Below are 57,671 nucleotides of genomic sequence, written 5' to 3'. Positions count from 1 at the left end.
ATTTTCCGGTGGTGATGGGCTCTATATTGTTTATCGCGTTTATATTTGTGGTGATCAGTATCCTAGTGGATGTTATCTATGTTTGGATTGACCCTCGGGTAAAATTAAGCTGAAGAAATTTTTATGAAATATTTTATTGTGGGCTTTATGGGGTGTGGCAAAACAACCTGGAGCCGCAAACTTGCCGCCAAATGGGGCTACGAATTTATTGATCTTGATCATGTGCTCGAAGCCAAAGCAGGCATGAGCATAGCCGAATATTTTTCCTCATTTGGCGAGGATGCATTCCGTAAACTGGAATCGCAGGTATTGAAAGAAACTGAATATGCCGAAAATACCGTGGTATCAACCGGCGGAGGATTGCCTTGTTTTTTTGATAACATGGATTGGATGAATGCCAACGGTAAAACCCTCTACATAAAACTATCTCCCAAAACCCTGGCCGACAGGTTGGAGAACAGCAAAACCATTCGTCCGGTATTGCAAGGGAAAAAAGGCGATGAACTGGTAGAATTTATCACCGGCAAACTGGCCGAGCGTGAAGGTTTCTACCTGCAGGCAACAAATATTGTTGAAGGGATTGATATGTCGGTTGAGAAGCTCGAAGAGGCGTTGGGGGCGAGTATTTAAAGAGCCTTCTTTTTGCGTTAGGGATTGAAACGGGTACCGGCCAAGTGGCTAATGCCTGTGCAGTATAAGTGCAAAGCCCGGCCGAAGGAACGCCCAAAATTAAGAATATAAATCTTCATTTTGTCCTTTTAATTTATCCCAGAACTCTTCTGCAGAAACAGTTCTGCCATTTTCGGCATCGGCTATACCTGCATCAATATGCCGTTTTTCAGCTTCAGATAAATTTTCCCACCAGTCTCTTGTATAATTAATCTTTTCTGCCATTTTTTAATTATAAAAACCAAGAAGAGGAAAGTGTCATAACCTTTGTGTTGCTGCTCTGCTTATGCCGGATTGCTTCGTACTTCTTACAGTAATGACGATCTCTATAAAATGATTTATTGAATAAAAACCAGTTGAATAAGACAGAATTCATCCTACCTTAAATAAACCGCATCCTCTTCACCGTCTTCTTCGTCAAGCACTACATCAACATGCTCTTTGATAACGGTTGAAAGGGCTACACCGGCAAAATCCGTAGTGATAGGGAAACTTTTATGATTGCGGTCAACCAATACCGCGGTACGGAGCTTTTTCAGCGGAACATCCAAAAATACACCAAAGCCGTAAGCAAGGGTTTTACCGCTGTTCAGCACATCATCAACCAGTATCACCACTTTATTACTGCATTCTTCTACCTCAAAATCAATATTGGCGCTTAAGCTGCTGCTTTGTTTTTCAAGTTCGATAGTAAGCAGGCGGCTTTTGAAAGGCGCAATGCCATCGAGGATGGTTTTCAGGCGCTCGGCAATGTGGTTGCCACGCGGCAGGATACCGGCTATCAATATTTCATCCTCGTCAAAGTTGTCCTCCAGTATCTGGTAGGCCATCCTGTCGAGCTTTTGCTGGATCTGTTGCTTATTTAATATGAGAAGCTTTTTTTCAGGCATTTTTATCAGCATTATTTGTTGCTCTTTTTAAAAGAGCTTTTATGCGGAATGGTGATAAAACTACATTAGGTTTATTTCCCGCACGTCTCAAATTTATATAAATAAAACTTACTTAGCGTAAGGGAAAAACACAAAGTTTGCGCCTTCGGGAACCACTACAAATACGCACATAAATTGGTACGGATCTTTGTAGCTGTTAACAAAGCGTTCTTTCAGTACAGGCTTTATAACGTCTCGTTCTACAAATTCTTCCAATGTAGAAGCATGAATACTCCATTCCGAGTTTAAATCATGACGATCAAGGATTAATTCGCCTAAACTAAGTTCGTGCTGATGAGCTATGAAAATAGGGTAGGAAGAGAGTCCTTCGTTAATGATCTCTTCGGCTATTTCTTTAATTGAGTCGTTAAAATATTTCAGGTCACGCTCCAAACTTATCAGCGGACTATCAGCCGCCGGTTTGTTGCGTTCATTTCCTTCGTTAAGCAGTTCTTCAGGGTTCATGACCGTTGATTTTTTTGATTACGCTGATTTCGTTGATTTTTTTGGGATTACACCGATTTGTTTTTGTGATCGTACCGATTCTTAAACATCATAGCTATGAACTATCAACAATGAACCATACGCTAAGAAAAACTAATCTCTAACCTCTAACCTCTAATCTCTCAAAACAAGCAACACCACATTCTCCACGTGCTGGGTATGCGGAAACATATCTACCGGCTGAATTTTAACCGTATCATATTTTTCTTTTAGCACCAGCAGGTCACGGGCCTGGGTGGCGGCATTGCAGCTTACATAAACAATTTTAGGAGCTTCAATTTCCATTAAGCGGGCTACTACATCAGGGTGCATGCCTGCACGTGGTGGGTCGGTAATGATCACATCCGGCTTGCCATGCTCAGCTACGAAATCGGCCACCAATACATCTTTCATATCACCCGCATAAAACTTGGTGTTGGTGATATTGTTAATGGCCGAATTTACCTTAGCATCTTCAATAGCAGTTGGTACATACTCAACACCAACAACTTCACGCACGTGACCGGCAACAAAGTTGGCAATGGTGCCGGCGCCGGTGTAAAGGTCATAAACCAATTCATCGCCTTTAAAGCCCGCAAAATCGCGGGTTATTTCATACAGACGAAGTGCCTGTACAGAGTTGGTCTGGTAAAATGACTTAGGCCCTATACGGAACTTGATGCCGTTCATTTCTTCGTGGATGTATTCGGGCCCTTTAAAGGCGATCACATCCTGGTCGAATATGGTATCATTTTTTTTCTGGTTTACGATGTAGAGTAAGGAAGTGATCTCCGGGAAACGGGCGTCAATGTGGCTCATCAGGTTATCAATCTCGCTTTGTTCTGCGTAAGCGAAAACTACAATCACCATGATCTCGCCGGTTGATGAGGTACGTACAACCAAATTGCGGAGCATACCGCTGTGATTACGCAGATCGTAATACGTATAACCCTGTTGAATGGTAAAATCACGGATCTCATTGCGTAAGCCGTTGGATGGTTCGGCCTGCAGATAGCAATGGTTTACGTCCAGGATCTTATCAAACCTGCCCGGAATATGAAAACCCAGAGCATTCATGTTCAGTGTACCATCTTCTTTGTTTTCACCATCGTAAAGCCAGCGTTTGTTGGAGAAGGTAAATTCAAGCTTGTTGCGGTAATATCTATCGGCCGGCGAAGGCACGATAGGCATGATACCTTCAACGTTGATCTTGGCCAAACGGCTTAAAGCATCGACAACCGATTTTTGTTTGAATTTAAGCTGGGCCTCGTAGGTCATGTGCTGCCATTTGCAGCCACCACAGGTGCCGAAATGCTCGCAAAAAGCTTGCGTTCGGTATTCAGAAGCTTGTTTTAATTCGGTGATCTTGCCTTCGCCGAAGTTTTTCTTACTACGGTATACCTGTACATCTGCCACATCGCCGGGTACGGCCTTATCTACAAAAAGCACAAAGTCATCGGCTTTGCCTACGCCTTTGCCTTCTTCGGCAATGTCAATGATCTGTACGTTCTCAAAAAACTTTGGTTTGTTAGCTTTACTCATCAGGCTGCAAAGTTAACCCTATTTATTTAATCCTGAAAATGGGAGAGGAGGGACAAAAGAAAGCCGGTCGCCTTTAAAAGACGTTACGATCTTAAGCAGGATCTCTAAGCAAATAAACTTAGCAGATAGTTAACCATATTATCGTCAACGGTAATATCTTCTATCTCAAATTGCTCATCAATCAGGTCGGAAAGTTCTGTTAGTTCGCGGCTCATAAAACAAAAAATTACTATGCTAACATAGTAATTTTTAAACTAAAAACCAAATCGGTATAAGGTTTAATTACCAATCAGTAAAGATTTATGAAAACTTTGCTGATTGGTATATGCAATGCTTAATTTTTATCCCAATTTATCTTGCGCGAAAAGTACATCAACACGGCTATAATGATAAACAGCGCGATACTGCCAACCATTAAGGCAAGATCTTCCAGTTGAATGATGACAAAAATAAAGGCATAAAACACCGCTAAAATAAAAGCGAACAGTAACGCCGCCTTCCCGTTTTTTAGCAGGGATGATATAAATACGGATATAAGTGCTATGGTTGACATAGAGGCAATAAGATAAGCTATGTTGTAGCCAACCTGCTCAGAAAACGACAACAGCAGCGTATAGTAAATAACCATAGCCGCGCCAATCAATATGTAGTTGAACATATGTATCGGTTGTTTGCGGATAACCTCAGTTAAAAAGAGAGATATAAAGGTAAGGAGGATAATGAATATAGCATACTTACTGGTACGCATGGTTTTCTGGTACTGATCAACCGGGAGGCGAAGTTTTACACCAAAAGTGGCCTCTTCCAGTTTTTTGTCGTTATCCAACGTTTTTTGCTGACCGGTCCACTGTTGCGGGAATGGCCGGTTGTAATACATCATCCGCCAGCTGGCGCTAAAGCCGCTGGTATCAACTTTAGAATCATCGGGGAGGAAATTGCCATCAAAGCTCGGGCTGCTCCAGTTGCCATTTACCCGCACATCGGTAGTTTTACCCATTTGTAAAAAGCTTAATCCTTCACTGCCTTTCAGATCAAGCGTGTAATCAAATGGAATTTCGTTATTGTTTATTGCTGAAAGGTCAACACCGGCTTGCAAACCATTGCCAAATACGGATTCAAATGAAGGCTCGGCGCCAAGTATGGGTTGAGTGGTTTTTATAACCGGGTTGCTTTTCAAACCTTTCAGGTCGCTCACACTAAATTCAAACCTGGCTTTATTTAAAAGGAGCTGGTTTATATTTATACCGAGTGAGGAGAGATCAAGTTTGGCAAAATTGCCGCTTATTTTTACCTGCGTATTATATACAGCTACATCAAAAATGCCCCGGTGCCTAAGCTGTGTTGTAAGGCCTGCCTTAATGTGAAGGTTGTCGGGGAGTATATACAGGTTTTCTATAAGCGCCTGCTTAGTGGTGTCGGTCATATTTATTCCTTTTTTATAAGGGATAACCAATATCGGGCCTTTGATAATCTGGCTGGCCGACCAGCTTTCTGATACCTCTTTGGCCGTTTCACCCTGTCTGACTGCACGTTCGGTCACCAGGTTTTGGACGAAGGCTGATGGAATTAAGAGTAAAAGCGCCAATAGCCCGATAAAGATCAATTTAAATGTTGCCGACTCCCTGAGCCAGCCCAATGTTGTTTGTTTTGGTGATTGTTCCTCTATCATGATTGCTTGGATATAAAGTACTTTGTATTTCAAAGTTTATAATTAAAAAGAAAGGCTTTGCTTAAGCCTGTGACAAATATAATGTAAAGTACTTTGCATTTCAAAGTAATAATTGAAATTTTTCTTCAATTTGAAATCTGACTTTTCTACATCATAATTCAGGCCATTATTTTTGATAGTTTTATCTCTTATGAAAAAGACCGATGAATATATATTGGGTAGAATAAAATGGAGGTTCGATAAATATGAAGTTTCGAACGACTACACATTTTTTTTCGATGAGCTTTCTGAATCAATAAAAGCGTACTTGAAATCTAATTTAAAAGAAGATTTAAGCGGAATTCCGGTGCTTTTCTTTACGAAACCTTCAAAACAATGGACATTACTTTGTACCAGACAGGTGGTAGGTTATAGTGGGGAAAAGATCTTCAGGATCGATTTTAAGGATATTAAAAAAATAGAAGCTTTTCAAACCAATAGAAACAAGATCAAAACAGAATGGGATAAGTTATCCATTTTTGATAAAGAGGGTAACTGCCATATTTTACATACCGGTAACGGATATGCTCATACTGCCTTGCATAATATTCTGTTAATGGTTGAGCCTTGGGCTGATTAAACCGAAACCGCAGCCTTAACTAAATAAGGCAAAATCTCTTTCTGAAAAGAAACAAAATTCTTGCGCACGTCCGAATCACTTACCGAAGTAAATGCAAAGCTAAACACGATGCTTTTACTGCACTTGATCAGGAAGCGTAAGCGCTGTTGGTAAGTTTCGTGCTTGCGGATGCCGGGCAATTGGATAAACGATGCCATGAGCAGTTCTTCCAGTTCGTTAGATAGGTTCTTTAAAAAATCCTGTGAGTTAGTTGACTCGCGGATGAAATCCCAGCCGATAAATTCATTACAAACGGTGTAGGAGAGGCGGCAGGTTTTCATAATGAGGTTATTGAGATAAACCTCTTCATCAATATCATTCCAATTGCTTTGTACCAGGTCGTCAACACTGGCTTTGATGTAGTCCATCAGCAGTACGTGTAATACGGCCTCCTTGCTATCGAAGTATTTATAGATGGTTGCCTTGGCAATTTTTGCCTTTTTGGCAATCTCGTTAACACTGGTTTTATGGTACCCGAATTTGCGGAAAAGTTCCTGTGCTGCCCGCTTAATGCTGTCTTTTATTTTATCGGCTTCCATTAATTAGTTACTTGAATTTCAAACTGGGTAACAGCTACCCTATAGGTTCTTAATGCCTTTGTGGCCGGGGCTTTTACCGGTGTGCCATCTTCAAGGCTAAACTTTGAACCGCTGCAGGGATCGGTTACCGTAAAGCCTGTATTGTCAATTGTTACGGCGCATTTTTTTTCGGGCTGATAGCTGCTACACCGGTCGTAGGCCGCATAAGTGCCGTTCACTTTACGGTAAATGATCAATCCGGACACACCATAACCATTAACGGCCACCGCGCCGCCCGCAACGTTAAGGGGGCTCAATGCCGGTGTGCCCAATGCGGCCTGGAAATTAACAGGTACACTCGGTACATTATCGGTTGCTTTTCCGCACGAAAAGCAACCGATAACTACCAATAATATTATAGTGAGTTTCCTCATAACATTTCAGTTTGGAACTGTTTAAGGAAACGTACATCGTTTTCTGAAAACAGGCGCAGGTCGCGGATTACATATTTTAAGTTGGCGATACGCTCCATACCCATACCAAAGGCAAAGCCTGTATATTTTTTACTGTCGATACCGCAGTTTTCCAAAACGTTAGGATCAACCATACCGCAGCCTAAAATTTCCACCCAGCCACTGTGTTTACACATGTTACAACCGGCACCGCCGCAAATGGTACACGAAATATCCATCTCGGCTGATGGCTCGGTGAACGGGAAGTATGACGGACGGAAACGTACCCTTGTACCTTCGCCATAAAGCTCCTGCACAAAGTGGTAAAGGGTTTGTTTCAGATCAGAGAAAGATACATTCTCATCAACATACAAACCTTCAACCTGGTGGAAAAAGCAATGCGCGCGGGCCGAAATAGCCTCGTTACGATAAACCCTGCCCGGCATAATTGCACGGAACGGTGGTTTGCCGGCTTCCATCATCCGTACCTGTACCGATGAGGTGTGGGTACGCAGCGCAATATCATCTTTACCATTATTCTTTTTAATAAAGAAGGTATCCTGCATGTCACGTGCCGGGTGCTCTTCGGGGAAGTTCAGGGCCGAGAAATTATGCCAGTCATCTTCAATTTCCGGACCTTCGGCAACAACGAAGCCTAAGCGCTTAAAGATATCGATGATCTCGTTACGCACCAATGACAACGGATGGCGTGAGCCAACAGTAAAGCCATCGCCGGGTAAAGTAAGGTCAAGATCATTGCCTATGCTTTGCGTGCCTGTGCCAATGTTTTCCTTCAGCTCGTTATACTTAGCCTCGGCCAGTTGTTTAAACTCGTTAAGTACCTTTCCGAAAGTGCGTTTCTCTTCCGGACTAACGCTTTTAAACTGCTCAAAAAGGTCTTTAATAATACCCTTGGTGCCTAAAAATTTAATACGGAACGCCTCCAGTTCATCAGCATTAGCTGGCGAAAAAGCATTGATCTCGGCGGTATATTGGTCTATCTGAGCTTGCATTATAATGTATTGTTTGTAATTCTTTTTGTTGTTATCTCTGCTCCCTGATTATTGGTGGCTAAGGAGATAGCTGTTATAGATTGATATTTGTGCGCAGGGCAGCAAATATACGACTATTTAAGCACTCCCAGTTCCTTACCCACCTTAGTAAACGCTGCAATAGCTTTATCCAAATGGTGCATATCATGCGCTGCCGAGATCTGTACCCTGATCCTTGCTTTACCTTGCGGTACTACCGGATAGTAAAAGCCTATTACATAAATACCTTCGTCAAGCATTTTTGCAGCAAACTCCTGGGCCAGCTTGGCATCATATAACATAACCGGGACTATAGGATGCACGCCGGGTTTAATGTCAAAACCAGCTTCGGTCATTTTTTGACGGAAGTATTGCGTATTGCTTTCCAGTTTGTCGCGAAGCTCTGTGGTTTCGTTTAACATATCCAGTACCGCAATTGAAGCACCGGTAATTGCTGGTGCCAAAGTATTTGAGAACAAATACGGGCGTGAGCGCTGGCGTAGCATATCAATAATTTCTTTACGACCAGATGTAAAACCACCCGATGCGCCACCCAAAGCTTTACCTAATGTACCGGTGATGATATCAATCCTTCCCATCACATTATGATGTTCATGCGTACCGCGGCCATTTTTGCCCATAAAGCCCGAACAATGGCTCTCATCGATCATGATCAGCGCGTTGTATTTATCGGCCAGGTCGCAGATCTTATCTAACTGGGCAATGGTGCCGTCCATGCTGAAAGCGCCATCGGTAACGATGATTCGATGACGCAGTTCCTGCGTAGCTTTTAATTTTTCTTCCAGGTCGGCCATATCATCGTGCCTGTAACGGTAGCGCTGGGCCTTGCAAAGGCGCACACCGTCAATGATCGAAGCATGGTTCAGTTCGTCAGATATAATAGCGTCCTGATCGTTAAATAAAGGTTCAAACACGCCGCCGTTGGCATCAAAAGCCGCAGCGTAAAGTATGGTATCTTCAGTGCCCAAAAATTCAGCTATCTTTTTTTCAAGCTCTTTGTGTATGTCCTGTGTACCACATATAAACCGTACAGACGATAAACCGTAACCATGCGTATCCATGGCATCTTTGGCGGCCTGTACCACTTTGGCATTACCCGATAGGCCGAGGTAGTTATTGGCGCAAAAGTTAATTACTTCGGCACCGCCCTGAACAGTAATATCTGCGCCCTGGGGCGAAGTGATGATCCGTTCCTTTTTGTATAACCCGGCATTTTCAATTTCGGTTAACTCCTGTTGCAAAACCGGCTTTAGTGTGTTGTACATAGCATGCGTGTTTTAAAGAGGGCAAAATTAAGCATTCGCGGGCATTTGATAAGGTTTATTAAACCTTAAATAATTATTAAGTAGATAATAAAACATTTTTAAGCTCTAAAGTATTACGCATAAGTAACATATGAGAAAATATATACTACTATTGGCCATTGCTTTAAGCGTAATAACGGCCTCCGCGCAGCAATCGCTTTTGACAGGAAAAATAACCGATAAGGATGGACAGGCCATTCCTTTTGTTTCTATTTATATCCGTAATTCCACCTATGGTACTACCGCCAACGAAAACGGAATTTACCAGTTTAAACTTGCTCCCGGTACCTATAATGTCATATATCGCTATGTTGGATATACTGAAAAGATAGAGCAGGTCACCATAACAGATCAGGATCAGGAACATAATGTACAAATGGCCGATGAAGTATTTGCCACCAACAGGGTAGCCGAAACCTATCGTAAAAACCGGGATGCTGCCGATACCATCATGAAGCAAGTGCTGAAAAAGCGCAAATACTATATTGAGGAGGCCACTTCATACTCCTGTGCTGTTTATATCAAAGGTGTACAAAAATTACTGAGCGTACCTAAATCATTGTTGGGCCAGGAGGTAAGGAAAACGCTCGATTTGGATACAAACGGTAGGGGGATACTCTACCAGTCCGAATCAATATCTGAATACAATTTTCAAAAACCAAACAAGGTACGGGAGATTACTATCGCCAACCGGATGGCTGGCCAGAATACAGCATTTGGCTACAAAAAGGCATCTGATCTACAGGCTAATTTTTACCAGAATGTATTTACTATAAACGGGTTAGCTACCCGTGGCTTTGTTTCTCCGGTTGCTTCATATGGTCCCAGGTTTTATAATTACAAATTGCTTGGAACCTCAGTTGAAAATGGCCATACCATCCACAAAATCCAGGTGATTCCGAAACGCGGGCATGGTCAGTATTTTCAGGGCGATATTTATATTGTTGACGGCGACTGGCGCATTTACAGCGTTGACCTGTTTGTTGAAAATAAAACGAGCAACCTCAATCTGGTTGATACATTAAAGATCAGGCAGCAATACGTAGCCATAACCGATAGCGTATGGATGCCTGCATCAACCCAATACAGTTTTAAAGGGGCCGTCTTCGGATTTAAATTTGGCGGATATTATGCGGCTGTTTATAATAACTATAAAATCAACCCGACATTTCCTGATAACTTTTTTACCGGTGAGATCCTGAAAATTGATACGGTAGCTAATAGTAAAAAGCCGGGCTACTGGGCCGATGCGAGGCCCATACCCTTAACTGCTTTTGAGGATCGTGATTACAAAAAAAAGGATGCCTTTGAAGAATATAAAAAGACGGATACTTATCTGGATTCGCTTCAGCATCATAAAAATCATATCAACTATCCTGGCTACCTGATTTTTGGTTATGCTGCCAGCAATAAAAGCAACAGGGATTCATTGTATATTTTTCCGTTTATACAAACCTTTTATTACAACACGGTTGAGGGCTTTGGCATTAATGCAAAGGTAAGCTATATCCGTACCATTGATGATTTTCATTCATTGACAATTACACCCGCCTTGCGTTATGGTTTCTCTAACAAAATCTTCAGCGCCAACATAGGTTTTGAGTATAAGAACGATCCTTTCCATAACGCTAAGTTTTATGCTGATTTTGGCAGCGATGTGCTTGATCTTAACAATGTAGGCACGCGTTCGTTATATTTCAACACGCTGAGTACGCTTCTGAGCGAAAATAACTATGTTAAATATTACCGAAGCCATTATGGCGATTTCGGCTATCAGCGCGAAGTGTTAAACGGCGTGTTTTTAAAAGGAGGTTTGTCGTATTCAAGTCGTTCGCAGCTTTACAATACGTCTTTTAGCAAGATAAAGGATATTAAAGATCGCCAGTTTACATCAAATAATCCATTAGCTCCGCCGGGTACTCCGGCTGATGACCATTCCTTTTTGTTTCCTGACAATCAGGCGCTTGTATTTAACGCGTCGGCTACTTTTACTTTTGATCAGCGGTACGAAACCCGGCCCACCGGCAAGTTTAACCTGCCGTCAAAATATCCAACCTTAACGGTAAACTACCGTAAAGGGTTTAAAAATATCATCGGCTCGGATGTAGATTACGATTTTGCCTCTGTCGATCTTTCGCAGGACCATATCCGTGTCGGTCTTTCGGGCTATTCATCATTTAAAGTATCGGGCGGAGGCTTTTTCAATAACAACAACCTGTACTACATGGATTATAACCACTTTTTAGGTAATCAGGGTACCACTTTTGATCCTACCTATGTAGGTAGTTTCCACTTCCTGCCTTTTTATACCTATAGTACCAACGGTGCGTTTTTAGAGGCGCATTACCAACATAACTTTGCAGGTTCACTATTTAATCATATCCCGCTGTTAAGAAAGTGGAAGCTTGAAGAAATTATCGGTGCCAACTACCTCACCACGAAAAATAACCGCAATTACCGCGAGTTTTACGTAGGCGTACAGCGCCTAATTTTCCGTGTTGACTATGGTATCTCCTACGCCGGCGATAAAAAATACATCCAGGGCTTCAGGATCTTTTACGGGATAAGGTAGGGGAGTCCGGAAGTCGGAAAGTCCGCTTAAGTCCGAAAGTTTTTGCTCTTGATTTAATGGTTGACTTCTTACTTACGGACTTTCTGACTTCAGACTTTCGGACTACGAACAAAGTTCGTATCTTTGCGCCGCTCATTTAACACTGTTTGCAGCAGTATCAATGATTTTATGAAAATGTATAATACCCTACTATACTATTGTTATTCGACAATAGCTAATGCGGAGCAATTTGCTGCCGATCATTTAAAATTTTGCAAAAGCTTAGGTTTAACCGGGCGCATTATTGTGGCCGATGAAGGGCTTAACGGTACTGTTTCGGGTACTGTTGAGGCATGTAAAACTTATATGGATACTGTACACGCCGACGAGCGTTTTGCCGGTATCGACTTTAAAATTGATGAAGTAGATACGCCTTCCTTTGTAAAAATGCATGTGCGTTATAAGTCAGAAATTGTACACTCAGGTCTCCGTGACCCTAATGTCATCGACCCTAAACAAAAAACCGGCAAACACCTGGAGCCAAAAGAGTTTTTGGCTATGAAAGACAGGGACGATGTTGTTGTTTTGGATGTGCGCTCAAACTATGAACACTCGTTAGGCAAGTTCAAAAATGCGGTAACCCTTGATATTGAAAACTTCCGTGATTTTCCGGCAATGATCAATGAGCTGGCGCAATATAAGGATAAAAAGATCCTGACTTATTGCACCGGCGGCATCAAATGCGAAAAAGCATCGGCCTTATTGTTGCACGAAGGTTTCCCCGAAGTGTACCAGTTGCATGGCGGCATCATTAAATATGGTAAAGAAGCCGGCGGCGAGGATTTTGAGGGCAAATGCTATGTATTTGATAACCGCCTTTCGGTTGATGTAAACACCGTGAACCCGGTTGTTATTTCAACCTGTTTAAATTGCGGCAAAACCACACCAAAAATGATCAATTGCGCCAATCCCGAGTGCAACGAGCATTTTACCCAGTGCGATGAATGCGGAACCGCTATGGACGGCTGCTGCAGCGATGCTTGTAAAGAGCATCCGCGTAAACGGGTTTATGATGGTACCGGGTATTATGTAAAAGTACCTCAACCGGTAAATGTGAGTAAAAACAAACTGCAGCCAATAGCATAACAGCTGTGGCACAATTAATTATATAAGGCTTATCCTCAAGGGTAGGCTTTTTTATTTTGTCGGGTACAAACACTACTTTAGCAAATTGAGCCGCTACATCCTATGCGTAAAACCTTGTGTATTATTATCGTTCTTGCTTTTATATCGGTTTGGCCGGCCTGGTCGGTAGATATTAAGAGCGTAGGTGTTCCGTATGTGCAAAATTATACCAAGGCGCTTTACCAGTTTGGTAACCAAAACTGGTCGGTAACGCGCGATGAGCACGATATCATGTACTTTGGTAATGCCGAAGGCCTGCTCACCTTTGATGGTAAATACTGGCAGCAGTACCACATGCCTAATGGTTTAATTGTACGCTCAGTTAGTGCTGATGGCAAGGGCAGGGTGTATGCCGGCGGATACGGTGAGTTTGGCTACTGGCATAACGATGGTAAGGGCATTTTAAAATACACCTCACTCGTTAACCTGGTACCGAAAAACTTTTTACCGGTAACCGAAGAGATCTGGAAAATATATTGCGATAACAACAGGGTGCTTTTCCAATCATTCGGGGCTATCTATATTTATTCGGCTGGTAAAATTGAAGTGGTAAAAACACATGAGCCGTATTTGTTCCTTTTTAAATGTGGTAGCCGCTTTTTTGTAGAGCAATTAACAAAAGGGCTTTTTGAGCTTAAAGGTTTAAAGCTTGAATATATTGAAGGCAGCAGTATTTTAGGCGCAAGTGGTGTGTTATCTATTTTGCCATTTCAACAGGGTAAATATCTCATTGGTACGGCAAAAAATGGTTTATTTATCTACGATGGTAAAACAGTTAAGCCATGGGTGAGCCAGGCAAATGATTTTTTAAAAACCTACCAGCTGAATAACGGCGCGGCCATCGCCGATAAGTATTTCGCCTATGGTACCATTCTTAATGGTATTGTGATAGTTGATACTGCCGGTCGTGTAGTGCAGCATATCAATAAAGCCAGCGGTATGCAAAACAATACCGTATTAAGCCTTTATACCGATGCCAGCCAAAACCTTTGGGCAGGACTTGATAATGGTATCGATAGAATTGAGGTTAACTCGCCTTTGTATTTTTATTTCGACAAAACGGGCAAATTCGGTACGGTCTATTCCAGCATCATTTTTGATAAAAAGATCTATCTCGGCACTAACCAGGGCTTGTTTTACAGCGATTGGCTGCCTGATAGCCATAACAGCCCATTTCAAACCTTTGATTTTAAGCTGATCCCCGGCTCGCAGGGGCAGGTGTGGGATTTGTCCTTACAGGATAACAGGTTGCTTTGCGGCCATAACGACGGAACTTACCAGGTAAACGGAGCTTCCATAAAAAAGATCTCGGATGTGACGGGCGGATGGACTATTAAGAAAATGGCCCCCGATATGCTCATGCAGGGCACTTATACCGGCTTGGTGATCTACCGGAAAGATGCCGCGGGCAATTGGCAATTCAGCTATAAATTAGCCGGTTTCAGTGAACCTTCACGCTATGTTGAACGTGATGCCAAAGGTCAAATTTGGGTAAGCCACGCTTATAAGGGTATTTATAAACTCACTTTAAGCGCCGATCAGCGCACTGTGGTATCGCACGTTTATTACGACCAAAAACATGGTTTGCCGGGTAGTTACAACATTAATGTATTTGATCTCGATAGCCGCACGGTTTTCTCGTCAGATTTGGGTTTTTATATGTATGACGATATTACCGACAGGTTTTATAAATATCAGCAGCTTAACAGCAAACTGGGCACATTTGCCACCTCAAGTAAGATCATTAAGGCTATAGGTAAAAAATACTGGTTCATTAACCAGGGCAGGGTTGGTTTGGCCGATATGTCTGTTACCGGGAAGCTAACCATCGATACCAACAGGTTTTCTATCCTGAACGGACAGATGGTACAGCATTATGAAACCATTAACCGTATCAACAACTCAACCTATTTGATAAGTGTTGATGACGGGTTTGTGATATTAAACGATGCAGATGCCCAACTGCCCAATAGGATCAAAATACCTGATGTTTTGATCAGGAGGATAGAGAATGTTACCGATAAGGTATCGTTGATAACTGAAGCAGCAGAACAGAGTAACAATATTGAGGTTCCTTACGCCGAAAACAACATCCGCATAAGCTATTCTTTGCCTTACTATACGCAAGCCAAAATAAGGTTTCAGTATTATCTGGAAGGTTATTCGCATCAATGGAGCGAATGGACGCCGCAAAGCCAAAAAGAGTTTACCAACCTTAACCAGGGTACCTATAGTTTTAAGGTGAGGGCTAAGGTGAATGATCAGTACCAATCTGCTGTTTCAACAATAACTTTTACGGTATTGCCGCCATGGTATGCCGGAAAAATAGCGCTGGTGTTTTATGTGTTGCTGGCTGTATTGCTATTTTATGTGATCAGGTATTACTACGGGCTTAAATTGAAAAAACATCAGCAGCAGATTCAACAAAAGCTGCAGAAAGAGAAGGAAGAATTTTTGAAGCAGGAAGCTATAGCCAATGAGCAGCACATCATCAATATAAAGAACGAGCAGCTGCAAGCCGACCTGGCCAGTAAAAGCCGTGAACTCGCAAATTCGGCCATGAACATAGTTTACAAAAACGAGCTGCTGCAAAAGATAAGCGACGAGCTAACTCACCTCAAAGGAGAAGATGGTAAAAAGCTGGCCGACGAACAATTGCGCCGCATCCAGAAAGTGATTGATGAAGGTATGAGCGATGAGCGTGACTGGAACATATTTGAAACCAGTTTTAATGAAGCGCACGAAAATTTCTTTAAAAAATTAAAAGCCGGTCATCCGGACCTTGTACCCAATGACCTTAAATTATGCGCTTACCTGCGCATGAATATGAGCAGTAAGGAGATGGCATCGCTGCTCAATATTTCATTGCGGGGTGTCGAAATTCGTCGTTACCGGCTGCGTAAAAAGCTAAATCTGGAGCATGACAAGAATCTCACCGAGTTTCTCATCGAGCTTTAACACTACATCATTACCTCTCATTGTGTCAATTTGAGGTATTAACTGCTTTGCACATTGTGTAGTAGTATTGATGCTCTTAACTCGTTGTTAAATAGTTTGTTACGCTTGGTAAAAACATTTCTTGAGAAAGTATTCTTATACAGATGTATTAATGTTGAGTTACAATATTTGTTAAAGGCTGATTATCTGTACAGCTTTGCAAATCAATAAACCAATTATTTTTTCAATCCGTATTATTTATTAACCACTATGAAAAGAATATTTACTATTTCAGGGTTGATGTTGTTACTGTTGTTTTGCTATGACGCGGCGTTTGCACAAAACGTTACATTAAAAGGTAAAATAACTGACGGAAAAACAGGCGAAGCTTTAATAGGTGTGTCTGTTTCAGTTAAAGGAACAACTATAGGTACCCAAACAGATGTAAGCGGAGCTTTTACGCTCAAGGTCCCTGGCAATGCAACTTTATCAATTGCTTATATAGGTTATGCCACCCAAGAGGTTGCTGTTAACGGGCAAACAACCATAAACGTAGCCTTGCAGCCGCAAACCAACGAATTGCAACAGGTAGTTGTTATCGGTTATGGTACGCAGCGAAAGCTTGACGTAACCGGTTCGATAGCTACTGTTAAAGGCGCCGATGTTGCCAAACAAGCTTCACCTAACGCATTGAGCGGTTTACAGGGGAAAGTATCAGGTGTACAAATTACCAATAATGGTACGCCGGGTAAATCGCCGGATATTACTATTCGTGGTTTAGGTACTATTTATGGTAATACCAAACCGCTGTTTGTTGTTGACGGCGTTTGGTATGATGATATCAGCTTCCTTAACCCGCAGGATATCGAGAGCTTCAGCATTTTGAAAGACGCGTCAAGTACAGCTATCTACGGTATCCGTGCAGCTAACGGTGTAGTTTTGATAGGTACTAAACGTGGTACAAAAGGTAAACCGGTTATTAATTATAATGGCTATGTAGGTTTGCAGGCTGTTACCAACCAGGTAAAAATGGCAAATGCCAATGAATATGCCACTGCGGTAAATGAGCTTTCGGCATTAAATGGTGGCGATCCGATATTCAGCAATCCTTCATCATACGGTAAAGGAACTGACTGGTATAAACAAATATTGCGCAAGGCATTTACTACAAACCATGAGGCTTCAATAAGCGGTGGTACCGATAAGTATACTTACAACTATTCGTTTGGTTACCTTAACCAGGATGGATTAGCCAAAACCAACAATTATCAGCGTTACACCGTTCACTTGTCAAATGATTTTAAGCCAACTAAAAACTTAAAATTCGGTTACACTGCAAGTGGCCTGTCTGATGTATCGCGCGATGTGAATGGCGATATCTTTCACCAGTTATTTGGCGCGGCCCCTACACTACCCGTACGCAAAGCCGATGGCAGTTATGGCGATCCTAACGACTATGGAACCGGCGATGGTAATAACTATAACCCGCAGGCTACTATTGATTTCTTTAATCAGCGCACAAAAAACAAGCGTTTTACTTATAACGCTTATGGCGAAGTTACCTTCCTTAAAAACTTCAAATTTAAGTCGAGCTTTGGCGGCGATATCAGCCAGAATGAAGTACGGGGATATTCTCCTCAATACTTTGCTACCTTAAAACAACAAAGTAATAAAACCAATCTGGACATCAACCATACTGATGTACGTAACTGGATCTGGGAAAATACATTAACCTATGATGTTAAAATAAAGGATCATAAAATTACAGCCCTGGTGGGTTACAGTGCTCAAAATTACCGAACTAAACAAATAGATGGTAAGGCCGATAATGTTCCGTATGTAAAAAACGGCAGTATCAGGAGTTCATTTCCGGATACCGCCAATATAAATTTCTTTCCAACTCCCGGCAGTCAGGCTCACAACCGCGCATTATCACAATTTGCACGTGTCAATTACTCGTTTAAAGACAGATATTTGTTGAACGCCTCCATTCGTCATGATGGTGCCTCGCAGTTTTATGGCCAGCATACTTATGGTAATTTCCCGTCAATTGGTGCCGGTTGGGTAATTACCAACGAGGATTTTATGAAAAATCAGAAGGTATTCAGTTCATTAAAGGTTCGTGGAAGCTGGGGAAAGATAGGCAACTCTGGTGTGCCTATTAACCCGACAGTACAAGTTATTGCCACCGACCCTTACCTTACTGGCTTATTTGGTAACCCGCTTAAAACTTATCCGGGTGCAAGTATTAACTCCATAGTACCTCCATCTATCGTTTGGGAAAACACTGCGTCGTCAGATTTTGGTATCGAGGGCGGCTTGTTTGATGGCAAACTTACTTTCGAAGGTGATTATTACGATCGTAAAACTGAACATGCTATTTTCGCAATTCCAGTGGCTGGTTCATTAGGTACAAGTAACAGTTCATTGATAGGTAACCAGGCAACTATCCAGAATAAAGGTTGGGAGTTTTCATTAGGATGGAGAGATAATCCGTCAAAGGATTTCACTTATAGTATCAGCGGTAACCTCGGTATTAATACTAATAAGGTCCTTAATGTAATAACCGGCCAAAACCCGATTTATGATGGTGGCGAAGGTATTGCCAACGGCGCATTGGCTACCCGCACCGTGGTTGGCCAGCCGATAGGCCAGTTTTATGGCTACAAAGTAACAGGCATTTTCCAAACAGCACAGCAGGTTGCCGCCTCAAAACAACCAGGTGCTGCCCCTGGCGATTTCATTTACCAGGATACCAATAACGATGGCATATTGGATAGCCGCGATCGCGTTGCACTGGGTAGCCCGCTGCCAAAATACAACTATGGTATAAACACCTCTTTCACCTATAAAAACTTCGACCTTGCATTAGATTTTCAGGGCGTTGCCGGTGTAAGTGTTTATAATGCCAATATCGCTTACCGTTTCGGTAATGAAAACTTCACGCAAGACTTTTACGAACACCGCTGGCATGGAGCAGGTACTTCAAATACCTACCCTTCAGTAAACGTCGGTAAAAACAGCAATGCCGCCCCTAACTCTTTCTATGTTGAAAGCGGTGCATACTTCAGGATGAGAAATGCACAGCTGGGCTATACCATCCCTGGGAACTTCCTGAAGAAACTGAATATTTCAAAAGTCAGGATCTATGCAAACGCACAGAACGCCATCAACCTGTTTGGTTACAAAGGCTTCTCGCCGGAGATTGGTGGTGATGTAGGCAGCCGTGGTATTGATGCAAGTGTGTATCCGTTGTTTGCTACCTATAATTTTGGTGTTAACGTTACTTTTTAATCAATATAAAGATGAAAAATAGTACAAAATATTCGCGTAAGGTCGTTGCTTTAGGTCTTATCGCTTCAATTATATCGTTTCAAAGCTGTAAAAAAAGCTTCTTAAATGTCGATCCGGCTCAAAATACTGCGGCCACCCAGTTTTTCAAAACCCAGGATGATGCCACAAAAGCGGTTAGCGCCATGTATGCTAACCTGCGCGAGTGGAACAACATCGCCTTTGCACCTATTGCTGTAGAGAGCATGGGTTCTGACGATGTAGAAAAAGGCAGTACCGCCAGTGATGCCACTTTCTTTAATGACTATCACAAATTTACCATTACTGCGGGGGATGCCCAACTGGGTGGTTTCTGGAAAGGTCAGTACCAGAACATCAACTTTGCTAACCAGATCTTGACCAACGTGCCTGGTATCACCATGGATGAAACTTTAAAGGCAAGGTATCTGGCCGAAGCTAAGTTTATCAGGGCATATTCATATTTTAGGTTGGTTAGGGCTTTTGGTGATGTGCCATTGCGCTTAACCTTACCTAAAGATGCATCTGAATATAATTTGCCGCGTACAGCAAAAGCACAGGTTTGGGCTGCTATTGAAACAGATTTAACCGATGCCGCTAATGTATTGCCGCAAACTTACAGCTCTGCCGATATCGGTCACGCTACAAAAGGTGCCGCTATTGCGTTGCATGCAAAAGTTGCTATGTACCTGAAAAAGTGGAGCGATGTATTGAATTACACCAACCAGGTAATGGGCATGGGCTATTCGTTGTTTCCAAATTACGAACAAATGTTCCGCACCAATCATAAAAACAATCAGGAATCGATATTTGAAATCCAGTGCGCATTGATCCCTAATAATCCGGATGCGTCAAACTCACAATATTCGCAGGTACAGGGTGTACGTGGCGTTACCGGTGGTGGCTGGGGCTTTAATGTGCCAAGTCCGGAGCTGGCGGCAGCTTATGAAACCGGCGATCCGCGACGTGACGCTACCATCATTTTCAGGGGCGAAACGACGCCTGAAGGTGATAAGATCCCGGCAACAGGCGATAACCCGATGTATAATCAGAAATCGTATGTGCCTTTCAGCCTGTATGTATCAGGCTTTAATGAAGGTTGTCAGCAAAATAAAATTGTTTTACGCTATGCGGATGTATTGCTGATGAACGCCGAAGCTAATAACGAGCTTGGAAATTCTGCTGCTGCGTTAATTCCGTTGGAGCAGGTTCGCGCCCGTGCCCGTGCAGGAAACAATGCTATTTTGCCAAAAGTAATTACAACCGATCAGGCAACCCTTCGTAAAGCTATATACCAGGAAAGAAGGGTTGAACTGGCTATGGAATTTGAACGTTATTTCGACGTGATCCGTCAGGGTAGGGGTACCGAAGTTTTTGGCTCACGCGGTTGGAAAGCCGGCAAAAACGAAGTTTGGCCGGTGCCACAAAATGAAATTGACCTGAGCGGTGGCGCATTAACACAAAACCCTGGTTATTAATTAGCCAATAAAATACACACAGTTGATTGATGATGAGGTTGCCTTGTTGGGTTTAACGGGCAACCTCTCTTTTTTTAATGAAAACCCTGTTTTTCATATCCAAATGCAAATAGCTTTATGAAAAAACTATTTATTACTCCGGTATTTATATTGGCTGCCATTTGCGCCTTTGCCCAAAAGCAAACAAAAAAATCAGAAGACGGCATTAAGCCCGTTGGTATTATAAAAAACCTTACCGATAGCGCTTTGCTGGATGTGGTGCAGCGCCAAACGTTTCGTTATTTCTGGGACTTTGGTCACCCGGTGAGCGGTCTGGCCCGTGAGCGCAGCAACACTTCTTTTGATTACGGTAACGAGGTGGTGACTACCGGCGGTTCGGGATTTGGCATCATGTCGCTCATTGTGGCCGATAGCCGCAAATGGATCACCCATGAGCAGGCGGTTGACCGTATGGTTAAGATCGTTAACTTTTTATACAAGGCCGATGCTTTTCACGGCGCTTTCCCGCACTGGTTAAACGGCGAAACCGGTAAAGTGATCCGTTTTGGCCGTAAGGATGATGGTGGTGATATTGTTGAATCAGCTTATCTTTTCCAGGGTTTATTGTGTGCGAGGCAATATTTCAACGGCGATGCGCCCAAAGAACGTCGCATCCGTGATGTGATTAGCTGGATGTGGGGTGAAATGGAATGGAACTGGTACACCCGCGATGGCCGCGACTACCTTTATTGGCACTGGAGCCCCAACAATGGCTGGGCCATGAATTTCCCGATCCACGGTTTTAACGAATGTTTGATCACTTACGTGCTTGCCGCATCTGCCGAACGTTACCCCGTTAGTGCCAATGTTTACCATAATGGTTGGGCGCAAAGCGATTTCTTTAAAAACGGAAAAACTTTTTACGGTTTTAAATTGCCGCTTGGTTTTGATTACGGCGGTCCGCTATTCTTCTCGCAATATTCTTTCCTCGGCCTTAATCCTAAGGGATTAAAGGACGAGTATGCCGACTACTGGGAACAAAATAAAAATCATACTTTGATCAATCATGCTTACTGCGTTGATAATCCTAAAAAATTTAAAGGCTATGGTGAAAATTGCTGGGGCTTAACTGCCAGTGATAACTTTGAGGGGTACAATGCACATTCGCCAACTAACGACCTCGGCGTAATTACGCCTACGGCCGCGTTATCCGCATTCCCATATACCCCGGAATATTCGATGAAAGCCTTGCGTCATTTTTATTATGACCTAGGCGATAAGATCTGGGGCGAGTATGGCTTTACCGATGCCTTCAGCGAGTCGCATAACTGGTACGCCAACTCCTATTTAGCCATCGATCAGGGCCCGATCATTGTGATGATTGAAAACTACCGGACCGGTTTGCTCTGGAAACTTTTCATGAGCTGCCCCGAGGTTCAGGGTGGTTTGAAAAAACTGGGTTTTGAAAGCCCTGCTATCGTGAAAAATTAATTCGGCATAAAAAATAAACAAAAGGCCGTTAAAGAGGTTAAATTTGTTTTAAAGCAACGGCGGTAATTACGTCGGTTGCAAAACAAAGAAGCATTTTAACCCATGATCAAAACAATACGAATTACAGGAATGCTAAGCTTACTCTTAGCATTCTCTTTTTTAGCCAAGTCCCAAAATTTGACCTCGTTTGACAGGGGCAGCTTTATTTTTAAAGTAGACACACTACCATACCGAATTTTATTTCCAAAGCATTTTAATCCGGGTCAAAAGTACCCTTTATTGTTTGTATTACACGGTTCGGGCGAACGGGGAAACAATAATGAGTCGCAACTGGCTTATGGGGCACAACGGTTCTTACAGGACAGCTGCAGGGAGTTATACGAGTCTATCGTTGTTTTTCCGCAATGCCCGGCAAAAAGTTACTGGAGCAATGTAAAGCAGGTTACGGATTCGGCAACCAATAAGCGCAAATTTATTTTCCAGGAAAATGCGCCGCCAACAATGGCGATGATCATGTTGATGGGACTGGTTGACCAGTTTTTAGATAAGCCATTTGTTGATAAGCACAAAGTTTATGTGGGAGGCCTTAGCATGGGTGGTATGGGGACATTTGAAATCATTGGCCGCGAACCTAATGTATTTGCAGCAGCCTTTGCCATTTGCGGCGGCGATAATACGCTGAACGCAAAGAAATACGCTAAAAAAGTTCCGCTCTGGATCTTTCACGGTAATAATGACCCGGTAGTACCTGCCGATCACTCGCAGGTAATGGTTGATGCTATTAAAGAGGCGGGAGGCAAGCCGCGGTTTACGCTATATCCAGGTGTAGGACACAACAGCTGGGATAATGCGTTCAACGAGCCTGATCTGTTGCATTGGTTGTTTTCGCATAGTAAGTAGAGGCGGATAACATAAAAATCATATCATTGAGAAGGGAAGACGAAGCAATCGCATATTATACAGGGCGGTCACGCTAAACAAAATGAAAATTGCTTTAAATAAAAAATGTCCTTTCGATTGAGCAGAGGTGGGCAATAGCGTTGGGGCGAAAGAGCTTATACACCACGCAAGTCCGATAAGCATGTCGGCTATGCAAGGTGTATAATTTCTCACTCGTTCCTCTATCGAAATGACAATAAATTTGTTGAAAGTTATTAACCTATTCTTCTCCCTCTGATTTTTTAGGAAGATTTTTGGCGTTAAAACGTGGCTTGAATCCCAATTTAGGTGCGGGAGTTTCTTTAGCCGGCGACTGAGGTTCTTTAGTTGGAGTATCCTCTTTTTTATCTTCTGCGGATGCTTCGGCTTCAGGAACTGTCGGCTTCATTGCAGCTGCATTAAAGCGTGGTTTAAAGCCAAGCTTTGGTGCGGGAGGTTCAGAACCCGGTTTTACTTCTTCAATCGTTGGTTGCGGAATCTCGGCTGATGGTTTTGCCTCTTCAACTGGTTGTTCCGATTCAGCCTGTTTAGGTTTCATCAGGGCCGCGTTAAAACGAGGTTTGAACCCCATTTTAGGAGCAGGTGCTTCGGTTACCGGCGTTTGAGGCTCTTCAGGCGGAGCATCCTCTTTTGTCTCTTCAGCAGGCGCTTCATTTTCTACCGGTTTGGGTTTTACCATACCGGCATTAAAGCGTGGTTTAAATCCCATTTTAGCTGCTGGTGCATCCGCAGGTGGAGTTGTCGGAGTTTCTTCCTTTTTGTTTTCTGCCTGTGTTTCTGTTTCAGCTGGTTTGGGTTTTACCATGGCAGCGTTGAAACGTGGTTTAAAGCCAGGTTTGGCAGTTGGTGCAGGTGTTTCTGTAGCAGGAGCCCCAGCTTGTTGTTCCTTTTCGTTTTCAGGTGATGCTTCGCTCACTGCTGGTTTAGCTTTTGCCATAGCCGGGTTAAAGCGAGGTTTGAACGCTGGTTTGGAGGCAATTTCAGGGGATGAAGGTTCTGACGTTGGGGGTGCAACTGCCCGTTGTATAGATTCTTCGGCTGGAGCCGTAGGTTTTGGTGCAGCCGGACGGAACTTCGGCGTAAAGCCAACTTTGGCCGGCGTAGCGGGTTCTGTTAAACTTTCGGTTATGGTTTGTTCGGCCAGCGGGTTTTTGATATGTGCTTTTTCGGTTTTAACTTCAAGCGGAACCGGGAACCGCCGCCTTAGTTTATTAAACCAGTATTTTTTGGTATGGTCGAAGCTTTTTTCGCCCATCTGTTCAAAGTGATCTTTAAATTCAGAAAACAAAGCAGGTTCGCCCTGTTGCAGGGCGGCAAGGTCAATTCTTTTCTTCTTTAAAAATTCTTCAAAAACCATTTTGTTTAGATAGGAGATTTGAGATAGGAGATTTGAGATAATTGAAGGTTTAGAGCCTTGTCTCATATCTCACGTCTCATATCTCAAATCTTATAATGTTACATCTACACCCAGCTTGTTAAAACGGATGCCTTTTTCGGTTTGGCCCCAGTCTTCACGTTCCTCATCGGTAGCGTTTAATAACTGTGGAAACCATTCCAGCGGAAAAGCCTGCGGCTTGCCACCATCAGTTTCCACAAAAAGAAGGCCGTTAGCAAAGGTAACCTTTACTTTTTTTTCTCCTTTACGTGTGTTGAATAGTGGCATATCGACCCCCTCTAAATCTCCCCCGGAAGGGGAGACTTTTATTTTTAATGTATGTATTCAAAGCCCTCCCTTCCGGGGAGGGTTGTGTGGGGCTCTTATTCCGCCATATTATGGTAAACCGCCTGCACGTCGTCGTCTTCTTCCAAACGGTCAATCAGTTTCATAATTTCAGGAACCTGATCTTCGCTAACAGCGTGGAATGATTGCGGGATACGCTCCAGCTTGGCCGATTTTACTTCGATACCCATCTCTTCTAACGCTTTTTGCATTTTGCCGAAATCTTCAAAAGCTGTGTGGATTACTGCAATATCGTTGCCATTTTCGTCGGCTTCAACAAATATTTCTTCCAAACCTGCGTCTATCAGTTCAAATTCAAGCTCTTCCAGGTCGCGGTCGCCCGGCTCAAAGGTGAAAACCGATTTGCGGGTGAAGATAAAATCAAGCGAGCCGGTTTTTCCTAATGAGCCACCGTATTTGGTAAAATAGCTGCGTACGTTGGCAACGGTACGGTTAGTGTTATCGGTAGCGGTTTCAACCAACACTGCAACACCGTAAGGTGCGTAACCTTCGTAAACAAGCTCTTCATAATCTTTTTCGTCGCGGCTGCTGGCGCGTTTAATGGCGGCTTCAACACGGTCTTTAGGCATGTTTACAGCCTTGGCGTTTTGTACCGCGGTACGTAAGCGTGAGTTGGTGTTAACATCGCCGCCGCCGGCTTTTACAGCCATTACAATTTCCTTACCTAAACGGGTAAACTGCACTGCCATTTTGGCCCAGCGCTTAAACTTTCTTTCTTTGCGGAATTCAAATGCTCTTCCCATGTTTTTTTAGTTCATTGTTCATGGTTGATAGTGATAGATCAACCTTGTTGTATTACAAAGCTTTGCCTTATAAAGACAAGGCGGTAAATATAATATTTGTTTATATAACGACGGATAAAAACCTTTAACCTTTATCCTTTCGCCTTTAACCTTAAATTATCGTTTTCAAATTGGTCAACATGTCGGCCACCATTTTTGGTAAGTCATATTCCAGTTTCCAGCCCCAGTCGTTTTGCGCGTAGCTGTCGTCTATTGACTTTGGCCAGCTATCGGCGATGGCTTGTCGCGGGTCGTTATTACTGTAACTGATCTCAAATTTAGGGATCAGTTTTTTGATCTCTACTGCCAGTTGTTCGGGCGTGAAGCTAATGCCAGCCAGGTTATATGATGAGCGGATGCTGATCTGTTCGGCAGGTGCATCCATCAAACTGATGGTAGCCCTGATGGCATCATCCATATACATCATGGGCAGGGCGGTACCTTCGGCCAGAAAGCTTTCATAGCTGCCGGTTTTTAACGCCTGGTGAAATATATGTACTGCATAATCGGTAGTGCCGCCGCCTGGGTTTGCTTTCCAGCCTATCAGGCCCGGGTAACGGATACTGCGTACATCAAGGCCGTATTTATTAAAATAATATTCGCACCAGCGCTCGCCGGCCAATTTACTAAAACCATAAACCGTGTTAGGATCCATTACACAATACTGCGGAGTATTATGCTGCGGCGAATGCGGACCGAAAACCGCTATTGAGCTTGGCCAAAAAACTTTACTTACCTTAAACTCAACTGCAAAATCAAGCACATGCAGCAAACCGGTCATATTCAGGTCCCAGGCCATTTTGGGTTTTTGCTCGCCTACTGCCGAAAGAATGGCAGCTAACAGGTAAACTTGTGTGGGGCGGTGCTTATCAAATATATGGTGCAGGTTGTCTTTATCAAGTACATTGATCAATTCAAATGGTCCGCTGCTTCCGCGCATGGCATAGGTAGGGCTGTTAATATCCGAAGCTATAACCGTTTCGGCCCCATGTATATTTCTCAAAGCCATTACCAGTTCGGTACCGATCTGGCCGTTGGCGCCTATCACTAAGATCTTTTCGCTCATGCAATATTGAGTTTACCGCGCAAAGGTAGGAAATTGGTTTATTAAGTGAGTGGAAGTGAGTCCGAAAGTCAGATGTCCGTAAGTCTGGAAGTCCAAGCCAATTTTAATCTTTCGGACTTACGGACAATTGGAGAAGTTACAAGTCAGCCATAGCGCTACCCTACACTCAAGACTTGCGCCAGTGAGGGCAGAAAATGCTATACACATTCCATAAATTCTTCAAATTCGTTTAATTCGAGTTCAGACAGCTTCAGCCCTTCACATACCCCGGCAACTCTTCAATAAACCGGTAAGTACATTTTTCATGATCTATAGTACAATAATAGTGTTGCAGGCCATTGCTCACCGCCAGCAGGGATACTTTATGAACCATATTATACCGGGCAATCTGATCGAATGTTTTTTGATCGATAGTTACAGATGGGGCTTTACATTCAACCATTAAAATGCGTTGCCCGTCGGGATTAAACACCACTATGTCGGTGCGCTTTTGCAGGGTGTTAAGTTTAAGGCCGCCTTCCAGTTTAATCAGCGAGCGGGGATAGTTTTTTTGTTTGATGAGGTATTGTACAAAATGCTGGCGTACCCATTCTTCAGGTGTAATGATGATGGTTTTCTTACGGATCTCGTCAAAAAGGGTCAGTATGCCGTTATCGTCGCTTATTTTAAAAGGGTAGGGTGGCAGGTTAAGCGGTTGGAGCATTTTTGCGAAGTCTTAAGTCGAAAGTTATGAGTCTTGAGTCGGGCTTCAAAATTAATAAATATATTATCAGGGAAATCGCCTTTGAGGTAATTCGATGCATTGAAAAAATAGCAATAAAATTTCCACACGAATTATCTTCATTCTTACCACAATTAATCGAATTACACCAATTTTTCAATTACATAAATTTAAAATTCGTGTAATTCGATTAATTTGAAAAAAATAGTGTAAAAATTTCTTATCCATTCGCCTCATGTCAACATAGATTTTAAAAGCAATTTTCCTGTTTATATCATTGCATCGCCCTAATTAAAAATACATTCCACTTTTGACTTTCGACTTAGTACTTTTGACTGCGAAATATGACTGCTGCCGAGATATTAAAGGACCTTAAGAACCGTAAGTTTAAACCGCTGTACCTGCTGCATGGGGAAGAACCTTATTTTATCGACCTGGTAAGCAATTACATTGAGCATCACTTGTTGCCCGAGCATGAGCGTGGCTTCAATCAAACCGTGGTTTACGGCAAGGATACCGACATCATGACCGTGCTCAATGCCGCCAAGCGTTACCCCATGATGGCCGATTACCAGGTGGTACTGGTAAAAGAGGCACAGGACATGAAATGGGGGAAGGACGATGATAACAAGAAAAGCATCGACCCTGTATTGAGCTATCTTGAAAATCCGCTGCCAAGTACTATTCTTGTTTTTTGTTACAAATACGGCAAGTTTGATAAGCGCAAGAAAACATACAAAGCCATAGAAAAGAACGGGCTTATTTTTGAATCGGCTACTTTATATGATAATAAGGTGCCGGCCTGGGTTGAAGGTTATGTAAGCGAGAAGGGCTACAAAATGAACCAGCAGGGATCGGCCATGATTGCCGAGTACCTGGGCAACGACCTGGCTAAAATTGCCAACGAGCTCGAAAAACTGATGCTGAATGTTAGCGCCGGGCAGGAGATTACCCTGAAGCATATCCAGGATAATATTGGTATCAGTAAGGAGTACAATGTATTTGAGCTGCAAACAGCCCTCACCAAAAAAGATGCTTACAAGGTAAACCAGATCATCAATTACTTTGAAGCCAATCCCAAATCAAATCCCATTGTTTTGGTGCTCGGCAACCTGAATAACTTTTTCAGCAAGGTGCTGGTGTACCATTACGTAAAAGATAAAACCCCGCAAAACCTTGCCCGCGAAATGGGCGTTAACCCATACTTTATTAAAGATTATGAGCAGGCCGCCCGTAACTACCCGCTTGGTAAAATTTTCCAGGTGATCAGCTATCTGCGCGAATATGATTTGAAAAGTAAAGGCGTTGAATCAAACGCGCCGCACGGTGAGTTGATGAAGGAGCTGATGTTTAAGATACTGCATTAGTTCACAACTAATTGTTGCTGAATAGTTTTGTGGATATGGAAGTGGTTTCCCCTTTATTTATCCGTATGTTTGGGATTGTTTTGCGTACGGATAACTGTAAGCCCGAATAACCCTCTATTTTTAGTGTGACAGGAGTTTGGGTGTTTAGTACTTTACATGAAAGACTGTAGTTTGATTCACCCGAGTAGTTTTTCGTAACGTATGAGGTCAAATTATTTCTTGTTCCTTCGGCATGGGCTTTATCCATACTAAAGTCGTACAGTTCATTATCGATATAGATTCGGTAGTAGCTTGCCTTTTGTGGGGTATGGTCTTCAATGTTTATTGACAATTGTCCAATTATGCGTTCAGGAACTATAGTTTGTTCTATATTGTTTTTTGATACTTTTAATACAGATTTATAAAAGAAAGCATCTTCCATAAGGTTGTAATTAACGTTATGATCATCGGAGGGAAAAAATTTCGCATCGGAAAGTGGAGTCTCGGGAAATAAACCGTTGGGCGAAGGTATTTGCCAAATTTTCCCAGCTTATTTAAGCTACCTTTTTGGGTGCCGGCGGTGATAATTAAAGTGTAATCGCCAGCTTTTAGCGAATCTTTTATGGTTCCGAAAGGTGTTGAGTTGTTTATTTCTCTTCTGAAGTTTTTATTAATCCTGAATAATTTACCATTATCTTCTGGCGATAAGTTTTCTTCCAGGCGGCTTACCTGCGTACCTGTGCTGTCATAAACAATATACATGATCTTAGCATAATATTTATCATCCGATGGTAAGACAACCACGTTTGGTATTATCGCATTGGTTTGTAAAGCTGATATGATAGGAGTTGCTTCTTTAGTAAAACCGGCCACCGTAAACAATACCTGATATTTTTTATTTACATCGGTCAGTGTACTACCACCGGGGGTGTTCCCATTATCTGGATGTTTACTTGTGTCGGTTGGTTTAATAGTATTCGGTAAGGCTTCTTGTTTTTTACAAGAACAAATGAATGCTAATAAAGACAAAAACAGCAGGATACGTTGCATGACAGATTTAAGTTATCTATCAAAAATACAAAATAATTATATACTGTATCGGCAGTTAATGATGATCTTTGGCAAGATTTATTCTGATTAAAATGACCCTATCCTCGCAATCAAAAGTTAATATAGCATCCGGCATGATCCGCGTATCGGCGGTTTTGTACCTGGTTTATTATTATTTGAACGGCGGAAGGTCGGCTTCTTTTCAAATCGCTTTAGCAACGTGCATAGCGCTGGGCATTTTACTTTTACTGGCTTTATTTATCAGGCGGGGTTATAAATGGGCAAAATGGCTGCTATTAGGCTTATTAATCTTAACTATAACGCCTGACGCTATAAATCTGCCCGCAACTTTTAAGGCAAACTTTTATGCAGGCTGCATCGCTGTTATAATTGACCTGTTACAAATAGGGGCGCTTGTTTTACTTTTTATGCCGGATAAAGAAGAGCCGGTTGCCGAGGATGCTGAATAGTTTTTTAATGATTATTTGTTAAAAGGTACCCGGCTTATGATAGCATACATGAGGCCGCCAATTGTAACAATAAACCATAAGAAATATAAAGACTTTTTCAGGTCATTTATTTCTCTATCCTCTTTCAATACTAATGCCCTGAAAGCCGGTGAAAAAAGTGTCAGTGCGATCATAAAAAAACGAACAGGAGTGAAACGAGCGAATAATTTGCAGCACGGCCAACCCCTTCTTTTATAGAACCGGCAATAAGAGGGATATTCCAGCCCGCTAAAAACACAATTAATGCTGCAGTTTTAAATGGTATTCTGCCCTGCCCCTGCATTTTCTTAACCTGGTAATATTGTACCTGGTTATTGGCGGTTTTATTAAAGAATCCTGTTGCTTTTATGTTTTCAATTATGTCATTGTAAGGCATGTTTGCTGTAAACATAACTTTTTTAGGGTATGACGATACGTTGTGTATTATCTTGATGCCGCTGCCGGCAATTGAGGATGCATATTCGATTTGAACAATATCATCAGCGTTGAAAAATAACTGACCTAACAAACCAAGGTTAATCTTGAGTACAGAAGTATCAGCTTTCAAAGCTGCAAAAGGTTTGGAGACTTTGGTATTGCCAACATAGGCACCCCCGTTAAGTAAAAATTCGTTCATGTTTATTGTGATAGGTTCTTTAGCCCACAGTAAATATATCATAAAAACGAGTCCTCAAATAATCTCCAAAATCATTTCTGATAAATTAAATAGCGTAACATTTTTGTTAAGTGTAGCGTTGGTTAGTGTTTGACCGTATACATCCATTTATTCATTAAATCTTCATTTTTAGCCGGTATTGGTTACTTTTTTCTCCTGACTTTCCGTTGTTCAGTGTTGCATGTAATTGATTATTTACAATGTAACAAAATTCATCAGCCAATTAATTTCCTAAGTTCACTTATCCTAAGCAATATGTTAAGCTGATCAATAAGGCATACTAAATAAAAAAATTAAGGCATGATACTTTTATTTTGCGGATTATCAGGTGCGGGAAAAACTACTTTGGCAAAAAGTGTGGCCGCCGAATTAACAAGCCTGGGTATTAAAATTGAAATTATTGATGGTGATGAATACCGTGCGGCACTGTGCCGTGATCTGTGCTTTAGTAAGGAAGACCGGAACGAGAACATCCGCCGCCTGGGCTTTGTAGCCAGTCGTTTCAGCGCTCAGGGTATTGTTACCATAGTGAGTGCTATAAATCCATATGACGATGTCAGGCAGGAGCTTGCCGAAAAATATGATCATGTAAGCATTGTTCACATTGATTGCCCCGTAAACAAGTTGATAAGCCGCGATACTAAAGGCCTGTACAAAAGGGCGTTGCTGCCGGATGGGCATCCTGATAAACTACCCAACCTGACAGGTATTAACGATAGGTTTGATATACCCGTTAAGCCCGACCTATACATTGATACCTGCAATTATACCATACAACAAAGTACCTCTTCACTGCTTTATTATATTATAAACAATCTGCATCCTGTTAAGCAGACTATTAAGATACCAAGCTATACCTGACAAAAAAGGACGCTTATAAGATTTTATGCAAAAAAGAGTACTGATTATTACCGGGATGCACCGCTCCGGAACCTCGCTTATTACCCAGTGGTTGAGCAAATGCGGCCTGCAAACAGGCGAAAAACTGGTACCCGGTGGCCATGGCAATGTGGAAGGGCATTTTGAAGATATTGAATTTTTAAAAATGCACGAAGAGATCCTGGCCGACCATAACCTGCCCAAAACCGGGCTTACGGTTGAGCATGTGGCCCAGTTTACCTTGTACGAAAGGGAAAAGCTCAAAAGCATTATTAAAGTTAAACAACAGTTATACGACCAATGGGGTTGGAAAGACCCGCGGACCTGTCTGTTTCTGGATGTATATAAAGAACTGCTGCCCGATGCCTGTTACCTGGTTATCCTGCGCGATTATCAGTCGGTAGTGAGTTCACTTTTACGGCGTGAATTTAAGTGGGTGGAAAACAGGTACATGGCGCGTAAATATTTTTCAAGACTGGTATGGACAAAATTTCGCCGCGGCCGCCGCATGGTGCAGTTTTATAATGATCATGCTACCGAATACCTGAAAGTTTGGATAGCCTACAACCAGGACATTTTGAAATGTATTGAAACACTGCCCCGGGATGCATTTGTAGTTGTTAATTATTCGATGCTGAAAGACGAGGATGAACAGGTTTTTGAGTATCTGAAAGACAAGTGGAACCTGGTATTAAAATACTCCAGATTTAAGGACATTTTTAAGGAAAACCTGATCGGCCCCGATGTCGCTTTTGAACAATATATCAACGATAAAACCCTCATTACGCAGGCCATAAAACTACAGGCCAAGCTTAAAGAATATATGCTGACTGATTAGTATCAAAAGTTTTTTGCGGTTTATTATACATTGTTGCGAAAGAAGTAAACAAGTATCTGTGCAATAAAGTGTAAAGGCAGTCCAATTTGTGATACAATCGTTATTATGGTTTGATAATCAGTTAATTATTTCTCCAAATTCGTTTTACTCAATGGCTTAAGTACCCCTTGTTACGGTGCTGATTTAGCCGTTGTAAAACGAAGGAGGAGGATATGAAAGCTAAGTTTTTTTGCTACTTGCCCTACAGAGTAGTTACGGGGCTTTTGATCATCATGTGTTTACATTCGCCGGGTTTTTCGCAGGCGGCGAAAATCGGGTCGCTGGCATATTTAAGGGCGCGCAACGGAATTGGCGGGTTTAACCTGGGCGGCTTGTTAACCGGCGAGCAGGAACAGGCTTTAACTTACATTGATGGAGAAGGCAGCAAGCCCGATGCGGATAGCTGTGTTACCTATGAATATCATCCGGATAAGCAGCTGGAACTGGAAGACGGGCTAACCGCAACTCATATTTGTGTACGTACATGGCAAAATAAAATAGTAAATATTTATGTTTTCTTTAACCGTAACCAGGGCTATAAAATGCTCAGTAAATTTTTGCACTGGTACGGTACCTTCACTGCAAAGCCAAATGATTACCAGGACGTTTATCTGTGGGATTCGCGCACGGTAAAACTATTGTTGAGCTATCACCCCGATGATGACCAGGGAATTGCTGTTTACACTTCTGTTCCTTTAACAAACACTATCAACGCACAAAATGCTAAAAGGCTAACCCAGTTGTTAACCAGTAATGAATAAGTGAAGACTTTATTAACCCCTACTTCACCACTCCACCCCGTAATTTCATTGTAACAATACCCTGTATTGCCTGTAGCGCATTTTAGTTTACGCTCCCTTTTTTACATTTTTACGTTACAAAAATTTATACCGTACAAATGCAACATTGGTTAGTTAAGAGTGAGCCCTTTAAATACAGCTGGGAAAAATTCAATAAGGATGGTCGTACCTTTTGGGATGGTGTGCGCAATTACCAGGCACGCAATAACCTGAGGGAAATGAAGGAGGGCGACCTGGTGTTATTTTATCACAGTAACGAGGGTAAAGAGATTGTAGGCATAGCCAAAGTTGTTAAGGAAGCTTACCAGGACCCCACAACCGATGATACCAATTGGGTGGTGGTTGACCTGGCCCCGGTTGAAGCCCTGAAAACCCCGGTAACCCTTGAGCAGATCAAAGCCGACCCTAAATTACAGGATATTGGCCTGGTAAGGCAGGGGCGTTTATCGGTAATGGGGGTAAAGCGCGAAGAGTTTGATTACATCTTAGCGCTGGGCAGTAAATGAAACTGAGCAACATCTTTGACAGTTGTTTTATTAAGCCGGGCCTTGTCGCCGTTTTATTGGTATTGCCGGGACTTGCAAAAGCGCAGGATGCTTTCAGCGCCTTTCCCGATCTGTTTTCCACCCCTTACGGCTATGTTGCGAAACATGTAAAGCAAGCGCCGGTAATTGATGGCGATCTGGAAGATGCTGTATGGCAGCAGGCCAAATGGACCCGGGATTTCCAGGATATTGAAGGCCGCCTCAAACCGCAGCCACCACTGCAAACCAACGTTAAAATGCTTTGGGACGATAGCTGCCTGTATGTAGCAGCCCGCATCAGAGATCCGCATGTTTGGGCTACGCTTAGCCATCATGATGATATTGTATACAAAGACAATGATTTTGAGCTGTTTATCGATCCTGCCAACAGCACGCATAGTTATTTTGAAATTGAGGTGAATGCCCTCAATACCATTTTCGATTTGTTTTTGACCAAACCCTACCGTAACAACGGCTCCGCGGTAACCGGTTGGGATGCGCACGGCTTACGGTCGGCGGTAAAAGTTGAGGGCACACTGAATGATCCTACGGATACGGATAAAGGCTGGACGGTTGAAATGGCTATCCCATTTAAAGCCATAGCCAGTGGCTTTAACCACGCTGTGATAAAGGATGGTACTTTGTGGCGTATCAATTTTTCGCGGGTGCAGTATGATACCAAAGTGCAGAACGGAAAATATGTAAAGCTGCAGGATAATACCGGGCATAACTTGCCCGAGTATAACTGGGTTTGGAGCAACCAGGGGCTTATCAATATGCATTACCCCGAACGCTGGGGCTACCTCCTCTTCAGAGATCATGAGGCCGATGACGCGACGTTTAAAATGCCTTATGCCGAAGAGCAAAAAAAATACCTATGGCTGGTTTATTACAAGCAAAAGCAGTGGTTTAAAGATCATCACCAATACTGCACCTCGTTAAACAACCTGGGTGTTGAAAATAAGGTAACAATAACAGGCTATACTAACGAACTTAAGCTGGAAGCAACTGCCCATCAGTTTATAGCTTATATTGCCGATAGTAAAACCAAAGCGACCTATAAAATTGACCAGGAGGGCCTGGTGCAGCAGCAGATAATCCCTAAAACTCCATGAATAAGCGCGAATTTTTAAAGGCTGGTTTACTGGCCGGCGTGGCTGCCCAGTTGCCCTTAGTAAGCAATGCCGCTGTTGAAGCTGCCAAGAGCGGCAAGAAAAAAGCCATGAAAAACTGGGTATGGATCAACCCTAACCAAAAAGATACTGATGATGAGCTGGCCACCCGTTACGCTTCCTACAAAGCATCGGGCATCACCGGCATATTTTTCGAGAACGACAGCGAACGCCATTTTCGTGCCGCTAAAGCTAAAGACCTGGAGGCCCACCGCTGGATCTGGACTTTTAACCGTGCCGAACTGGTAAACGAAAAGCCCGAATGGTACAGCAAAAACCGCAAAGGCGAATCATGTGCCGATCATCCGCCTTATGTGCAGTATTACCGCTGGCTGTGCCCGTCGCGCCCCGAAGTTCAGGAGTATTTAACCAAAACTGTCGATGATATTTTAGCTAAAGATTATATCGATGGCATCCACCTGGATTACGTGCGTTACTGCGATGTTGTGTTACCGGTAAACCTTTGGGATAAATATAAAATTGAGCAAACCAAAGAGCTGCCCGAATATGATTTTTGCTACTGCGATGTTTGCAAAGCCAAATTCAAAGAAGAATATAACCAGGACCTCGATCAGATCCAATATCCTGAAGCAAGCCTTTCATGGCGCTTGTTCAGGTATAATAATATTACCCGCGTAGTGAACGGTATTTCGACTGTTGCCCACCAGCATAAAAAACAAATAACTGCAGCCGTATTCCCAACACCCGAAGTAGCCCGCCGCAACGTAAGGCAGGACTGGACAAACTGGAACATGGACGGCATTTGCCCCATGATATACCATGGTTTTTACAAGGAAGGCGTGAGCTGGATAGGCAATGCCGTAGCCGAAGGCGTTCATTTCCTGGCCGGAAGGTTCCCGCTGTATGCAGGTCTGTATTTATCCGATTTTAAAAGTGATGATGAAATTCGCACCGGTATACAGGTGGCGCTTAAAAACGGCGCGATGGGCGTGTCTTTCTTCGGTAATGTAAGGCCGGAAGTGCTGGCAATACTGAAGGATGAAGTTGCGGCGTTTAAGGCTTCGTAACCAATTAAAGTTTATACATGATATGTCATTGCGAGGAGGAACGACGAAGCAATCTCGTAGCCGATGCAGATCGTACATGCATTGGCTACGAGATTGCCTCGCTACGCCCGCAATGACATGTTTTTATTTTGAATTTAAGGGTAATAACCTTTCGCCTTTAGCCTTTTCCCTTTCACCTAAAAAATCATCCCCGCATTTTGTCCAATAGATCGCTTAGGGTCGCGGCTTCATCTTCGGTGAGGTTATTGCTCAGAATTTCTTTGGTTTTGTATACGTCATGCAGATCCGATGTTTTAAATATCTGTTAGATGTGTCTTTGAATGAGGAGAACCTCAGGGTCTCCCGCAGAGGACCCTGAGGGAACAAAATAAATACATATGATCAATAATAGTAATTATCACGTTGCGTGGTGCCCATTTTGCAATCAGGGTTGGGTTGATATTATAAAAGACTCTTTAACCAGTAAACTGTTTTTACTTTGTGCCGAATGTGATACTCTTTGGGATGATCCTATTGATGTTGAGTTAGGCAATCCTATAGTATCGAAGATGGAAATTAATATGGAAGAACCAATATTGAAAGAAATTAAAGACAACGGTTGAGATAAGTTTCTGATTTCTATCAACGATTTTTGACTTTAAGGCCGGAAGTGCTTGCTATACTTAAGGACGAGGCGGCTGTGTTTAAGGGGTACCATTGTATTGTAAGAAAGTGTCGTTTCGACGAACCCGCTGGGAAAAGTGCAGGAGGGTGAGGAGAAATCTCCCATACGCCATGCTTCCCAACATGCATAGCCACTGGCAGGGTGTACAAGATTTCTCTTTCGCTCCGGGCGTTCATTCCCTTCCCTGCTCTGTCGAAATGACATTTTTTTAATAAAAAGATGTCTATTTTTAGGCCATGCATCACCCTGAAGATAACCCCTGGAAAATAACGTCCCAAAAAAATATCTACGATAACCCCTGGATCAACCTAACCGAATACCAGGTTATTAACCCTTCCGGTAATCCCGGTATTTATGGTAAAATACATTTTAAAAATGTGGCGATTGGTGTTTTACCCTTAGACGCTGAACTAAATACTTATCTTGTAGGGCAATTTCGCTTCGCATTAAATCAGTACAGCTGGGAAATGCCAGAAGGTGGTGGCCCTGAAGGTACGGATCCGCTCGAATCGGCCAAACGTGAATTGCTTGAAGAAACCGGGTTAAAAGCCTCTCAATGGACGGAGATCCAGCGCCTGCACCTCAGCAATTCAGTAAGCGATGAGTTGAGCATATTGTACCTGGCCCGGGGCCTTGAGCAGTTTGAAGCCGAACCCGAAGAAACCGAACAGCTGATTATCAGAAAAGTGCCTTTTGCTGAAATTTACCGTATGGTTTGCGATGGCGAGATTACTGATTCCATGACTGTGGCCGCGGTACTTAAAGTGCGACTGTTGCTAACAGAAAACCGTTTGTAAATTATTGCATTACTGAAAAAAATATAACTTTGCCCATTGATGAAGAAGTTATTAGGTTATATCCTGTCGCCCTTTGCCATAATTGCATTTTTTTTAGCCCTGGTTATTTTTCAGCCCATCCAGTGGATCTGCTTTCGTTTTTTTGGCTATGCCGCGCACAAACGTTCGGTTGATATCCTGAACTTATGCCTGTTCCGCACTTTTTATATCATTGGCGATACGGTAACTTTTATCAATAAGCAAAATTTGCCGATGGGTAGGCCAATTATATTTGTGGCCAATCATCAAAGCCTGCTCGATATCCCCCCGCTTATTTATTACCTGCGCAAGTATCACGCCAAGTTTGTTTCTAAAATAGAGCTTACCAAAGGGATCCCCTCTATCAGTTACAATCTGAAACACGGCGGCGGTGCTAATATCGACAGGAAAGACTCCCGCCAATCCATGACCGAAATGATAAGTTTAGGTGAGCGCATGAAAGCCAATAACTGGTCGGCAGTGATCTTTCCGGAAGGTACCCGCTCTAAGGATGGTGTAGTACGGTCTTTTCAGCCGGGAGGTGTTGCCATGCTGCTAAAAAAATGCCCTGAAGCATTGCTGGTGCCCATCGCCATAAAAAATAGCTGGAAGGTTGTACAATATGGCTTTTATCCGCTTAATACTTTTATATCCATGACCTGGACGGTACTTGAACCGATTGAGCCCGGTAAAACCCCGATTGGCGACCTGGTATTGGAAGCCGAGAACAGGATCAAGGCTGCGTTGTCCTGATTTCGGATCTGGGAATTTCGATTTTGGTTTTTTTTATTTTTGGCTCGCGCGGATAAAAAGCGCGGGATTGAGCGATTCCCTCCCTTGGGAGGGTGTAGGGAGGGGTTTCATAGACTTGTTTACATCGTCAAAATAGCGGATAAACCCCTCCCTGCCACTACACTTCTCCAACGCACCCCTCCCCAAGGAGGGAATTCGAACCTCTTCCGAACATCCCAACTGGTCGAAGTTTAGCGATAGCGTAACTTCGTCCTAAAATGCCTTAAGCTTTCAGCTTAACTATACAATCAATTTACTTTTCCGCTTCCGCAAGCAGAATTCTTGCCCTGTTTTGGGACGAAGTTACGCTATCGCTAAACTTCGACCAGTAAAAAAACTCTTTCCTCTTTAATTTCGAAATCCCAAATCCGATATTCGAAATGCAACCAACCTGTTAATAATCAGGTAAATGTTAACAAATAAATCACACGTTATTTACGTTAATATGAAACGTTATCGCTTATTTTTATAGACCCATAAAAGAGGTCGCCTAAAATTTACCTAAAATAATTTTTATGACCTGGAGAAAATTCAGCGGCGAAGTAATCCAATCGCCCATTATGGAAGAGGTTGAAAAGGCAATTGAACGCGAAGCCCTCCTTGGCAACAAGCTAAAAGTATGTATCGGCACCGACTCGCAAGTTAAAGGATCCGTAACGGATTTTGCAACGGTGATTGTGTTTCTGCGCGAAAAACGCGGCGCTTTTATGTTCATACACCAGGAGCGTACTTCGCAAAAAATGAGCATTAAAGAAAGAATGCTGAGCGAGGTGCAGAAGTCTATCGACATTGCTTACAAGCTTTGCGATTTGCTCGACCTGTATGATGTGGAGCTTGAGGTACATGCCGACATTAACACCAACCCGATGTTTAAAAGTAACGCGGCCCTGCACGAGGCTATGGGTTACATCCTGAGCATGGGTTTTGTGTTTAAGGCCAAGCCCGAGGCTTTTGCAAGCTCATACTGCGCCAATAAAATAGTGCAGTAAATTTGCCGAAACCCAAAGCGTGTATCTATATTTGATATTAAAACATATCAGATATACCTATGTCGCCACTTATTGAAATCAACGACCCGGCTTTAGCCGCACAGGATACTATTCTTATTGATGCCCGCGGAGGGCAGGACTCTTACCAGCGTTACCTGGCAGGCCATTTAAACCACGCCATCTACGCCGACCTTGATCAGCACCTTACCACTAAACCCGATGACCCTGCCTTTGGCGGCAGACATCCGTTGCCTAATATACAGGAGTTTGCTGTATTGTTAGGTAACTGGGGCATTACACCCGACAGTCACGTAGTGGTTTATGACGATAAATCAGGCGCGTTCAGCGCATCACGTTTGTGGTGGATGCTGCGGGCAATTGGTCATGAAAATGTACAGGTACTAAATGGCGGCTTACAGGCTGCTAAGGATGCAGGTATAACATTGAGCGCAGAAGCTTATACGCCGGTTGCGGTTGATCCGTATCCGGTAACACACGAATATGCAAATACTGTTGAGATAGCGGAGGCCGGAGAAGCTGCACAGGATCCCTCACGACTGGTAATTGACGTACGCGAAACGCCACGCTACCTGGGCCAGACAGAGCCTTTGGATTTGATAGCCGGTCATATCCCCGGGGCGTTAAACCTGCCTTATATCAACAACCTCGGTGCCGACGGTAAGTATTTACCCGCTGATGAGTTGCGCAAGGCTTATGATGCTGCAATTGGCGATGTAGCGCATAGCGAAGTAATAGTTCACTGCGGTTCGGGTGTTACAGCCTGCCATACCTTACTGGGTATGGATTACGCAGGCATCAACGGCCCAAAGCTTTACGTTGGCTCCTGGAGCGAATGGTCAAGAAGGGATTTGCCAATAGGGAAGGAAGATCGGTAGGGTCAGAAAAAAATGTCATTGCGAGGAACGAAGCAATCGCACGGACGCAGAGCGGTTCTGTATGGTATGCGATTGCCGCGCTACGCTCGCAATGACATCATTTTATAGCCCATTGGGCGAGTCGACCAAAACACTTATCCGTCCCTTCTTGTTACGTCATCGTGAAAACATACGTTTTAAAAAAAGAACAATCCATTCCTGTCAGCCTTGATCAGGCCTGGGATTTTTTTTCGTCGCCATTAAATTTGGCTAAGATCACACCCAGTGACATGAGCTTCGTAGTAACATCTGATTATACCGCCGAGACAAAAATGTACCCCGGAATGATCATCACTTATAAGATCTCGCCGTTATTAGGTATTAAAATGAACTGGATGACAGAGATCACTCATGTTGATGATAAAAAGTATTTTGTTGATGAGCAGCGTTTCGGGCCATACGCTTTATGGCACCACCAACACCATTTTAAAGAAATTGACGGTGGAGTGCACATGACCGACCTCTTACATTACGCTATCCCTTATGGTGCAATAGGGAGATTTGCTAATGCCGTTTTCGTTAAAAGCAAGGTTGAACAGATTTTTGATTATCGTACTAAGGTTATTGAGGAAATGTTTGGGAAGTACAAGTATTAAACCACGGGTTGAAAGCCAGCGGTAGTGTTATATTAAAAGATATTAATGCCTGCTTCCCTGTATGCCGAAAGTTCTTCATTGTCGGGAGAAACATCGGTAATGATGGTATCCAGTTCTGTTACCGGGCCTATGTAATAAGAATCGGCTTTGTTTATTTTTTCTAAGGTGGATAAGGCGATGGTTTCTTTAGATACTTCGATCATTGTTTTCTTGATCTCGGCCTCTTCATAATCCCTTGTTGTGATACCAATGGCAGGGTGCACACTGCAAATCCCGAAAATACAAAGATCGGCCCGGATATTCCTGAAGGCATTGATGGTTTCATGGCCGATGGTAGTAAAGGACGATTTATACAGACGCCCACCGGCAAATATGACCTCAACCGTTGGATGATCTTCAAGCGCGCTTGCAACAGGAAAGCTGTTGGTAACCACGGTGATCCTCAAATCATCCGGCAGGCTTTCAGCCACAGCTAAGGTTGATGTACCGCCGTCAAAAAGTACAACCTGTCCGTCTTTTAAAAAGCTCAACACTTTTGATGCGATGACTTTCTTAGAGGCAATATCATGCTTTTCCCTCGCGCGGTAATGGTGCGGAATGGGAGAGTGGGCAACCGCGCCGCCCCTTACTGCTGTTAGCAACTTCTGGTCGGCCAATACTTTAATATCCCGGCGTACAGTATCTTCCGAAACATTGAGTTTTTCGCTCAGTTCGGCAAGCATAACTTTGTTATCTTTTGATACGTGATCTAAAATGATCTGGAGTCTTTCTTCTCTTACCATGTTTGCAATATAATGCAAAATTATAATTTATTTGCAAAATATTGCAATAATGTTTTGCTTTGTTGCATGAAAACGCAAACCAAGAAAACTATCGCCATTGATATGGATGGTGTTATTGCCGATGTTGAGCCGCAACTGATCAAATATTATGAACAGTTGTATGGCATCACTACAACCCTCGAAGCTATTGATGGCTTATCCCATGCAGAAGCTTTCCCCTTAGATGCCGTAACGAAGGCCTCTCTCATTTTACCCGGGTTTTTCCGTACGTTACCGGTTATGCCCGGCGCTATCGAGGCTGTTAAAAAGCTGATGGAAGATTACGAGGTATACATCGTATCGGCCGCTACGGAATTTCCGCTGTCGTTATTCGAAAAGTTGGAATGGCTTCAGGAGCATTTCCCGTTTATCAGCTGGCGTAACATTGTGCTGTGTGGCGATAAAAGTATCATCCATACCGATTACATGATAGATGACCATTGTAAAAACCTCGACTATTGCAGCGGCAAGGCCATCATGTTTAATGCGCATCACAATAAACACGAACACCAGCATGTGCGCGTTTACAATTGGGATGAAATATTGAACCTGTTTGAAATGGAAAAAACTTCTGCAGATTTAGCATAGCAGAATCTAAACAAGTTTTTTGATAACTACACTACTATTGCTTTAAGCTTTATGCCTTCCGCTTTTAGCTTTATAAGCTATTTCGTATCTATCCGGTAATTAAGTGATGCCGAAAAGCTGGTGCCTGCGCCGGTATTTCGCCCGGTAACAAAGGTGCCGCCGGTTAAAAACAGCGACAGGTTTTTGGCAAATGCATGGCCGTAGCTTAGCGATACCTGATTAAAGGCAAAGTTTTTACTGGCGCTTGGGTTTACGTTAAAATCTTTATTGATACTGGTGGCATAAAAGCCGCCTACACTTAAGGAAATCTGCTCGCGGAACTTTTTATCAAGTGTTAAGCCGTATGTGGCGTTGTACCTGTCCTGAAAAACGCTTTCATAGCCAAAATATTCGCGCACGCCGTTTTCAAGGATAAAGAATGAGTTTTTGCCGAATAAATGCCCGCTGCCTGCAAAGGCCAGTTTAAGTTCGGCCCCTTTTTGGTTATAGCCCAGCGCGGTGTTGGTATACATGGGTAAAATAGCCGTACCCTGTAAGCTGAAGTAATATTTATAATTGATATTGGCCAGGTAATACCTGATACCCACTTCCAGATCCTGGAAACCTGAGCTTTTGCTTGTGCCCAGATCTGTACTAAAGGTGTTCATCACATACGGTGCCAGCACCGACAGGGTAAACCTGCGACTTAAACCAACTTCCGAATATAAGGAATAGCTCCATGAACTGAACTTGCCGTTATTGGCAAATGCGCCTTTATGGCTGTCGGCATCCCAGGCTTTATTGGCAAAAAAGTAAGTTGCCGAGGGCGACAGCGAGATCCTGCCCGGCCTTACCGGGAAACCTCCTGCATAACTTTTACCTGTGGCTAAGGCAAATATTACTATCCCCGTAAGTAAATATTTTGATAAAGTATTTTTCAAGGTCATGTGTGTAGATTTTAATCGTTTTAAAATAAACCAAAGGTGTCGCGCATCCAACGGCCTTCATAATCCTTATATACCTGGCTTACCTCGTGCCCAAGGTTTTTAAATACCATTAAGTGCTTATCGCCATGCATCGAATTGAACACCGCGTAACCATTGCCTGGTGGTACATATGGGTCCAAAAGGCCTAAGCCCAAAATAGTAGGACATTTTATGGTTGTTACAAAGTTTTTGGTATCGTAATAGTCAAGGTTGTTGAGTACCTGGTTAAATGTTACGCCAGGCTTACTTAAAACATATTTTTTAATGTCGTTAATGGGCCATTCAACGGTGCCAACCAGGTTCCGGATATCGCTCATGATAGGGTTTTGTGCCGAGCAAAGTGTAACCCTATGATCAAGGCCGGCAAGCGCCAGGGATAAGTAACCGCCCATACTGCCACCGGTAGCCAGGATCTGATCGTGTCTTAAATTAGGCTGCGCATAAATAAAATCAACCGCGCGTACGCAATCCATAATCACGCCGCGCATTACGTACTTGTTTTTATCCTCAACGCGATAGGAGATAAAAGCATCGCGCTCGGTATGGATCACATCGCGGCTGGTACCTTGCCCACGGGTATTAAGCGTGATGATTACCAGGTCGGGATCGAGGCCTACTATGGGGTATAGCTTTACCTGGTAGCCGGGTAAGCCAAGCAATACCGAAAACTTCTTGTTTTTATTTTTGCTGATGGGCACCGTCATGTAACCGCGGATGGTAAGGTTATCCAGCGATTTCATTTCTATTTCGTAAACCTTGCGGTTTTCGGTGTTCATGGATGGCACTTCGGTGATTTTGTAATTGGGTTTCACTTTGGCCAGCTCATCTTTGGCGGTTTGCCAAAACTGGTCAAAGTCGGCCGGCCTGGCATATTGCGACCGGATTTCCTCCGGCCTGATCCCAAAAGCGCGGCGAGTGGTATCGTCATAATCGCTCACATTGATCATCATGTTAACCTTGTAAAAACCTGTTTTTAGGTTGGGTACCTCAAAATCATATTTGGAAGTGCTTTTTTTGCCCAGGTTTACCGGCTTTGACAGGGTTTTAACAATTTGCCCATTTTCGGTAGTGATATTGTATGATATGCTGCCTTCCTGGTTAGTATCATAAGTGTTTTTAATTTCAAAGCTGAACGAGGCTGTTGAACTGAATATACCATCCTTATTATTGATAGTTAATACCGTTGATACTTCATCATCACCACCGCTTTTGCCGGTATTCTCCGCCGGGTCTTTTTCGGTTTCCTGTGCCATGGCCGGTAGGGCGGCACACCAGGTCAGTAAAACGAAAGCAATGATCAGTAGTTTGTTAGCGTTTTTTAGCATGTTGTAATTAGGCTTTAATCTTAGCTGATTCATTTTCGGGATTACGTGCTTTGTTTTTAATCAGGAAATCAGACTTACGGATATAATGATTAAGTGGTTCTTCAATTAATTTAAACAACGTTATGGAAACGATATTTAAAACGATAAAGGCATACAAAAGGTTTAAGCTATCATACTCAAAAGGCGAATGCCAGTCGACACCCCATTTATCATAAAGCTCAAAAACATAATCGTTAAGACTGTTCATACCGTGGTGTATAAAGTTGTACATATAACCCAAGTGGATCAGGTAAAATATGTACGAGCTTTTGCCCAGCAGTTCAATAAAGGGGTGTGATAAAAACTTTTTGAGGAAGGTAGTTTCGGTGAGCAGGCCGTAAAAGAAAATCGTTATGGATATGGCCAGCAAATAGTTATTGGTTACAATGCCCCAGGGATTATGCAAACCGGCTTCATATCCTTTTGGGATAGTTAAGGCAGACATGATCCACACGCAAAAAAAGATCATGAAAAAACCCAGGTAGGTAAACTTCTTTTTACTGGTACCATCAAGCTTTTGTTTGCGTACTATGAGCGCCAGCTGAATGCCCGCATAAAACTCAAAACATCGGCCTAAAAAGGTGTACAGCATCATGAACGTAAAGTTGCCGAAGAAACCGAACCAGTTTACATGACTAAAGATGAATACAAGCAAAGCCCCTAAACCGGTAACCGCGATAGGCTGTATATAAAACTTTTTGTATTTAGTGGCGATAAGGAAAATAAATGGCGCCGAAAAGTAAAAACATTCTTCAACCGTGAGCGACCAGCCCTGTGCAATGCCTGTAAACTTAAACTGATCAAAAAAGCCGCGCACAAAAACGATATTCATGAAAAACATAACCACCGGGTTTTGCCCTGCCGTTACTGTTGGACTTTGCGTAAAATGATAAGCTATGAACGCCCCAATGGTAAGCAATGCATACATGGGATAGATGCGCGCCACCCGGTTTTTAAGGTATTGCAGAAACCAGGCTTTTGTTAATTTAAAACTATCAAAATAACGAAATGCGATCAAAAAGCCCGAAAGCACAAAGAAAATGGTAACCCCGATATGGAACTCGTTAAAGAAACGTTGCACAGAGTGGGGAAATTTCTCATCAAACACATAGGCAAAATGCGAAATGAAAACCAGGTAGGCCGCCATGGCCCTTACACCAGTTAATGCCGGGATATAATTGGATTGTGCTCTTTGTGACAAAATAGACGATTTTAACTTTCAGATCAATTTAATTATACGTAAATGTTTGCAAAAGGGATACCAATGTTTAGGAAGTAACAGCTAACAAGTGTGATATTTTAAGTTGCAGTGGCAGCTTTTAGTTGCAGGGAGAAGAGCATTGATTTGCTTATTCGTTAAACCAGAACCGGGATTTGGGGGGATTGGCCGGATTGATGGATTTTGTTGACTCGTAAGTTTCCAAAGCTTTTTTATAACATCGTCATCGCGAGTACCCATCAGGGAAATCCTGAAAAAAACCGTGATGACGTATAAAGTATATCTTAGCGATGGTGCGCTGGGCGCGTTAGTGATAGTAGCGGATACCGGCCTTGTGGCTAATGCCCGTGCAGTATGAGCGGATAGCACGGGCCGCAGGCAACGCCCATATCACAAAACAGATCCAAAAATACCTTTGATAATCAATACTGCGCTATTGTTGGTGTTGTCACCAACAACTTCTATTTGTTCAATACACCATTATTCTTAATTGCTTTACCATTAATAGCCGAGGGGTAAATGTTGTTGGTGACAACACCAACAACGGCAGAGTAATCCGGCAAATCCTATAAATCAAGGTTCAGGCGGCTTCCCTGCACCACACCTCTGCTTAAAATTCTCTGATCAATGTAATACTGGATCTCTGATTTTTTCAATCCCCAGTTGGGGGCGATGAGCAGTTCGCGGTCGCTGAGGCCGAAGAGGCGCTGGATCACGATATCCGGGCGAACAAGGGGCAGTAACTCGCACAGAAAATCGGCATATTCATCAATGCCAAACAGGTGAAATGGCTCGCGTTTGTATTTTACGCCCATTACCGAGCCTTCAACAATATGCAGGTGATGGAATTTTACAAACTTGATCTGTTTAAAACGGTTGATCTCGTCGGCATATTTCAGCATCATTTCTTTAGTTTCCCAGGGGAAACCGAAAATAGTATGCACGCAGATATCCAGTTTCGAGTTTTCGACCAGGCTCAGGGCTTTCACCAGTTCTTCGTGGCTGCAGCCCCGGTTGATCTGGTTTAGGGTTTCGTTATAGATGCTTTCCATACCCATCTCCAAATCAACATCAAAACGGTCGGTGTAGCTTTCCAACAGGGCAATCTTTTCGGCGTCAATACAATCGGGCCGGGTACCTACCGAGAGGCCTACAATATCTTCGGTACCGTAGCTTAGGGCTTCATCGTACAGCATTTTCAAATAATGCGCCGGGGCGTAGGTATTGGTATTGGGCTGAAAGTAAATAATAAACTTATCGGCCTTATTGCCTTTACGGGCGCGTTCCATGCCCTCCTCAACCTGTTGGCGTACCGTGGGGGCGTTGCGGCTTACAGAAGGGGTAAAGGAATCAACATTACAATAAGTGCAACCGCCGTAACCTTTTGAGCCATCCCGGTTGGGGCAGGTAAAACCACCATCAACAATTACTTTAAACACGCGATGGCCTTTGTATTTTTCCTTAAGCCATGGTCCGTAATTGTTATAGCCTTTTTCCCAGGTTGTTATTGTTTGCATTTATGATTTCACCGATTTTTGGATGAAGGCACCAATTAACAGCTGCTTTCATCGATCAGGGGGCAAAGATAATGAATTTTGATGAGGGAGAGTTTATTGTTAGGAAGGCTTATATAGTACGTTATATACTTTATATTTAATTGACTGCCCGGCGATACACAATATTAATTATTATTGTATTATAAATAATCTAAATTCCAAAGTGTGTTACACATAGGCTCAACGCTCGAAACAATTGGTTTACTTGGTGTATACCTGTGTAATATTCCGCTATATATTTATAAAATACTGTGTGCAGTGTTTACAGGGCAACACCTTCCCAGCTATCGGTATCTCTTTTATGTACCTCAATGGCTTAACGATTATGTGAAGTTTTTTGGTGGAGGAATGCTGGTATTGTTTTTTGTGCTGATCGCAATTTACAAATAGGATCTCCCACCTCTTCTTACAATTTAGCGTTTACCCAGCGCTAAACATCTAATTCACCTTTAAATAAGTCTTTTTATAAGTACTCAAAATCTCAGTTATTTTGGATGGGTCCCGTTTTTCAAACAGGTGAATGATCCATACGGTAATACGCAGCATCCCAACCGGGTTAACAATGCCAAGTCCCAGTTTATTGATATCACTATCCCTGCTGGCAATTTGCTTAGGATAAGCATCCCCGTTACGGGTAAACAGATCTTCGGCAAAGCACCAGGCGCCATCGCGGGCGTTGCTAAGGGCAAACTGGATGAGGATGGAATTATTTTGCGCATGCAGGCCCGCCAGTGACAGCAGCGGCGAGATCCGGTTCAGCTCGCTGATCACCTCGTAAGTAAGTGCCGAAAGTATAGTATTGATGGAATTAAAATCATTATGGACCTCGGTTAGCGGTTGGTTAAGATTTCGCGCTACTTCAACAACAGCAACACCCAAATCAAGGTTGATATGCGCGTTCATTCCAATGAGCAGGTGCTGCAGTACCAGTCTGGATGATTTATCAAAAATACTGAAAGCCAACTCCCACGACTGTGAGCAGGGCTGTTTTTGCTGCCAGCAATAGTAAGCCATAATGTACCTGTTGGCGAAGATCACGTCCAGTTGTTCCATGCGGGCAGGGTTTTCAAACTCACCGTTTTGGATGCCTTCCCTTACCTTGCAGGTAACCTTATGGTACAGGGCCGCGAAATACCCCGCCCTGCTGTCGGTTTTTATAGCGTCGGCAATAATAGCCTCTAACTGTTCAATAATCTGGTTAATAGTTTGGGCTGGTGCAATAGGTTCCATAGCAGGCAGATAAGTCCAGGTAAATTATTTATTTTAAAGATAGGTTTTTTGTTGATGGCTTGTACATCAGGTTTTTATGTTGAACAGGCAAAATACAATTAAAAATAGCCCGATAAGCAGTAAACCCCAATATACATACCTGAAAAATGAAGCGCTATTTAGCTTGTGATTAAGATATCGTCCTAAAAAAATCGCGGGGAAAACAGCCGGTAGCGACATGATAAAATATTTCAATACTTCCCCGGTAATTAGCCCTTTAAAAATATAGCCTGCTACACCAATTAAGCTTACCGGTAAAAAGTATCCCTGAAGTGTTGCCCTGAAATTTTGAGCGCTCCATTTGCGCATGTTACCATAAACAACCAGCGGTGGCCCGTTAACGCCATAGGCCCCTCCCAAAACTCCTGATAGAAACCCACAGATAAACAACCATAATTTACTATCATGATTAAGCTTAAAGCTGTTTTTGCCAAACATGGCATATAACGAGTAAAGGATGATGAGGGCACCCAGCCCTGTTTTTACCCAAAACTCGTTGCCATATATTAAAATCAGCAAGCCGATGGGGATGCCTGGTATAGCAAAAATGATAAGCCATTTCGCGCTGTTAAACTGGATGCTGCTATGATCCTGTATCACCACTACCAGCGCAATCAAAACAGAAATGAGTACCGAAAGCGGAACGGCAACGCCAAGAGGGATAAATATGCTTAGTAGTGGTACAGCAACCAGCGACTCGCCAAAACCAAAGGTCGATCGCACCAGTGTAGCAATAAAACTTATAATAAAAATGTAAAGAAAAACAGTGTACATATCAATGTGTATTAAACCTATTGATCATTTGCCGGGGAGGCTTAATGATCAATAGGCTGTTATTATTTTTTATTATGACTTAGTTGTGCCTCGTTTAGACGACAGAATGGAATCGACAGAAAATATGCCGCCTCCCGAGATCAGCAGCGAGATTAGTCCGGCGATATACAATAAATTGATCTCATATCCCGGTGGACCGAAAATTGGTCCGTTGGGAGTTAAACCAATGGTTTTTACCGAACTGAAACCATAATCAATTTGAATACCGAACATGGCTACAAGCATAATGCCGATAAGTGGCAAGGCGGTTAAGCTTACCATAAACCCGGCAAACATGGCCAGGCCGCCAACCAGTTCTGTTACGGTTGACATCCATGCCATAGCATGCGGGAAAGGGACATGTATCTGGGCCAGCAGGTTTCCGAAGGCTTCGGGACCTTTAATTAATTTTGCCCAGCCATGTGCCATAAAGCCGAAGCCGATAGTCAGACGCAGAAACAGGGGAGCTGATTGCCGGTAATTTTTACCGGTTATTGAAAAAATATGTTTGATCATGATTTAAAAAAAATTGATATGCAGTGATCATTTAGGCCGTGTATACAGATGCCGCTGCAGATAGCAACATCAATAACAGAAAAGCCGGGGATCATTAAAAAATTGAATACAAAGAGCCGTAAGGCGTTAGTGGACAATGCTTAAATTAAACGCACAACTTAATTGTTGCATGGCGAGAAGCATAAAATGGGGCAGGAAAGGTTCAGATCAATAACGACCTGTTTGCCAAATAAAGCGGGATGGTATTTAAACCCCGGGCAGCGGGGTAGGGGTATAAAACAACAAGCCTTTTTAACGGGGCTATGCTCCCAAAAAATGCTGCCGCAACAACAATTGCCAGGAGCAAGGGGATTGTTGTTTTTGATACAACTTCCTGGTATGGTATAATTTTATCGCCGCTATTGTATGCGTTACATACGTCATCAACAATAGCTTTGATATCGCGCGGGGCCTTTTGCTCTTTATTTTGAGACGAATGGCTGGCGAGCGAACACAAAGTATTCCTTACCGGGCAGTAGCCAAGCACCAGGAAAATCACCATCATCATCAAACTTAGTGATGAACGTATGGGCTTAATGTTTTTTCCGCGTATCATGCTTTGGCCTTTAACAATGTTTTTGGCGTAATGGTTAAACAGGTATCGCAAAGATAATATGTTTTAAAGAACGGTATTGTAACAAGATAATGCACAACAGGAGGAGATTAAATTAAAACCAGGCCGCGTGAGATATGCGTGGCTGCGTTTTGAAAGCTAACAAAGGTAAAATTCAGGACTTTTTGCCAAAAGCGATGAGCTTGATAACATGCATAACACGGCAGCAAACGCTAAAGATTTATATAAAGCGCCGAATACGCTGTAATTTACGGCACAAATAAGTGTAAAGTTATTTTGATTTTGTTGCGTGTTGGAGGTTTATTGCTAATAATATCCTAATTTTTTAACCTGAAAGAAATAATAATTGTAAAAGTGCCTTTCGTATATCAAAAAACGACTGTTTAATAAAACTATAGCCAGTTTTATACGTACTAATTATTGTATTAATTAATTATTCACCTAAAATTAAACACTATGATTACGTTATTATTGGCATTAAGCGCAAGTGCATTATGCGGTTTTTTTGTTGCGCACAGTACAAAGGAAAATGAATGTTAAATGTAATAGACTAAACGGGGTAATTATGTGAAAAGGCTGATCAGAGATGATTAGCCTTTTTTGTTGGATACTTCTTTCGGTACGAACGTTGGCTTTCGCTACCGCAAGGCCAATGTCATTAAGTTAAGGAATCCCCCAGAGGGGGTACAGGTTTGTAGCAATATAATAACACCAAAATAACCGTGCCAGAGGTACGGAACACCGGAGTTGTGTACCTCTGGCACACCGGAAATTCATTCCTATCCATCTCTACAAACCTTTTGCACCTCTGGTGCAGCCTGTCAATTTCTTAACTTAATGACATTGCGCGTGCGCCAGCGAAAGGGCAGGGTTTTTTAAAGCTTTTCGATATTTATATAGTTGATTACACTTTCGGTCAAATAATCAAACAAAGCGAGATCTGATTTTGGGAAATAAGGGGTGATAGGATAGAATCCTTTATCGTCTGCCGAACCTTTAACGATTTTTGGAGGAGCTTCAGTAATATGGTACCAATAAGTGCTCAGGTCGCGCATGAAAAATTCGTAAGCAGCCCCTATTATCCCAATTCCTGGTTCAAAAACAAATCGGTCCATACCGCGATAGTAACTTACGCCGTCCTGTATCCAACTGTCAAGCAACCAAAATTTGTATGCCTTTTTGCCTTTATCCGAAATTATATAAGACAAATTGAGCATCGGGCCGCCTTCTACGCCCAGGCTGGTTTCAGAATCATACTTGTTGTAGTTTGAAGAAAAAGCACCATTCGCCCGGTAATATGCAGATTCATATTCGGCCGTACTTCGCATTTTTGCATTCAAATTAAGTCGAAATCCGGCAGGCTGTTTATTAGCACTATCGCCAACTGTTAAAAACTCTGTAAAACAATCGGTAGCATTACAATAATAGCCGTCGTTTTTTTTAAGTATCAACTCGTAATTAAAATATTTCAATCTATCCAAGCCATCTTTTCCCTCGTTCTGGTATCTTGAAAATTTGTTTTTCATTATATCATATAACTCATTCAAGTTAATTACTGGTGCTTTCAAAGTATCAATGTCTATTTTCTGCCATTTCGGGTCTTTGCTAAAAAGAGAAGGCATCACAGAAAATACAGCTAAGTCCTTTTGGTTAAACAAAATGTTAAATATTTCAATTGTCAGGTCGGTTTGTGGTTGTGTAAATAGGCTACTTTTAAGGGTCACTCTGTGAGCCGAGGTGCCTTTTGGTAAAGCAGCAGCGTCGAGCAAAACATATCCGGCAGGCGGAATTTGAAAATTTCGGAACATCATCCCATTATTATTAAACCCTTTCGGCGGTTGTTGAGCCGTCGCGATTTTAATTGTACCGAAAAGCAGTAGTATTAAAGCTTTTTTTTTCATATTTATAGTGTAGATATAATACCAACGTAGCAATTGCCTCAATAATCTTAGTGAACATGCGTACTTCAGCGGAGAATTTCCAAAGTAATTAACAACCCCGTTATATGTTTACAATTAGCCATTTCATAGTTACATACCCTGGTAAATTCTAATTCATCGCGAGAGGCATCACTATCGACTTAAGTAAAATACAATCAATAAAATTCAGTTTCTCATTATCGCCGAAATTGATGAGGTTTTGTATTGAATTTCCAAGCTGATCATACCGTTCCTGCCGTTTTTCATACATCAATTTTGTTTTTTCATCCAGTTTGCTTTGATAATCGTTATTTTCCCAGCCCGTCATAAATCCGCAACCAGCATTATTTGTAATCATCAGCGGTAAAATATAAGTTCGACCACGTAGGTTCTTTACCTGGTCTATATTTACGCCTTGCTGATTTATTATTGTAATAACTTTCGCAATCCCATCTTTTATAAAAATGGGGGTGGTTGTGGTATAAGTAACATTGGTAAGTTGATGCTGATTGTTAATATTAAAACGTATAAATACACAGCCTTTCCAACAGGTACTTTTTGCTGAATCAATGTCAGGTTTGTAATTATTTATAAAAGCATACTTTATTCCATCAAAACCCCTGATCACATTATCCTTAGAATGGATTTGCGCCATAGATAATTGGGACAATAACGGAAACAAAAAAAACAAGAACAACTTTTTCATAATGTTTGATTAATTGCAGCTTTTTCCAGTTAAACCTTCTCTTTGAAACTCGGTATAACACCAACCAAGAATAGTAGTATCGCCACCGCTTCATAGTATTTCTCTTCATTATGACGCCCCATGGCTCCACCAAAGCCCTTTTACAGCATTACCTATTACCTTTGGTGAGCACCGGTATGAAGATCGGAGACAACATAACGGCTTTTCCGGTAAAGTCTTTGTTATTGAACTTCAAGTACGATTCCAAATACCCATTGGTGTAATACTTATTGGAATTAGGTAATTGGGGCTCATAACTCACCGGGATCAACAAAGAAACGTCTTTATAGGATTTTATCCTGGCATACTTTTCAAGCGTCGCCTTGTCATCATGCCATTTTTTCTTTTTCCTGTTATCGAACGCCCTAACAAACGTAGAATCTGCACTGTCCGAGAACCGCATGTCTACCACCTTTCCATTCTTGTCAATGTCAATTTTCAACACCGCAAACGTCGGTGTTGTGGTAGACATATACGACGGATTATAAAAGGAGTTGTACACGGTACCGGAGAATTCAGTTAAAAGACTATCAGACAGGGTATGTTTATATTTGCCTTCACCCAGCATTTTGTCTTGCGCCTTCACTGTATTTATCCCAACACAAAAGGAAATTAAAACAGCAATACTTTTTAACGGATTTTTCATATCAAATTTATTTACATCTTGTACCTAATGAGCCAATTGAATAGGCAGATTGAGTAGCTGCAAAACTGCCCGATAATCCCATATCTTTTGCGACTGTGTATAGGAAAGTAGTTGTCTGATCGAGTCCACCCAAAGATAAATTCTTTGCATCATTAGGAGGTATTCCAGGAAACATCGTCGTTAACGACGCGCTCATTTTGTTAACGTAATCAATAATTATATTCTCATGTTGATTCTTAGGATCGACTCCTTCCGCTTCCAGATAGGCATGTAATGCCTCATGTATGATAACCGTTAAAATTTATTAAAATATACTGCAAATATTTTTTTATAAATGCCCCGTCAGTATTGATATATATATATAAACGATATTGAGAGTATACATTTGTGACTATAAAGCCTCTTAATAATAGTTAATATATGCCGTTATAGGTGGTTTATTCTGAGCGTAATGCATTTAAGGGTTTGATATTCAATATTGCCCTATAATTTTTAACCGGCAGGAGTATGTAGCGCTTGATGCTGTGGCCCGAGTATTCACTCCTTTCCGGTATTGAGCTTATGATGTTACAGAAGTCATAACAATAAAAAATAGTATTGCTATAAACTTTTTTCATAGTCGTCTTATGCCGTATGGCTTGTTCAATGTCGACTGTCCCTTTTCTTATCCGTTACAGGGAGTATATTTTCTTTATCTATAGTGGTTACTTGTTGACGAGTGGGTAACAGTCTTATTTTATGGCTTACATACTCATTCGCATCACTTTTTTCGACGATGTAAAAGACATATAATGTCTGTGCGGTTAAGTCACTGGTCTTCTTGGCTCGCTCTATGAGGCTGGAAAGGCTGACAAAGTTGAAAGCGGTTATTTGATCACCACTTATCTTCCGTCCCGGGTCTTTTACATTGAATACGAAGGTGGGATAATTGTTAAATTTTAGACAAGGACATTGGATTGCATAATATTTATACTGCGACTCTACGCCAATATCCCACATCCGATCTTTTACCGGGGTATTAGCCGTATCGAGAAGATAGTAAATCGTATCTATATTACTCACAGCCTTTTGAGCCGATGCCGAAAGAGCGACACAGAATAAAATTAGTGTTGTTAAAAGATTTTTCATCATACTTTAATCGTTACAGTTTCCAGGCAATTTATCTGTTGAGTTAAGGGAAGATAAATAAAAACCATTTATTTGAGTATCAGTAAGCGAATATTTGGTTTTAATGGCATTGTATGCTTGCTGTAAATTGGCTGTTTGAGCTGCGGTTGTGGTAGGATCAGAGGTGTTCAGTCCATATAGCATTGCCATGGCATATTCTCCATCGCTGTGAGCCCTGTTGTCCCACGATTTTAACGAACTAACCGCCTGATCGAAGTATGAAGTCAACATCACCGAATGATTGCTGAAGTTAGAAGGGAGCCCGTCTATCGTGCACCATTGGTCTATAGAAAGCAGCCAGTTATTTTTGCTAAAATCTGTGTATCCTTGCGATGCATTATCTTGCGCAGTGGCAAGTCCATAATTTATATAGGCATGCATTGTTTCATGAATTATTGTAGCCGCAATTAATAACCGCGAGCTATGCAATAACATTTGTGTATTTAATGTAACAGTGGCACTTTGACCAATGCCTGTCGGCTGTGACCTTGTTTCTCCTAACTGATATGTTAATTGCGTGCTACCAGGTTGCGTAGCTGCCCAGGGCAGTGCCGCATCCCGTAATCGGTGAAGGGCTCCAAATTGAATTCGGCGTTTCGTTGTCACAGTTCATGCATCCTAAAAATTGGTCGTGATTTTTGCCTCCGTAAATATTTAGCTTGCTTTGCGCTTTTGCAGTACAAGCAATAATGATAATTAGAAGGTATGACTATTTCCAGTTTTTTCATGTTATTTATATACTGAAATTGTCGTTCAATTACGAAAGTCGTGAAAATTGTCGTTATAATATTTAGGTATATCCTTAACTATTTGCTGCCGTTCTTCGCTCACCGCATTTACAAACGGTTCCCATGATCGTTTCGGATTCTTTCTATTTACGGTCATATATCCTTTAGACTTACCATTTTCGTCAAGTATAATCGGCGGACATTTTGCTTTTTTATTGAAAGGGGAATAATCACTCTTAGTACTTCCGTACACGCCATTCGGATTCCATATTGAGTTAGTCTCGTGGGTAGACCCATATCTCCCCAGTGTGTTCCAGATGGAATTAGGATCATCATTTGTACACGTGACACACCCTAAAAATTGATCGTGATTTTTGCCTCCGTAAATATTTAATTTAGACTGGGCTTTTATTGACAATGCGGACGATAAAAAGAACGCAAGCGAGATGATAATTTGTTTCATAATCAATTATATTAAGGACATTTTGTTCCAACTGAGTTGCCTTTTCTGACATCTCGTTCCGAGTCGTTGGCATATTTAATACTGCTATCATCCACGATTCCTCCTTTTGCAAGCGCCAGCGCCTTATCAGCAGGAAAGGAAGGATTATATGCTAATATCGCATCTTTAAGCTGTCCAATGAAGTATTCAGCCATAGTTATGTGCCCGCCTGTTACGACCTTGGTTTCGTATCCGGCTCCCGGGTCGATCCAATAATCGTATGGGTCAGCGCCGACCACGCTGGTAAAATTGGAGTGAGCAACAACTTTTACCATCGGATACTTGGCACTGAAACCAGCATCACCAAGCGTTTTGTGTTCTAAGTTTAAATAAGCGTGAATGGCTTCATGATAAAGCGTTACGAGCCGGTATTCGTTCGATGAATTGGCAAGCACAAAGGGGTTGAGATATACCTTGTAGCCGATCGTATGTCCGTCTTCTGTTGCATTATTGCCGGTAAAATCAGCCGCAGGGCCATCAACAAACGTAATGCTTTTACTGCTTGTTGTGCCGAAGGCTTGATACAGTATCCTTGCAATATTAGTGTTGAGAGTGGTCAACTGCGCCACCAATGCCCGGGCGCATTGGTAGTTCGTACTGATACTATCTCGTATGTCTGTGTTGGGAATGGTAACCTGAGTTGATGTTACAACGGTTGCACATGGCACGTTTCCATTTGGTGGAGGAAAGCCATCTCCAGGAGGATCGGTCGGAAGCGGTTGTAGCTGGTTCACCGTCACACTGTTAACACTGATCTTGCCAAGGTTATCAATCGCGTTTGTTGGCACACATGGTGCAGGAGAAGGAGGAGTTGTCGTCCCTCCGCCGCCCCCTCCACCGCCGCCAGTTCCGGGAATAGACCCGCCACCACCGCCACCGCCTGAATCCCATGTGCCCGAATAGGTGGTGACACAATAGCTGTCAAGCACGACGGTTCCCGTGCTTTGCCCATTATAGGAGCTTGTTTGTGTCCAGGTGTAGCAGGTTGTAATCTCCGTTAAGTTGGCTTTTATCGCATCAGTCTGGGTTTTGCCGGTAGTAGCAGAAGTAGCCGAAGCACTGTCAGGCGATATCTGCCCACTGATCGTACCGTTTTTGTACGTCCATGCATTCACAAACTTACCTTTTGGAGTGGAATAGAGCACTACGCCGGT

The 57,671-nt window shown here is 42.5% G+C and carries 58 protein-coding genes (2 of these 58 cut by a window edge); 25 read left to right on the top strand and 33 right to left on the bottom strand.

Annotation, left to right across the window (positions count from 1 at the left end):
• Window positions 1–113: the 3' end of an ABC transporter permease gene (locus IEX80_RS25810; RefSeq protein WP_188834614.1), read on the top strand. It extends 946 nt beyond the left edge of the window; the window shows 113 of its 1,059 coding nt (coding positions 947–1,059); the start codon falls outside the window, past its left edge; its stop codon occupies window positions 111–113.
• A 10-nt stretch (window positions 114–123) separates the two neighbouring features.
• Window positions 124–630: a shikimate kinase gene (locus IEX80_RS25805; protein WP_188834613.1), complete on the top strand. Its 507-nt coding sequence runs from the start codon at window positions 124–126 to the stop codon at window positions 628–630.
• Window positions 631–729: 99 nt separating this feature from the next.
• Here the strand turns inward: IEX80_RS25805 and IEX80_RS25800 are convergent, their stop codons facing one another.
• The 5 genes from IEX80_RS25800 to creD all read right to left on the bottom strand — a co-directional run bounded on the left by IEX80_RS25800 (window position 730) and on the right by creD (window position 5,292).
• The gene (locus IEX80_RS25800; protein ID WP_188834612.1) at window positions 730–894 is read right to left on the bottom strand and encodes a hypothetical protein; all 165 of its coding nucleotides are present in this window, start codon (window positions 892–894) and stop codon (window positions 730–732) included.
• Window positions 895–1,046: 152 nt separating this feature from the next.
• A complete protein-coding gene (locus tag IEX80_RS25795) occupies window positions 1,047–1,559 on the bottom strand; it encodes a phosphoribosyltransferase family protein (protein ID WP_090534299.1) in 513 nt (170 codons plus the stop codon).
• Between the two features lie 108 nt (window positions 1,560–1,667).
• Window positions 1,668–2,063 carry a hypothetical protein gene (locus IEX80_RS25790; protein ID WP_090534162.1) on the bottom strand — a complete coding sequence of 132 codons (396 nt, stop codon included), beginning with the start codon at window positions 2,061–2,063 and terminating at the stop codon, window positions 1,668–1,670.
• A 153-nt stretch (window positions 2,064–2,216) separates the two neighbouring features.
• Window positions 2,217–3,623 (bottom strand): 23S rRNA (uracil(1939)-C(5))-methyltransferase RlmD, encoded by a 1,407-nt coding sequence (rlmD, locus tag IEX80_RS25785; protein WP_188834611.1) that lies wholly within the window; start codon window positions 3,621–3,623, stop codon window positions 2,217–2,219.
• Between the two features lie 334 nt (window positions 3,624–3,957).
• Complete coding sequence (gene creD / locus IEX80_RS25780) at window positions 3,958–5,292, bottom strand: cell envelope integrity protein CreD (RefSeq protein ID WP_188834610.1); 1,335 nt, start codon at window positions 5,290–5,292, stop codon at window positions 3,958–3,960.
• A gap of 190 nt (window positions 5,293–5,482) precedes the next feature.
• On the opposite strand from creD, the gene IEX80_RS25775 reads away from it, so the two are divergent.
• Window positions 5,483–5,911, top strand: a complete 429-nt coding sequence (locus IEX80_RS25775; protein WP_188834609.1) for a hypothetical protein — start codon at window positions 5,483–5,485, stop codon at window positions 5,909–5,911.
• On the opposite strand, the gene IEX80_RS25770 is transcribed toward IEX80_RS25775, so the two are convergent.
• From IEX80_RS25770 to kbl, 4 genes are all read right to left on the bottom strand, one after another.
• A complete protein-coding gene (locus IEX80_RS25770; protein ID WP_090534155.1) occupies window positions 5,908–6,489 on the bottom strand; it encodes a TetR/AcrR family transcriptional regulator in 582 nt (193 codons plus the stop codon). The two genes, IEX80_RS25775 and IEX80_RS25770, sit on opposite strands and share 4 nt — an antisense overlap.
• A complete protein-coding gene (locus IEX80_RS25765) occupies window positions 6,489–6,902 on the bottom strand; it encodes a Rieske (2Fe-2S) protein (protein WP_090534154.1) in 414 nt (137 codons plus the stop codon). Before IEX80_RS25765 ends, IEX80_RS25770 begins: the two co-directional genes overlap by 1 nt.
• On the bottom strand, window positions 6,899–7,933 hold the full coding sequence (gene pheS / locus IEX80_RS25760) for a phenylalanine--tRNA ligase subunit alpha (RefSeq protein ID WP_188834608.1): 1,035 nt from the start codon (window positions 7,931–7,933) through the stop codon (window positions 6,899–6,901). The genes IEX80_RS25765 and pheS overlap by 4 nt, the downstream gene beginning before the upstream one ends.
• A gap of 113 nt (window positions 7,934–8,046) precedes the next feature.
• Window positions 8,047–9,237 carry a glycine C-acetyltransferase gene (gene kbl, locus IEX80_RS25755; RefSeq protein WP_176622301.1) on the bottom strand — a complete coding sequence of 397 codons (1,191 nt, stop codon included), beginning with the start codon at window positions 9,235–9,237 and terminating at the stop codon, window positions 8,047–8,049.
• 130 nt (window positions 9,238–9,367) lie between these two features.
• Here kbl and IEX80_RS25750 point away from each other — a divergent pair, with 130 nt between their 5' ends.
• The 7 genes from IEX80_RS25750 (at window position 9,368) to IEX80_RS25720 (ending at window position 23,106) form a co-directional block, all read left to right on the top strand.
• Window positions 9,368–11,848: a DUF5686 and carboxypeptidase regulatory-like domain-containing protein gene (locus IEX80_RS25750; RefSeq protein ID WP_176622303.1), complete on the top strand. Its 2,481-nt coding sequence runs from the start codon at window positions 9,368–9,370 to the stop codon at window positions 11,846–11,848.
• Between the two features lie 168 nt (window positions 11,849–12,016).
• Entirely contained in the window at window positions 12,017–12,973 is a 957-nt protein-coding gene (trhO, locus tag IEX80_RS25745) for an oxygen-dependent tRNA uridine(34) hydroxylase TrhO (protein ID WP_188834607.1), read from the top strand.
• A gap of 102 nt (window positions 12,974–13,075) precedes the next feature.
• Complete coding sequence (locus IEX80_RS25740) at window positions 13,076–15,970, top strand: triple tyrosine motif-containing protein (protein ID WP_188834606.1); 2,895 nt, start codon at window positions 13,076–13,078, stop codon at window positions 15,968–15,970.
• Between the two features lie 249 nt (window positions 15,971–16,219).
• Window positions 16,220–19,243 (top strand): SusC/RagA family TonB-linked outer membrane protein, encoded by a 3,024-nt coding sequence (locus tag IEX80_RS25735; protein WP_188834605.1) that lies wholly within the window; start codon window positions 16,220–16,222, stop codon window positions 19,241–19,243.
• A gap of 11 nt (window positions 19,244–19,254) precedes the next feature.
• Window positions 19,255–20,736 (top strand): RagB/SusD family nutrient uptake outer membrane protein, encoded by a 1,482-nt coding sequence (locus IEX80_RS25730; RefSeq protein ID WP_188834604.1) that lies wholly within the window; start codon window positions 19,255–19,257, stop codon window positions 20,734–20,736.
• Between the two features lie 117 nt (window positions 20,737–20,853).
• Complete coding sequence (locus tag IEX80_RS25725; RefSeq protein ID WP_090534140.1) at window positions 20,854–22,206, top strand: glucoamylase family protein; 1,353 nt, start codon at window positions 20,854–20,856, stop codon at window positions 22,204–22,206.
• A 102-nt stretch (window positions 22,207–22,308) separates the two neighbouring features.
• Window positions 22,309–23,106 (top strand): carboxylesterase family protein, encoded by a 798-nt coding sequence (locus IEX80_RS25720; protein ID WP_090534138.1) that lies wholly within the window; start codon window positions 22,309–22,311, stop codon window positions 23,104–23,106.
• A gap of 259 nt (window positions 23,107–23,365) precedes the next feature.
• Here IEX80_RS25720 and IEX80_RS25715 read toward each other — a convergent pair whose 3' ends face one another.
• The 5 genes from IEX80_RS25715 to IEX80_RS25695 form a co-directional block, all read right to left on the bottom strand.
• The gene (locus IEX80_RS25715; protein ID WP_188834603.1) at window positions 23,366–24,502 is read right to left on the bottom strand and encodes a hypothetical protein; all 1,137 of its coding nucleotides are present in this window, start codon (window positions 24,500–24,502) and stop codon (window positions 23,366–23,368) included.
• A gap of 90 nt (window positions 24,503–24,592) precedes the next feature.
• Complete coding sequence (locus IEX80_RS25710; RefSeq protein WP_090534135.1) at window positions 24,593–24,808, bottom strand: DUF2442 domain-containing protein; 216 nt, start codon at window positions 24,806–24,808, stop codon at window positions 24,593–24,595.
• A 95-nt stretch (window positions 24,809–24,903) separates the two neighbouring features.
• Complete coding sequence (locus tag IEX80_RS25705; RefSeq protein ID WP_090534133.1) at window positions 24,904–25,629, bottom strand: YebC/PmpR family DNA-binding transcriptional regulator; 726 nt, start codon at window positions 25,627–25,629, stop codon at window positions 24,904–24,906.
• Window positions 25,630–25,780: 151 nt separating this feature from the next.
• Window positions 25,781–26,734, bottom strand: coding sequence for an NAD-dependent epimerase/dehydratase family protein (locus tag IEX80_RS25700; protein ID WP_188834602.1), 954 nt, complete (start codon window positions 26,732–26,734; stop codon window positions 25,781–25,783).
• Window positions 26,735–26,984: 250 nt separating this feature from the next.
• On the bottom strand, window positions 26,985–27,437 hold the full coding sequence (locus tag IEX80_RS25695; RefSeq protein ID WP_176629130.1) for a type I restriction enzyme HsdR N-terminal domain-containing protein: 453 nt from the start codon (window positions 27,435–27,437) through the stop codon (window positions 26,985–26,987).
• Between the two features lie 362 nt (window positions 27,438–27,799).
• On the opposite strand from IEX80_RS25695, the gene holA reads away from it, so the two are divergent.
• Window positions 27,800–28,822, top strand: coding sequence for a DNA polymerase III subunit delta (gene holA, locus IEX80_RS25690; RefSeq protein ID WP_176629129.1), 1,023 nt, complete (start codon window positions 27,800–27,802; stop codon window positions 28,820–28,822).
• Between the two features lie 7 nt (window positions 28,823–28,829).
• Here holA and IEX80_RS25685 read toward each other — a convergent pair whose 3' ends face one another.
• Together IEX80_RS25685 and IEX80_RS25680 are read right to left on the bottom strand one after the other, a co-directional pair.
• Window positions 28,830–29,243: a hypothetical protein gene (locus IEX80_RS25685; RefSeq protein ID WP_188834601.1), complete on the bottom strand. Its 414-nt coding sequence runs from the start codon at window positions 29,241–29,243 to the stop codon at window positions 28,830–28,832.
• Entirely contained in the window at window positions 29,210–29,851 is a 642-nt protein-coding gene (locus IEX80_RS25680) for a hypothetical protein (RefSeq protein ID WP_188834600.1), read from the bottom strand. Before IEX80_RS25680 ends, IEX80_RS25685 begins: the two co-directional genes overlap by 34 nt.
• Window positions 29,852–29,943: 92 nt before the next feature.
• Here IEX80_RS25680 and IEX80_RS25675 point away from each other — a divergent pair, with 92 nt between their 5' ends.
• Window positions 29,944–30,321: a hypothetical protein gene (locus IEX80_RS25675; RefSeq protein ID WP_188834599.1), complete on the top strand. Its 378-nt coding sequence runs from the start codon at window positions 29,944–29,946 to the stop codon at window positions 30,319–30,321.
• Window positions 30,322–30,490: 169 nt separating this feature from the next.
• On the opposite strand, the gene IEX80_RS25670 is transcribed toward IEX80_RS25675, so the two are convergent.
• Entirely contained in the window at window positions 30,491–30,976 is a 486-nt protein-coding gene (locus IEX80_RS25670) for a hypothetical protein (RefSeq protein ID WP_188834598.1), read from the bottom strand.
• Window positions 30,977–31,315: 339 nt separating this feature from the next.
• Here IEX80_RS25670 and cysC point away from each other — a divergent pair, with 339 nt between their 5' ends.
• The 12 genes from cysC (at window position 31,316) to IEX80_RS25610 (ending at window position 41,086) form a co-directional block, all read left to right on the top strand.
• Window positions 31,316–31,876, top strand: coding sequence for an adenylyl-sulfate kinase (gene cysC, locus IEX80_RS25665; protein WP_188834597.1), 561 nt, complete (start codon window positions 31,316–31,318; stop codon window positions 31,874–31,876).
• Between the two features lie 25 nt (window positions 31,877–31,901).
• Window positions 31,902–32,732 (top strand): sulfotransferase, encoded by an 831-nt coding sequence (locus IEX80_RS25660; RefSeq protein ID WP_090528077.1) that lies wholly within the window; start codon window positions 31,902–31,904, stop codon window positions 32,730–32,732.
• Between the two features lie 212 nt (window positions 32,733–32,944).
• The gene (locus IEX80_RS25655; RefSeq protein ID WP_090528074.1) at window positions 32,945–33,532 is read left to right on the top strand and encodes a hypothetical protein; all 588 of its coding nucleotides are present in this window, start codon (window positions 32,945–32,947) and stop codon (window positions 33,530–33,532) included.
• Between the two features lie 137 nt (window positions 33,533–33,669).
• Window positions 33,670–34,077 carry an EVE domain-containing protein gene (locus tag IEX80_RS25650; protein ID WP_090528071.1) on the top strand — a complete coding sequence of 136 codons (408 nt, stop codon included), beginning with the start codon at window positions 33,670–33,672 and terminating at the stop codon, window positions 34,075–34,077.
• A complete protein-coding gene (locus IEX80_RS25645; RefSeq protein ID WP_188834596.1) occupies window positions 34,074–35,210 on the top strand; it encodes a carbohydrate-binding family 9-like protein in 1,137 nt (378 codons plus the stop codon). The genes IEX80_RS25650 and IEX80_RS25645 overlap by 4 nt, the downstream gene beginning before the upstream one ends.
• The gene (locus tag IEX80_RS25640; protein ID WP_188834595.1) at window positions 35,207–36,295 is read left to right on the top strand and encodes a family 10 glycosylhydrolase; all 1,089 of its coding nucleotides are present in this window, start codon (window positions 35,207–35,209) and stop codon (window positions 36,293–36,295) included. The genes IEX80_RS25645 and IEX80_RS25640 overlap by 4 nt, the downstream gene beginning before the upstream one ends.
• Window positions 36,296–36,672: 377 nt before the next feature.
• Window positions 36,673–36,897: a hypothetical protein gene (locus IEX80_RS25635; RefSeq protein ID WP_188834594.1), complete on the top strand. Its 225-nt coding sequence runs from the start codon at window positions 36,673–36,675 to the stop codon at window positions 36,895–36,897.
• A gap of 298 nt (window positions 36,898–37,195) precedes the next feature.
• Window positions 37,196–37,756, top strand: coding sequence for an NUDIX domain-containing protein (locus IEX80_RS25630; RefSeq protein WP_090533975.1), 561 nt, complete (start codon window positions 37,196–37,198; stop codon window positions 37,754–37,756).
• 39 nt (window positions 37,757–37,795) lie between these two features.
• The gene (locus IEX80_RS25625) at window positions 37,796–38,527 is read left to right on the top strand and encodes a lysophospholipid acyltransferase family protein (protein ID WP_188834593.1); all 732 of its coding nucleotides are present in this window, start codon (window positions 37,796–37,798) and stop codon (window positions 38,525–38,527) included.
• Between the two features lie 554 nt (window positions 38,528–39,081).
• The gene (locus tag IEX80_RS25620) at window positions 39,082–39,555 is read left to right on the top strand and encodes a ribonuclease H-like YkuK family protein (RefSeq protein ID WP_090533971.1); all 474 of its coding nucleotides are present in this window, start codon (window positions 39,082–39,084) and stop codon (window positions 39,553–39,555) included.
• 59 nt (window positions 39,556–39,614) lie between these two features.
• Complete coding sequence (locus IEX80_RS25615) at window positions 39,615–40,451, top strand: sulfurtransferase (RefSeq protein WP_188834592.1); 837 nt, start codon at window positions 39,615–39,617, stop codon at window positions 40,449–40,451.
• Between the two features lie 161 nt (window positions 40,452–40,612).
• Window positions 40,613–41,086 (top strand): SRPBCC family protein, encoded by a 474-nt coding sequence (locus IEX80_RS25610; protein WP_188834591.1) that lies wholly within the window; start codon window positions 40,613–40,615, stop codon window positions 41,084–41,086.
• Between the two features lie 32 nt (window positions 41,087–41,118).
• Here IEX80_RS25610 and IEX80_RS25605 read toward each other — a convergent pair whose 3' ends face one another.
• The gene (locus IEX80_RS25605) at window positions 41,119–41,868 is read right to left on the bottom strand and encodes a DeoR/GlpR family DNA-binding transcription regulator (protein ID WP_188834590.1); all 750 of its coding nucleotides are present in this window, start codon (window positions 41,866–41,868) and stop codon (window positions 41,119–41,121) included.
• A gap of 66 nt (window positions 41,869–41,934) precedes the next feature.
• Between IEX80_RS25605 and IEX80_RS25600 the strand changes: the two genes are divergently transcribed.
• Window positions 41,935–42,495 (top strand): 5' nucleotidase, NT5C type, encoded by a 561-nt coding sequence (locus IEX80_RS25600; RefSeq protein WP_188834589.1) that lies wholly within the window; start codon window positions 41,935–41,937, stop codon window positions 42,493–42,495.
• A 77-nt stretch (window positions 42,496–42,572) separates the two neighbouring features.
• Here the strand turns inward: IEX80_RS25600 and IEX80_RS25595 are convergent, their stop codons facing one another.
• The 15 genes from IEX80_RS25595 to IEX80_RS25525 form a co-directional block, all read right to left on the bottom strand.
• Window positions 42,573–43,421 carry a hypothetical protein gene (locus IEX80_RS25595; protein WP_188834588.1) on the bottom strand — a complete coding sequence of 283 codons (849 nt, stop codon included), beginning with the start codon at window positions 43,419–43,421 and terminating at the stop codon, window positions 42,573–42,575.
• Between the two features lie 20 nt (window positions 43,422–43,441).
• Complete coding sequence (locus IEX80_RS25590; protein ID WP_188834587.1) at window positions 43,442–44,785, bottom strand: acetylxylan esterase; 1,344 nt, start codon at window positions 44,783–44,785, stop codon at window positions 43,442–43,444.
• 7 nt (window positions 44,786–44,792) lie between these two features.
• Window positions 44,793–46,025 carry an acyltransferase family protein gene (locus tag IEX80_RS25585; protein WP_188834586.1) on the bottom strand — a complete coding sequence of 411 codons (1,233 nt, stop codon included), beginning with the start codon at window positions 46,023–46,025 and terminating at the stop codon, window positions 44,793–44,795.
• A 584-nt stretch (window positions 46,026–46,609) separates the two neighbouring features.
• Window positions 46,610–47,560, bottom strand: a complete 951-nt coding sequence (gene mnmL / locus IEX80_RS25580; RefSeq protein WP_188834585.1) for a tRNA modification radical SAM protein MnmL/YtqA — start codon at window positions 47,558–47,560, stop codon at window positions 46,610–46,612.
• A 477-nt stretch (window positions 47,561–48,037) separates the two neighbouring features.
• Complete coding sequence (locus tag IEX80_RS25575) at window positions 48,038–48,829, bottom strand: DUF5995 family protein (RefSeq protein WP_188834584.1); 792 nt, start codon at window positions 48,827–48,829, stop codon at window positions 48,038–48,040.
• 66 nt (window positions 48,830–48,895) lie between these two features.
• Complete coding sequence (locus IEX80_RS25570; protein ID WP_188834583.1) at window positions 48,896–49,642, bottom strand: sulfite exporter TauE/SafE family protein; 747 nt, start codon at window positions 49,640–49,642, stop codon at window positions 48,896–48,898.
• A 72-nt stretch (window positions 49,643–49,714) separates the two neighbouring features.
• Window positions 49,715–50,197, bottom strand: a complete 483-nt coding sequence (locus IEX80_RS25565; protein WP_188834582.1) for a DoxX family protein — start codon at window positions 50,195–50,197, stop codon at window positions 49,715–49,717.
• 202 nt (window positions 50,198–50,399) lie between these two features.
• Window positions 50,400–50,792, bottom strand: coding sequence for a hypothetical protein (locus IEX80_RS25560; RefSeq protein ID WP_188834581.1), 393 nt, complete (start codon window positions 50,790–50,792; stop codon window positions 50,400–50,402).
• An 893-nt stretch (window positions 50,793–51,685) separates the two neighbouring features.
• Entirely contained in the window at window positions 51,686–52,711 is a 1,026-nt protein-coding gene (locus tag IEX80_RS25555) for a hypothetical protein (protein WP_090533947.1), read from the bottom strand.
• A gap of 148 nt (window positions 52,712–52,859) precedes the next feature.
• Complete coding sequence (locus IEX80_RS25550; RefSeq protein ID WP_188834580.1) at window positions 52,860–53,435, bottom strand: hypothetical protein; 576 nt, start codon at window positions 53,433–53,435, stop codon at window positions 52,860–52,862.
• A 148-nt stretch (window positions 53,436–53,583) separates the two neighbouring features.
• On the bottom strand, window positions 53,584–54,120 hold the full coding sequence (locus tag IEX80_RS25545; RefSeq protein ID WP_188834579.1) for a hypothetical protein: 537 nt from the start codon (window positions 54,118–54,120) through the stop codon (window positions 53,584–53,586).
• Window positions 54,121–54,762: 642 nt separating this feature from the next.
• Window positions 54,763–55,251, bottom strand: a complete 489-nt coding sequence (locus IEX80_RS25540) for a hypothetical protein (protein ID WP_188834578.1) — start codon at window positions 55,249–55,251, stop codon at window positions 54,763–54,765.
• Between the two features lie 3 nt (window positions 55,252–55,254).
• A complete protein-coding gene (locus IEX80_RS25535) occupies window positions 55,255–55,668 on the bottom strand; it encodes a hypothetical protein (RefSeq protein WP_188834577.1) in 414 nt (137 codons plus the stop codon).
• A gap of 372 nt (window positions 55,669–56,040) precedes the next feature.
• Entirely contained in the window at window positions 56,041–56,478 is a 438-nt protein-coding gene (locus tag IEX80_RS25530; RefSeq protein ID WP_188834576.1) for a hypothetical protein, read from the bottom strand.
• A gap of 11 nt (window positions 56,479–56,489) precedes the next feature.
• On the bottom strand, window positions 56,490–57,671 hold the 3' portion of the coding sequence (locus IEX80_RS25525; RefSeq protein WP_188834575.1) for a hypothetical protein. The gene runs 513 nt beyond the window's last position; only the last 1,182 of its 1,695 coding nucleotides appear in the window; the start codon falls outside the window, past its right edge; the stop codon is at window positions 56,490–56,492.

It is taken from the genome of Mucilaginibacter rubeus (genome assembly GCF_014643835.1).
In the GTDB taxonomy this organism is placed as follows: domain Bacteria; phylum Bacteroidota; class Bacteroidia; order Sphingobacteriales; family Sphingobacteriaceae; genus Mucilaginibacter; species Mucilaginibacter rubeus.
Note: the sequence above shows the minus strand (reverse complement) of the source record. Positions and strands in the feature narration are given on the sequence as shown.

Excerpts from the sequence above, each read along its gene's own strand:
- trhO (WP_188834607.1), top strand. The coding sequence starts at position 12,017 with ATGAAAATGTATAATACCCTACTATACTATTGTTATTCGACAATAGCT.
- IEX80_RS25770 (WP_090534155.1), bottom strand. The coding sequence starts at position 6,489 with ATGGAAGCCGATAAAATAAAAGACAGCATTAAGCGGGCAGCACAGGAA.
- IEX80_RS25730 (WP_188834604.1), top strand. The coding sequence starts at position 19,255 with ATGAAAAATAGTACAAAATATTCGCGTAAGGTCGTTGCTTTAGGTCTT.
- IEX80_RS25540 (WP_188834578.1), bottom strand. The coding sequence starts at position 55,251 with ATGATGAAAAATCTTTTAACAACACTAATTTTATTCTGTGTCGCTCTT.
- IEX80_RS25710 (WP_090534135.1), bottom strand. The coding sequence starts at position 24,808 with ATGCCACTATTCAACACACGTAAAGGAGAAAAAAAAGTAAAGGTTACC.
- IEX80_RS25725 (WP_090534140.1), top strand. The coding sequence starts at position 20,854 with ATGAAAAAACTATTTATTACTCCGGTATTTATATTGGCTGCCATTTGC.
- IEX80_RS25660 (WP_090528077.1), top strand. The coding sequence starts at position 31,902 with ATGCAAAAAAGAGTACTGATTATTACCGGGATGCACCGCTCCGGAACC.
- IEX80_RS25630 (WP_090533975.1), top strand. The coding sequence starts at position 37,196 with ATGCATCACCCTGAAGATAACCCCTGGAAAATAACGTCCCAAAAAAAT.
- IEX80_RS25720 (WP_090534138.1), top strand. The coding sequence starts at position 22,309 with ATGATCAAAACAATACGAATTACAGGAATGCTAAGCTTACTCTTAGCA.
- IEX80_RS25645 (WP_188834596.1), top strand. The coding sequence starts at position 34,074 with ATGAAACTGAGCAACATCTTTGACAGTTGTTTTATTAAGCCGGGCCTT.
- IEX80_RS25560 (WP_188834581.1), bottom strand. The coding sequence starts at position 50,792 with ATGATACGCGGAAAAAACATTAAGCCCATACGTTCATCACTAAGTTTG.
- IEX80_RS25675 (WP_188834599.1), top strand. The coding sequence starts at position 29,944 with ATGACCCTATCCTCGCAATCAAAAGTTAATATAGCATCCGGCATGATC.
- kbl (WP_176622301.1), bottom strand. The coding sequence starts at position 9,237 with ATGTACAACACACTAAAGCCGGTTTTGCAACAGGAGTTAACCGAAATT.
- IEX80_RS25775 (WP_188834609.1), top strand. The coding sequence starts at position 5,483 with ATGAAAAAGACCGATGAATATATATTGGGTAGAATAAAATGGAGGTTC.
- IEX80_RS25735 (WP_188834605.1), top strand. The coding sequence starts at position 16,220 with ATGAAAAGAATATTTACTATTTCAGGGTTGATGTTGTTACTGTTGTTT.
- IEX80_RS25625 (WP_188834593.1), top strand. The coding sequence starts at position 37,796 with ATGAAGAAGTTATTAGGTTATATCCTGTCGCCCTTTGCCATAATTGCA.
- IEX80_RS25655 (WP_090528074.1), top strand. The coding sequence starts at position 32,945 with ATGAAAGCTAAGTTTTTTTGCTACTTGCCCTACAGAGTAGTTACGGGG.
- IEX80_RS25705 (WP_090534133.1), bottom strand. The coding sequence starts at position 25,629 with ATGGGAAGAGCATTTGAATTCCGCAAAGAAAGAAAGTTTAAGCGCTGG.
- IEX80_RS25600 (WP_188834589.1), top strand. The coding sequence starts at position 41,935 with ATGAAAACGCAAACCAAGAAAACTATCGCCATTGATATGGATGGTGTT.
- IEX80_RS25535 (WP_188834577.1), bottom strand. The coding sequence starts at position 55,668 with ATGCATGCCTATATAAATTATGGACTTGCCACTGCGCAAGATAATGCA.
- mnmL (WP_188834585.1), bottom strand. The coding sequence starts at position 47,560 with ATGCAAACAATAACAACCTGGGAAAAAGGCTATAACAATTACGGACCA.
- IEX80_RS25740 (WP_188834606.1), top strand. The coding sequence starts at position 13,076 with ATGCGTAAAACCTTGTGTATTATTATCGTTCTTGCTTTTATATCGGTT.
- IEX80_RS25530 (WP_188834576.1), bottom strand. The coding sequence starts at position 56,478 with ATGAAACAAATTATCATCTCGCTTGCGTTCTTTTTATCGTCCGCATTG.
- IEX80_RS25635 (WP_188834594.1), top strand. The coding sequence starts at position 36,673 with ATGATCAATAATAGTAATTATCACGTTGCGTGGTGCCCATTTTGCAAT.
- IEX80_RS25800 (WP_188834612.1), bottom strand. The coding sequence starts at position 894 with ATGGCAGAAAAGATTAATTATACAAGAGACTGGTGGGAAAATTTATCT.
- IEX80_RS25700 (WP_188834602.1), bottom strand. The coding sequence starts at position 26,734 with ATGAGCGAAAAGATCTTAGTGATAGGCGCCAACGGCCAGATCGGTACC.
- IEX80_RS25620 (WP_090533971.1), top strand. The coding sequence starts at position 39,082 with ATGACCTGGAGAAAATTCAGCGGCGAAGTAATCCAATCGCCCATTATG.
- IEX80_RS25795 (WP_090534299.1), bottom strand. The coding sequence starts at position 1,559 with ATGCCTGAAAAAAAGCTTCTCATATTAAATAAGCAACAGATCCAGCAA.
- IEX80_RS25715 (WP_188834603.1), bottom strand. The coding sequence starts at position 24,502 with ATGGTTTTTGAAGAATTTTTAAAGAAGAAAAGAATTGACCTTGCCGCC.
- holA (WP_176629129.1), top strand. The coding sequence starts at position 27,800 with ATGACTGCTGCCGAGATATTAAAGGACCTTAAGAACCGTAAGTTTAAA.
- IEX80_RS25765 (WP_090534154.1), bottom strand. The coding sequence starts at position 6,902 with ATGAGGAAACTCACTATAATATTATTGGTAGTTATCGGTTGCTTTTCG.
- IEX80_RS25685 (WP_188834601.1), bottom strand. The coding sequence starts at position 29,243 with ATGGAAGATGCTTTCTTTTATAAATCTGTATTAAAAGTATCAAAAAAC.
- IEX80_RS25555 (WP_090533947.1), bottom strand. The coding sequence starts at position 52,711 with ATGAAAAAAAAAGCTTTAATACTACTGCTTTTCGGTACAATTAAAATC.
- IEX80_RS25670 (WP_188834598.1), bottom strand. The coding sequence starts at position 30,976 with ATGAACGAATTTTTACTTAACGGGGGTGCCTATGTTGGCAATACCAAA.
- IEX80_RS25605 (WP_188834590.1), bottom strand. The coding sequence starts at position 41,868 with ATGGTAAGAGAAGAAAGACTCCAGATCATTTTAGATCACGTATCAAAA.
- IEX80_RS25790 (WP_090534162.1), bottom strand. The coding sequence starts at position 2,063 with ATGAACCCTGAAGAACTGCTTAACGAAGGAAATGAACGCAACAAACCG.
- IEX80_RS25805 (WP_188834613.1), top strand. The coding sequence starts at position 124 with ATGAAATATTTTATTGTGGGCTTTATGGGGTGTGGCAAAACAACCTGG.
- IEX80_RS25565 (WP_188834582.1), bottom strand. The coding sequence starts at position 50,197 with ATGATCAAACATATTTTTTCAATAACCGGTAAAAATTACCGGCAATCA.
- IEX80_RS25570 (WP_188834583.1), bottom strand. The coding sequence starts at position 49,642 with ATGTACACTGTTTTTCTTTACATTTTTATTATAAGTTTTATTGCTACA.
- IEX80_RS25550 (WP_188834580.1), bottom strand. The coding sequence starts at position 53,435 with ATGAAAAAGTTGTTCTTGTTTTTTTTGTTTCCGTTATTGTCCCAATTA.
- IEX80_RS25545 (WP_188834579.1), bottom strand. The coding sequence starts at position 54,120 with ATGAAAAATCCGTTAAAAAGTATTGCTGTTTTAATTTCCTTTTGTGTT.
- IEX80_RS25650 (WP_090528071.1), top strand. The coding sequence starts at position 33,670 with ATGCAACATTGGTTAGTTAAGAGTGAGCCCTTTAAATACAGCTGGGAA.
- IEX80_RS25750 (WP_176622303.1), top strand. The coding sequence starts at position 9,368 with ATGAGAAAATATATACTACTATTGGCCATTGCTTTAAGCGTAATAACG.
- IEX80_RS25695 (WP_176629130.1), bottom strand. The coding sequence starts at position 27,437 with ATGCTCCAACCGCTTAACCTGCCACCCTACCCTTTTAAAATAAGCGAC.
- IEX80_RS25590 (WP_188834587.1), bottom strand. The coding sequence starts at position 44,785 with ATGCTAAAAAACGCTAACAAACTACTGATCATTGCTTTCGTTTTACTG.
- pheS (WP_188834608.1), bottom strand. The coding sequence starts at position 7,933 with ATGCAAGCTCAGATAGACCAATATACCGCCGAGATCAATGCTTTTTCG.
- IEX80_RS25680 (WP_188834600.1), bottom strand. The coding sequence starts at position 29,851 with ATGCAACGTATCCTGCTGTTTTTGTCTTTATTAGCATTCATTTGTTCT.
- IEX80_RS25575 (WP_188834584.1), bottom strand. The coding sequence starts at position 48,829 with ATGGAACCTATTGCACCAGCCCAAACTATTAACCAGATTATTGAACAG.
- IEX80_RS25595 (WP_188834588.1), bottom strand. The coding sequence starts at position 43,421 with ATGACCTTGAAAAATACTTTATCAAAATATTTACTTACGGGGATAGTA.
- IEX80_RS25640 (WP_188834595.1), top strand. The coding sequence starts at position 35,207 with ATGAATAAGCGCGAATTTTTAAAGGCTGGTTTACTGGCCGGCGTGGCT.
- cysC (WP_188834597.1), top strand. The coding sequence starts at position 31,316 with ATGATACTTTTATTTTGCGGATTATCAGGTGCGGGAAAAACTACTTTG.
- creD (WP_188834610.1), bottom strand. The coding sequence starts at position 5,292 with ATGATAGAGGAACAATCACCAAAACAAACAACATTGGGCTGGCTCAGG.
- rlmD (WP_188834611.1), bottom strand. The coding sequence starts at position 3,623 with ATGAGTAAAGCTAACAAACCAAAGTTTTTTGAGAACGTACAGATCATT.
- IEX80_RS25615 (WP_188834592.1), top strand. The coding sequence starts at position 39,615 with ATGTCGCCACTTATTGAAATCAACGACCCGGCTTTAGCCGCACAGGAT.